The 55,661-nt window shown below is 69.3% G+C and carries 54 protein-coding genes and 1 tRNA gene (1 of these 55 running past the window's edge); 32 read left to right on the forward strand and 23 right to left on the reverse strand.

All coding sequences use genetic code 11. The annotated features are described in order from the left end of the window. Window positions 1–362 (reverse strand): transposase (locus GGR66_RS09655; protein ID WP_184448139.1); only part of this gene is annotated, 362 nt, incomplete at its 3' end. A gap of 561 nt (window positions 363–923) precedes the next feature. Between GGR66_RS09655 and GGR66_RS09660 the strand changes: the two genes are divergently transcribed. From GGR66_RS09660 to GGR66_RS09680, 5 genes are all read left to right on the forward strand, one after another. Next, a complete protein-coding gene (locus tag GGR66_RS09660; protein ID WP_184448140.1) occupies window positions 924–1,448 on the forward strand; it encodes an RNA polymerase sigma factor in 525 nt (174 codons plus the stop codon). A gap of 65 nt (window positions 1,449–1,513) precedes the next feature. Further along, window positions 1,514–2,509, forward strand: a complete 996-nt coding sequence (locus GGR66_RS09665) for a FecR domain-containing protein (RefSeq protein WP_184448466.1) — start codon at window positions 1,514–1,516, stop codon at window positions 2,507–2,509. A gap of 275 nt (window positions 2,510–2,784) precedes the next feature. Further along, window positions 2,785–5,682 carry a TonB-dependent receptor gene (locus GGR66_RS09670; RefSeq protein ID WP_184448141.1) on the forward strand — a complete coding sequence of 966 codons (2,898 nt, stop codon included), beginning with the start codon at window positions 2,785–2,787 and terminating at the stop codon, window positions 5,680–5,682. Window positions 5,683–5,801: 119 nt separating this feature from the next. Further along, on the forward strand, window positions 5,802–7,103 hold the full coding sequence (locus GGR66_RS09675) for a histidine-type phosphatase (protein WP_255421653.1): 1,302 nt from the start codon (window positions 5,802–5,804) through the stop codon (window positions 7,101–7,103). A 110-nt stretch (window positions 7,104–7,213) separates the two neighbouring features. Further along, window positions 7,214–8,518 (forward strand): jacalin-like lectin, encoded by a 1,305-nt coding sequence (locus GGR66_RS09680; RefSeq protein WP_184448142.1) that lies wholly within the window; start codon window positions 7,214–7,216, stop codon window positions 8,516–8,518. A gap of 281 nt (window positions 8,519–8,799) precedes the next feature. Here the strand turns inward: GGR66_RS09680 and GGR66_RS09685 are convergent, their stop codons facing one another. The 5 genes from GGR66_RS09685 to GGR66_RS09705 form a co-directional block, all read right to left on the reverse strand. After that, window positions 8,800–9,186: a DUF805 domain-containing protein gene (locus GGR66_RS09685; RefSeq protein ID WP_184448143.1), complete on the reverse strand. Its 387-nt coding sequence runs from the start codon at window positions 9,184–9,186 to the stop codon at window positions 8,800–8,802. A gap of 85 nt (window positions 9,187–9,271) precedes the next feature. Further along, on the reverse strand, window positions 9,272–10,657 hold the full coding sequence (radA, locus tag GGR66_RS09690; protein WP_160964389.1) for a DNA repair protein RadA: 1,386 nt from the start codon (window positions 10,655–10,657) through the stop codon (window positions 9,272–9,274). Window positions 10,658–10,980: 323 nt separating this feature from the next. Then, a complete protein-coding gene (locus GGR66_RS09695; protein ID WP_160964388.1) occupies window positions 10,981–11,517 on the reverse strand; it encodes an adenylate kinase in 537 nt (178 codons plus the stop codon). A 241-nt stretch (window positions 11,518–11,758) separates the two neighbouring features. Beyond that, window positions 11,759–13,648: a tetratricopeptide repeat protein gene (locus GGR66_RS09700; RefSeq protein WP_160964387.1), complete on the reverse strand. Its 1,890-nt coding sequence runs from the start codon at window positions 13,646–13,648 to the stop codon at window positions 11,759–11,761. 165 nt (window positions 13,649–13,813) lie between these two features. Further along, entirely contained in the window at window positions 13,814–14,584 is a 771-nt protein-coding gene (locus GGR66_RS09705; RefSeq protein WP_184448144.1) for an SDR family NAD(P)-dependent oxidoreductase, read from the reverse strand. Between the two features lie 192 nt (window positions 14,585–14,776). Here GGR66_RS09705 and GGR66_RS09710 point away from each other — a divergent pair, with 192 nt between their 5' ends. Further along, window positions 14,777–15,157 (forward strand): MarR family winged helix-turn-helix transcriptional regulator, encoded by a 381-nt coding sequence (locus GGR66_RS09710; protein ID WP_255421654.1) that lies wholly within the window; start codon window positions 14,777–14,779, stop codon window positions 15,155–15,157. A 220-nt stretch (window positions 15,158–15,377) separates the two neighbouring features. Here GGR66_RS09710 and cyoD read toward each other — a convergent pair whose 3' ends face one another. The 5 genes from cyoD to GGR66_RS09735 all read right to left on the reverse strand — a co-directional run bounded on the left by cyoD (window position 15,378) and on the right by GGR66_RS09735 (window position 19,682). Further along, a complete protein-coding gene (cyoD, locus tag GGR66_RS09715; protein WP_019796085.1) occupies window positions 15,378–15,719 on the reverse strand; it encodes a cytochrome o ubiquinol oxidase subunit IV in 342 nt (113 codons plus the stop codon). Next, window positions 15,719–16,345 (reverse strand): cytochrome o ubiquinol oxidase subunit III, encoded by a 627-nt coding sequence (gene cyoC, locus GGR66_RS09720; protein ID WP_184448146.1) that lies wholly within the window; start codon window positions 16,343–16,345, stop codon window positions 15,719–15,721. The genes cyoD and cyoC overlap by 1 nt, the downstream gene beginning before the upstream one ends. 3 nt (window positions 16,346–16,348) lie before the next feature. Continuing rightward, entirely contained in the window at window positions 16,349–18,349 is a 2,001-nt protein-coding gene (gene cyoB / locus GGR66_RS09725; RefSeq protein WP_184448147.1) for a cytochrome o ubiquinol oxidase subunit I, read from the reverse strand. Further along, window positions 18,349–19,290 carry a ubiquinol oxidase subunit II gene (gene cyoA / locus GGR66_RS09730; protein ID WP_010341159.1) on the reverse strand — a complete coding sequence of 314 codons (942 nt, stop codon included), beginning with the start codon at window positions 19,288–19,290 and terminating at the stop codon, window positions 18,349–18,351. The genes cyoB and cyoA overlap by 1 nt, the downstream gene beginning before the upstream one ends. Window positions 19,291–19,606: 316 nt before the next feature. Next, window positions 19,607–19,682: transfer RNA gene (locus GGR66_RS09735), tRNA-Thr, on the reverse strand. A 119-nt stretch (window positions 19,683–19,801) separates the two neighbouring features. On the opposite strand from GGR66_RS09735, the gene GGR66_RS09740 reads away from it, so the two are divergent. Then, window positions 19,802–20,758 (forward strand): hypothetical protein, encoded by a 957-nt coding sequence (locus GGR66_RS09740; RefSeq protein ID WP_184448148.1) that lies wholly within the window; start codon window positions 19,802–19,804, stop codon window positions 20,756–20,758. Further along, window positions 20,755–21,462, forward strand: coding sequence for a hypothetical protein (locus tag GGR66_RS09745; RefSeq protein ID WP_184448149.1), 708 nt, complete (start codon window positions 20,755–20,757; stop codon window positions 21,460–21,462). Before GGR66_RS09740 ends, GGR66_RS09745 begins: the two co-directional genes overlap by 4 nt. A 260-nt stretch (window positions 21,463–21,722) precedes the next feature. On the opposite strand, the gene ispH is transcribed toward GGR66_RS09745, so the two are convergent. The 5 genes from ispH to murJ all read right to left on the reverse strand — a co-directional run bounded on the left by ispH (window position 21,723) and on the right by murJ (window position 28,977). Beyond that, on the reverse strand, window positions 21,723–22,673 hold the full coding sequence (gene ispH, locus GGR66_RS09750) for a 4-hydroxy-3-methylbut-2-enyl diphosphate reductase (protein WP_150409294.1): 951 nt from the start codon (window positions 22,671–22,673) through the stop codon (window positions 21,723–21,725). A 56-nt stretch (window positions 22,674–22,729) separates the two neighbouring features. Next, entirely contained in the window at window positions 22,730–23,233 is a 504-nt protein-coding gene (gene lspA / locus GGR66_RS09755) for a signal peptidase II (protein WP_160964381.1), read from the reverse strand. Window positions 23,234–23,342: 109 nt separating this feature from the next. Next, a complete protein-coding gene (gene ileS / locus GGR66_RS09760) occupies window positions 23,343–26,174 on the reverse strand; it encodes an isoleucine--tRNA ligase (RefSeq protein WP_184448150.1) in 2,832 nt (943 codons plus the stop codon). A gap of 6 nt (window positions 26,175–26,180) precedes the next feature. After that, a complete protein-coding gene (locus GGR66_RS09765; protein WP_184448151.1) occupies window positions 26,181–27,179 on the reverse strand; it encodes a bifunctional riboflavin kinase/FAD synthetase in 999 nt (332 codons plus the stop codon). Window positions 27,180–27,384: 205 nt separating this feature from the next. Then, complete coding sequence (murJ, locus tag GGR66_RS09770) at window positions 27,385–28,977, reverse strand: murein biosynthesis integral membrane protein MurJ (RefSeq protein ID WP_184448468.1); 1,593 nt, start codon at window positions 28,975–28,977, stop codon at window positions 27,385–27,387. A gap of 116 nt (window positions 28,978–29,093) precedes the next feature. Between murJ and rpsT the strand changes: the two genes are divergently transcribed. Beyond that, window positions 29,094–29,366 carry a 30S ribosomal protein S20 gene (gene rpsT / locus GGR66_RS09775; protein WP_010341167.1) on the forward strand — a complete coding sequence of 91 codons (273 nt, stop codon included), beginning with the start codon at window positions 29,094–29,096 and terminating at the stop codon, window positions 29,364–29,366. 121 nt (window positions 29,367–29,487) lie between these two features. Here rpsT and cgtA read toward each other — a convergent pair whose 3' ends face one another. From cgtA to rplU, 3 genes are all read right to left on the reverse strand, one after another. Next, a complete protein-coding gene (cgtA, locus tag GGR66_RS09780) occupies window positions 29,488–30,543 on the reverse strand; it encodes an Obg family GTPase CgtA (protein WP_152180459.1) in 1,056 nt (351 codons plus the stop codon). 223 nt (window positions 30,544–30,766) lie between these two features. Then, entirely contained in the window at window positions 30,767–31,027 is a 261-nt protein-coding gene (rpmA, locus tag GGR66_RS09785) for a 50S ribosomal protein L27 (protein WP_010341169.1), read from the reverse strand. A 12-nt stretch (window positions 31,028–31,039) separates the two neighbouring features. Continuing rightward, window positions 31,040–31,360 (reverse strand): 50S ribosomal protein L21, encoded by a 321-nt coding sequence (gene rplU / locus GGR66_RS09790; RefSeq protein WP_010341170.1) that lies wholly within the window; start codon window positions 31,358–31,360, stop codon window positions 31,040–31,042. Between the two features lie 296 nt (window positions 31,361–31,656). Here rplU and uvrA point away from each other — a divergent pair, with 296 nt between their 5' ends. Then, window positions 31,657–34,650 (forward strand): excinuclease ABC subunit UvrA, encoded by a 2,994-nt coding sequence (gene uvrA, locus GGR66_RS09795; RefSeq protein WP_184448152.1) that lies wholly within the window; start codon window positions 31,657–31,659, stop codon window positions 34,648–34,650. Next, window positions 34,650–35,057: a thioesterase family protein gene (locus GGR66_RS09800; protein WP_160947640.1), complete on the forward strand. Its 408-nt coding sequence runs from the start codon at window positions 34,650–34,652 to the stop codon at window positions 35,055–35,057. The genes uvrA and GGR66_RS09800 overlap by 1 nt, the downstream gene beginning before the upstream one ends. A gap of 278 nt (window positions 35,058–35,335) precedes the next feature. Here the strand turns inward: GGR66_RS09800 and GGR66_RS09805 are convergent, their stop codons facing one another. Then, window positions 35,336–35,782, reverse strand: coding sequence for a copper chaperone PCu(A)C (locus GGR66_RS09805; RefSeq protein WP_184448153.1), 447 nt, complete (start codon window positions 35,780–35,782; stop codon window positions 35,336–35,338). Window positions 35,783–35,816: 34 nt separating this feature from the next. Between GGR66_RS09805 and GGR66_RS09810 the strand changes: the two genes are divergently transcribed. From GGR66_RS09810 to GGR66_RS09820, 3 genes are all read left to right on the forward strand, one after another. Continuing rightward, window positions 35,817–36,596: an enoyl-CoA hydratase/isomerase family protein gene (locus tag GGR66_RS09810; RefSeq protein ID WP_184448154.1), complete on the forward strand. Its 780-nt coding sequence runs from the start codon at window positions 35,817–35,819 to the stop codon at window positions 36,594–36,596. A gap of 72 nt (window positions 36,597–36,668) precedes the next feature. Then, window positions 36,669–37,577 carry an acyl-CoA thioesterase II gene (gene tesB, locus GGR66_RS09815; protein WP_167087348.1) on the forward strand — a complete coding sequence of 303 codons (909 nt, stop codon included), beginning with the start codon at window positions 36,669–36,671 and terminating at the stop codon, window positions 37,575–37,577. A 10-nt stretch (window positions 37,578–37,587) separates the two neighbouring features. Continuing rightward, entirely contained in the window at window positions 37,588–38,109 is a 522-nt protein-coding gene (locus GGR66_RS09820) for a DUF2007 domain-containing protein (RefSeq protein WP_184448155.1), read from the forward strand. 382 nt (window positions 38,110–38,491) lie between these two features. Here the strand turns inward: GGR66_RS09820 and GGR66_RS09825 are convergent, their stop codons facing one another. After that, a complete protein-coding gene (locus GGR66_RS09825; RefSeq protein WP_167087342.1) occupies window positions 38,492–39,094 on the reverse strand; it encodes an EF-hand domain-containing protein in 603 nt (200 codons plus the stop codon). Window positions 39,095–39,293: 199 nt separating this feature from the next. Between GGR66_RS09825 and GGR66_RS09830 the strand changes: the two genes are divergently transcribed. The 7 genes from GGR66_RS09830 to GGR66_RS09860 all read left to right on the forward strand — a co-directional run bounded on the left by GGR66_RS09830 (window position 39,294) and on the right by GGR66_RS09860 (window position 44,648). Then, window positions 39,294–40,055, forward strand: coding sequence for an arginyltransferase (locus GGR66_RS09830; protein WP_184448156.1), 762 nt, complete (start codon window positions 39,294–39,296; stop codon window positions 40,053–40,055). Between the two features lie 99 nt (window positions 40,056–40,154). After that, entirely contained in the window at window positions 40,155–41,387 is a 1,233-nt protein-coding gene (locus GGR66_RS09835) for an endonuclease/exonuclease/phosphatase family protein (protein WP_184448157.1), read from the forward strand. A 334-nt stretch (window positions 41,388–41,721) separates the two neighbouring features. Next, window positions 41,722–42,105 (forward strand): roadblock/LC7 domain-containing protein, encoded by a 384-nt coding sequence (locus GGR66_RS09840; RefSeq protein WP_221236410.1) that lies wholly within the window; start codon window positions 41,722–41,724, stop codon window positions 42,103–42,105. A 9-nt stretch (window positions 42,106–42,114) separates the two neighbouring features. Next, on the forward strand, window positions 42,115–42,615 hold the full coding sequence (locus tag GGR66_RS09845; protein ID WP_184448159.1) for a PAS domain-containing protein: 501 nt from the start codon (window positions 42,115–42,117) through the stop codon (window positions 42,613–42,615). Beyond that, complete coding sequence (locus tag GGR66_RS09850) at window positions 42,612–43,367, forward strand: PhnD/SsuA/transferrin family substrate-binding protein (RefSeq protein ID WP_184448160.1); 756 nt, start codon at window positions 42,612–42,614, stop codon at window positions 43,365–43,367. The genes GGR66_RS09845 and GGR66_RS09850 overlap by 4 nt, the downstream gene beginning before the upstream one ends. Window positions 43,368–43,374: 7 nt before the next feature. Beyond that, window positions 43,375–44,016 carry a hypothetical protein gene (locus GGR66_RS09855; RefSeq protein ID WP_255421655.1) on the forward strand — a complete coding sequence of 214 codons (642 nt, stop codon included), beginning with the start codon at window positions 43,375–43,377 and terminating at the stop codon, window positions 44,014–44,016. Then, the gene (locus tag GGR66_RS09860; RefSeq protein WP_184448161.1) at window positions 44,013–44,648 is read left to right on the forward strand and encodes a hypothetical protein; all 636 of its coding nucleotides are present in this window, start codon (window positions 44,013–44,015) and stop codon (window positions 44,646–44,648) included. The genes GGR66_RS09855 and GGR66_RS09860 overlap by 4 nt, the downstream gene beginning before the upstream one ends. Before the next feature lie 76 nt (window positions 44,649–44,724). Here GGR66_RS09860 and purT read toward each other — a convergent pair whose 3' ends face one another. Next, complete coding sequence (gene purT, locus GGR66_RS09865) at window positions 44,725–45,912, reverse strand: formate-dependent phosphoribosylglycinamide formyltransferase (RefSeq protein WP_184448162.1); 1,188 nt, start codon at window positions 45,910–45,912, stop codon at window positions 44,725–44,727. Between the two features lie 35 nt (window positions 45,913–45,947). Beyond that, window positions 45,948–46,820, reverse strand: a complete 873-nt coding sequence (locus GGR66_RS09870) for a LysR family transcriptional regulator (protein WP_184448163.1) — start codon at window positions 46,818–46,820, stop codon at window positions 45,948–45,950. Between the two features lie 131 nt (window positions 46,821–46,951). Here GGR66_RS09870 and GGR66_RS09875 point away from each other — a divergent pair, with 131 nt between their 5' ends. The 11 genes from GGR66_RS09875 to GGR66_RS09925 all read left to right on the forward strand — a co-directional run. After that, window positions 46,952–47,950, forward strand: a complete 999-nt coding sequence (locus tag GGR66_RS09875; protein WP_184448164.1) for a quinone oxidoreductase — start codon at window positions 46,952–46,954, stop codon at window positions 47,948–47,950. Window positions 47,951–48,113: 163 nt separating this feature from the next. Further along, window positions 48,114–49,265, forward strand: a complete 1,152-nt coding sequence (locus GGR66_RS09880) for an aromatic ring-hydroxylating dioxygenase subunit alpha (RefSeq protein WP_184448165.1) — start codon at window positions 48,114–48,116, stop codon at window positions 49,263–49,265. After that, window positions 49,255–49,881, forward strand: coding sequence for a DapH/DapD/GlmU-related protein (locus tag GGR66_RS09885; protein WP_184448166.1), 627 nt, complete (start codon window positions 49,255–49,257; stop codon window positions 49,879–49,881). The genes GGR66_RS09880 and GGR66_RS09885 overlap by 11 nt, the downstream gene beginning before the upstream one ends. 454 nt (window positions 49,882–50,335) lie before the next feature. After that, complete coding sequence (locus tag GGR66_RS09890) at window positions 50,336–51,208, forward strand: SPFH domain-containing protein (protein ID WP_160964372.1); 873 nt, start codon at window positions 50,336–50,338, stop codon at window positions 51,206–51,208. A gap of 13 nt (window positions 51,209–51,221) precedes the next feature. Next, the gene (locus GGR66_RS09895; protein ID WP_184448470.1) at window positions 51,222–51,512 is read left to right on the forward strand and encodes a hypothetical protein; all 291 of its coding nucleotides are present in this window, start codon (window positions 51,222–51,224) and stop codon (window positions 51,510–51,512) included. Continuing rightward, window positions 51,509–51,688, forward strand: coding sequence for an Arc family DNA binding domain-containing protein (locus GGR66_RS09900; protein ID WP_160964371.1), 180 nt, complete (start codon window positions 51,509–51,511; stop codon window positions 51,686–51,688). Before GGR66_RS09895 ends, GGR66_RS09900 begins: the two co-directional genes overlap by 4 nt. Next, window positions 51,685–51,861, forward strand: coding sequence for a DUF4177 domain-containing protein (locus GGR66_RS09905; protein WP_160964370.1), 177 nt, complete (start codon window positions 51,685–51,687; stop codon window positions 51,859–51,861). The genes GGR66_RS09900 and GGR66_RS09905 overlap by 4 nt, the downstream gene beginning before the upstream one ends. Window position 51,862: 1 nt before the next feature. Continuing rightward, window positions 51,863–53,185, forward strand: coding sequence for an alpha/beta fold hydrolase (locus GGR66_RS09910; RefSeq protein ID WP_184448167.1), 1,323 nt, complete (start codon window positions 51,863–51,865; stop codon window positions 53,183–53,185). Further along, entirely contained in the window at window positions 53,182–53,775 is a 594-nt protein-coding gene (locus GGR66_RS09915; protein ID WP_255421656.1) for a PH domain-containing protein, read from the forward strand. Before GGR66_RS09910 ends, GGR66_RS09915 begins: the two co-directional genes overlap by 4 nt. 249 nt (window positions 53,776–54,024) lie before the next feature. Then, entirely contained in the window at window positions 54,025–54,843 is an 819-nt protein-coding gene (locus GGR66_RS09920; protein ID WP_184448168.1) for an APH(3') family aminoglycoside O-phosphotransferase, read from the forward strand. A gap of 97 nt (window positions 54,844–54,940) precedes the next feature. Beyond that, on the forward strand, window positions 54,941–55,661 hold the 5' portion of the coding sequence (locus GGR66_RS09925; RefSeq protein WP_184448169.1) for a M15 family metallopeptidase. Its footprint extends 89 nt past the window's final position; only the first 721 of its 810 coding nucleotides appear in the window; the start codon lies at window positions 54,941–54,943; the stop codon falls past the right edge of the window.

Below are 55,661 nucleotides of genomic sequence, written 5' to 3' on the forward strand. Positions count from 1 at the left end.
CAACGGCGTAACTGCTCGCGGTGACGCAGGGCATAGCTGGCGATCAGCTTGGCATCGCTGCGATCGGTCTTGACCCGGCTGAGCTGGCTGCGTGCATACGCGGCCGTCTGCGCCGGGTTGAGCACGCACACCCGATAGCCTCGTGCGTGGAGGAACTCGGCCAGTGCCTGGTGGTAGGTGCCAGTGGCCTCCATGGCGATCCAGCTCTCGGGCTGCGCATGCGTCTGCAGCCATGCCTGCAGGGCCTGGAAGCCCTTGGCATCGTTGGACAACTTGGCCTTGGTACGGTGCTTGCCATTGGTCAGCTCGCTGGCCACATCGAAACTGCGTTTGGCGACGTCGATGCCGATGACGGGAGACATACGCGATTCCTCCATCGTGTCAGGGTCATGATCGGCGCTGTGCCCGGTCCTGCCTTGTCGATGCGAGTTCACGCCGGGGGCGGACTCTGGATACCGTTCGGACACCCAAGGGCCAGCATGTGGAGAGGGGAGCCGATCTACGATGCAAGCTCTAAGCTTCAGGAGCGACTGGACTTCCCACACCTCCTCCGATGATCAGTCGGAAGACATGACGCCTGTTTAAGGGCGCCAGGTCCAGATACAAGGAGCGGCTTCAGCCGCGACAGGCGTTCCCGATAGCCCACGTCGCGACTGCAGGCCACTTCCAACCGCCGCATTCGCCACGCATCACCGTGATGTCGTAGGAGCGGCTTCAGCCGCGACAGGCGCCACCGGTAACGCGTGGTCGCGGCTGAAGCCGCTCCTACAGATGCCGCTTTTCTGAAGATTGGAAGCCGCGCGACGTCACCCGCACGCGTCGCGAAGCAGGCCGCCTTCTTCCACGCGCATCGCCCCCCACGTCACCGAACCGTCATCAGCAGCTTCTAGCCTGCGCCGCACCCAAGGAACAAGGCAGGCTCGGTGGCGGCTCACCCAAAACGCGTATGGGCGCGCATGTTCGCCGAACACGGCCCGGTGCTGCGCGGCTTCTTCGTGCGCCGTGGCGCGCGCGAAGACGCCGAGGACATGGTGCAGGAGACCTATCTGCGGCTGCTGCGCGCGCATCGGCAGCAGGGCGAGGCCATCGCCAATCCCGAAGCCTATCTGTACACCGTCGCGCAGAACCTGGCGCGCGAACAGGCCGCGCGCCGCCGCCAGGCGCCGCTGCGCATCGACGAGATGGAGCAGTTCTCGCAATTGCTGGCAGCGGGAGACGACGTGGAAGACAGCGCACATCAGCGGCAGCGCCAGCAGCACCTGCAGGCCCTGCTCGCCGACCTGCCCGCGCGCACCCGTGCGGTGCTGGTGATGCAGTACCGCGACGGGCTGAGCTACAAGCAGATCGCCGAACGCATGGGCGTGTCGCCGCACATGGTCAAGAAGCACGTGGTGCGCGGCCTGTCGGCCTGCCGCCGCGCGCTGGCCGACAGCGGGGACCGCTGGTGAACGACAGCGCCTTCTCGTCGCGCAGCGCCATCGCCGAGGCCGCGCACTGGCATGCGGTGCAGCGCATGCAGCCGCTGGATGCGAAACAGGAACAGCAGTTGCTGGACTGGTTGACCGCCTCGCCGCAGCACCTGCGCGAGTATCTGGCGATGCAGCGTGTGGCCGGCGAACTCGGCGAGGCGCTGCGCGGCATGGACCTGGACGTGGACGCCTTGCTCGCCAGCGACGACGCCGCCGCCGCAACCGGCAACGTGATCGCCCTGCCCGTGCCGCGGCGCGTGACAGCGACAGCGACACCAGCGCGCGACGCGCGCACCCGTGCCGCGCCGCGCTGGCGCCTGGCCGCAGCCGCCGCGGTGTGCGCGGTCGCGGTGCTGGTCGGCTGGAACTGGCCGACCAGTCAGACCTACCGCACCGCGCTCGGCGAACAACGCAGCGTGCAACTGGCCGACGGCAGCACGGTGCGGCTCAACGCGCAGACCCAGGTGCGCGCCACGCTGACGCCCTGGAGCCGGACGCTGCAGTTGCTGCAGGGCCAGGCCAGTTTCGTGGTCGTCGCCGACCGGCGCCCGCTGCAGGTGCAGGCCGGCGGCCTGCGCGTGGAAGACATCGGCACCACCTTCGACATCGCCCTGCACCAGGATCAGGCACGCATCGAGGTCTCGGCCGGCCGCGTGCACGTGTGGCGCCAGGACCAGCCGCAGCAGCCGATGCTGGCCGATCTCGGCGCCGGCCAGAGCGCGCGCATCGACACCGCCGATGGCCGGGTCGAACTGCGCAACGAGGACGTCGCGGCCATGCATGCCTGGTGGCAACGCCGCATCGTGTTCCGCGACGAGCCGCTGGCCAACGTCGCCGAGGACTTCAACCGGCTCAATCGCACCCGCCTGCTGATCGACGACGCCGATGCCGGGGCGATGCGGCTGACCGGCAATCTGCGTGGCGACGACGTCGCCGCATTGCGCGCGTTCCTGGATGCGCAGCCGACCTTGCAGGTACGCACCAGCGCCAACGGTATCCACGTGCGCAGCCGCACCCAAACGCAAGCACGCCTGCAGTAGCGCGGCAGATGCGTGGCGCGCACTGCGCAGCGCATGCATCGTCCAGACCGGACGGCCGGCGCGCAGTCGCGTGCCATCAACCCGTCACACGCAGCGTGCACGCACGCATTCGTGCGCGCACGCGACGCCAGCACTCCCCGCACGTGTCACAGAAAATTCATCGAAAAACGGTGCCCGATCTTCGCCGTCGTACCTCGTAGTCCAGGGACAGCGCAGGCAACCGCCCACTGGCGATGCCGCGCGCACCACTCCCCCCGCTCTCACAGGACCCGACGATGCGCCGCACCCTGTTCCTTTCCATCGCCCTCGCCCTGCATGCCGGCGCCGCTGGCGCGCAGACCGCACCCGTCGCGGTCGATGCGATTCCCGCGCAACCGCTGGCGCGTGCGCTCAATGTCCTGTCGCGGCAGACCGGCCTGCAGTTCGTCTATGCCGCCGGCAGCACCGGCAACCCGCAGACCCATGGCAGCAGCGCCGGCGTGGCGCCGGAGCAGGCGCTGCAGCAACTGCTCGACGGCACCGGCCTGCGCTACCGCTTCCTGACCCCGACCACGGTGACGATCGAGGCAGCGAGCGCGCCGGCCGAAACCGCCGCTACCGTACCGGCGACGATGACCACCGTCCCAGCGCCGGCACCGACAACGCCTGCGGATGCACCGGTCAAGCAACTGGACGGCATCCAGGTGCTCGGCAGCTACGCCGGCAGCCTCAGCGCCGCGCTGCGCGAGAAGCGCTACGCCGACAGCGTGGTCGACGTGATCGCCGCCGAGGACATCGGCAAGCTGCCGGCGCAGAACGTGGCCGAAGCACTGCAGCGCGTGCCCGGCGTGTCGATCGTGCGCGACCGCGGCGAAGGCGTGTACGTGCGCGTGCGCGGCCTCGGCCCCAACTTCCAGGTGACCACGCTCAACGGCCAGACCATGGCGGTCAACGAGAACGTGCGCACCTCCGGCCAGACCGGCCGCCAGTTCCGCTACGACACCCTGCCGGCGGAACTGGTCGCCGGCCTGGAGGTGATCAAGAGCCCCACCGCCGACCTGGACGAAGGCGCGATCGGCGGCATCGTCAACGTGCGCACCTTTCGCCCGCTGGAACTGGGCAAACCCCTGACCAACGTGTCGCTGGAATCGAGCCAGGCGCAGCGCACCCACGCCAACGATCCGCGCGTATCCGGCCTGTTCAACTGGGTCAATGCCGACGGCACCTTCGGCCTGCTGCTGTCCGGCGCCTACGCGCAGCGCAGCCTGCGCCAGGACCGGGTCAACGAAGTGAGCTGGGACTACTACCGCGACGGCGTGCCGGGCGTGCCCGGCGCCAACTACGTGGCCACCGGCCTGCGTCCGACGCTGGAACTGGAGCAGCGCGAGCGCACCGGCATCGCCGCCTCGCTGCAATGGAAGCCGAGCGCGGCGTGGGAGACCAACCTTGACCTGCTCTATGCCAAGCAGACCGTGCACTACGACGAATACAGCCTGGGCGTGGGTTTCGACAGCCTGGCCAAGCTCAGCAACCTGCGCGTGGCGCACGGTGGCGTCGCCGGCTTCGACTACCGCAACGGCCAGGTGCAGATCTCGCGCGAGACCTCCGGCATCACCGACGACAACCGCAGCGCGCGCCTGTCCAGCACCTGGAGCGGCGATGCGTGGACGCTGGGCGCGGTGGCGTTCCACTCGCAAGCGCACAGCTACGACTCCGATCCGATCCGGCGCACGCGCCTGCGCAGCGGCACCAACCTGTCGATGCGCGTGGACATGCCGCAGGCCGATGGTGATGACGTACCCGATTGGCGCTTCACCAACGGCTTCGATCCGACCAACCCGGCCAGCGTGGCCGGCCGACGCCTGGAATGGCGCGAGATCGACGCGCGCGACAAGGAGGACGCGCTGCAGTTCGACGCCAAGCGCGCGCTCGGCGACGGCTTCTTCCGCGAGCTCAAGGTCGGCGCCAAGTACCGGCAGCGCTCGCGCACCTACGATCGCGCCGACCTGCTGCTGACCAGCATCGCCGGCGTGCGCTTCCCGGCCGGCAACTTCACCGCGCTGCCGGTGGACGACATGCTCGCCGACGCCAATGGCAGCCTGCCGCGGCACTGGCTGGCGCCGGTCGAATCGACCTTCTTCGGCACCTGGCCGACCGCCGCGGACCTGGTCAACACGCCCAACAGCGCCGACCTGCAAAACTCCTACGAGGTGAAGGAAAAGATCGGCTCGGCCTACGCGATGGCCGACTTCGGCAGCCAACTGGCCGGACGCGAACTGCGCGGCAACCTCGGCGTGCGCCTGGTGCGCACCGAGCAGACCACCGACGGCCACGCCGACGTCGACGGCAGCGCGCAACCGGTGCACTTCGCGCGAAGCTACAGCAACGCGCTGCCCTCGTTCAATGCCGCCTGGGACGTGCGCGACGACATGGTGCTGCGCAGCTCCGCGGCCAAGGTCATCACCCGCCCGGACCTCACCGACCTGTCGTCCAAGCTCACCTTCAACTCCAGCGGCGAAATCCTCACCGCCAGCGGCGGCAATCCGTCGTTGCGCCCGTTCGAGGCCTGGCAGTACGACCTGACCTTCGAGTGGTACATCGACGGCACCTCGGCGCTGACCGGCGGCGTGTTCTACAAGGACATCTCGCGCTTCATCCAGACCCAGCTGTCGAACCTGCAGTACCAGGGCCAGACCTACCTGCTCTCGTCCAAGACCAACGGCAGCCAGGCCAGCGTCAAGGGCGTGGAAGTGGCCTACCAGCAGGTCTTCGCCGGCCTGCCGACGCCGCTGGACGGGCTGGGCATGCAGCTCAACTACACCTGGACCGACAGCGAGGCCACCTACCGCGACGGCAGCCGCAGCTTCACCGACAGCCTCGAAGGCGTGGCCAAGAACACCTACAACGCGGTGCTGTTCTACGAGAAGGGGCCGCTGATGGCGCGGGTGAGCTACGGCTGGAGCGACGACATCGTCAACGCGGTCGGCACCGCCAACGTCGCCACGCTCAACAGCGACAGGTTCGGCAGCCTCGATGCGAACGTGGCCTGGAAGGTCAACGACACCCTGTCGGTGTTCGTCAACGCGATCAATCTCACCGGCGCCGTGCAGCGCCAGTACGTCGGCGACCGCCTGTTCGGCGGCTACACCGATTACGGCCGCACCTGGTCGGTCGGCTTGCGCGCACGTTTCTGATCCGTCGCGGCTGCCGCCCGCGCGCGGCAGCCAGCCGGCGCCCGCTGCCTGCATGGCCGCGGGCGCGGCCATCGCCGCGCACCGCCGCGCGGCGCACCGCCTCTGCCTGGAGCTTGCCGATGCCATCGCTGTCGCACCTCGCCGCCCTCGCCCTGTTCTTGCTCGCGCCGCTGGCCTGCGCCGCGGCACCCGCGCAACCGACCGCGACAGAGACGCTGGAAAAAGTCGTCATCCTCAAGCGCCACGGCGTGCGCGCGGCGATGTCCAGCACGGAACAACTGGAGCGCTACTCGGCGCGCCCGTGGCCGCGCTTCGACGTCCCCGCCGGGCATCTCACCGCGAACGGCGCGGCACTGGAACGGCTGTTCGGCACCTACTACCGCGCGCATTACGCATCGCTGGGGTTGTTCGCCGGCGACGGCTGCGCGGCCGCGTACTACTGGGCCAACCGCACCCAGCGCACGCTCGCCTCGGCACAGGCACTGGCCAGCACACTGACCCCGGGCTGCGCCAACCCGGTGCACAGCGTCGCCGAGGGCGCCTCCGATCCGCTGTTCGACGGCGCGCCCGCCCTGCGCGATCCGGCCACGGTGGCGCAGATGCGCGCGGCCATCGCCGGCCGCATCGGCGGCGATGCGCAGGCCTGGAACGCGGCCCAGGCCGACGCCATCGACAGCCTGCAACAACTGCTGCTGCAGTGCACGCAACGGCCCTGCCCGGCCGACGCCGGCAACGGCAAGCAGCGCCTGGACGCGGTACCGGCGCGGCTGGCCGACGCCGGCGAATCCATCCCCGGCATCGAAGGCCCGGCCGCGGCCGCCTCCGGCCTCAGCGAAAGCCTGCTGATGGCCTGGGCCGACGGCCAGGACTTCGCCGCGCTGGGCTGGCGCGGCGTCGACGCCGCCAGCCTGTTGCGCGCCTTCGCTCCGCACCAGGCCGAGTTCGCCCTGCGCCTGCGCGCGCCGGCGGTGGCGCGCATGGCGGCCTCACCGCTGGCGGCGCGGCTGCTGGCCACGTTGCTGGAAGGCAGCGGCCAGGCCACGCACGCCGCACCGATCGGCGGCGCGGCGCGGCTGGTGGTGCTGTCCGGCCACGACGGCACCCTGACCCTGCTGGCCGGCATGCTCGACCTGCACTGGCAGCTGCCCGGCTACCAGCCCGACCAGACCGTGCCCGGCGGCGCGCTGGTGTTCGAGCGCTGGCGCCGCGCCGACGGCGAGCGGGTGATCCGCCTGCGCTACACCGCGCAGAGCCTGGCGCAACTGCGCGAACGCCGCGCGCTGACCGTGCAGGCGCCGCCGTTGGCATCGGCGGTGTTCATCCCGCAGTGCAGCCGCGCCGATGCCACGTACGACTGCCCGCTGCCGGCCTTCGCCGCCGCGGTCGAGGCCGCACTCGATCCGCAGTTCCTGACCCCATGACGCCACGTGCGCCGGCCCCGGCCGGTCGCGCGGCGGCATCGGTGCTTTCCGGCACCGCCCCCTGGCGCTCGCGCCACCCGCTGTTCCTCCCAACCCGCAAGAGGCGATTCATGATCCAGCATCTACGCACCCTCGTGAGCTACGGCATCGGATTGAGCCTGGCCTGCGCCGGCGTGGTCCACGCGCAATCGGACGTCGGCGTGCTCGACGTGCTCACCTACAACGTCGCCGGCCTGCCGCAGGGCATTTCCAGCAGCAACCCGGCCGCCAACACCGCCCAGATCGCACCGAAGCTGGCGCCCTACGGCCTGATCAACGTGCAGGAAGATTTCAACTACCACGCCACGTTGTACGCCGGCGACAAGCACCCCTACCGCACCCCCACCAGCGGCGGCGCGGCGATCGGCGACGGCCTCAACACGCTGAGCAACTACCCCTTCGACGACTTCACCCGCGTCAAGTGGGACAAGTGCAACGGCACCGACTGCCTGACTCCCAAGGGCTTCAGCTACATGCGCGTGCGCCTGGACGACGGCGTGCTGCTGGACGTGTACAACGCGCATCCCAACGCCGGCACCGAGAGCGCCGACCTGGCCGCGCGGCGCGCCAACATTAGCCAGCTCTCGCAGTTCATCCAGACCTGGTCGGCCGGCAACGCGGTGCTGGTGATGATGGACTCCAACACCCGCTACACCCGTGCCGACGACAACATCCGCACGCTGATCGCCGGCAACGGCCTGACCGATACGTGGGTGGAACTGATCAAGGGCAGCGCGCCGGCCGCCGGCGCCGCGCCGCTGCTGTGCGGCACCCCGCCGACCAATGACTGCGAAGTGGTGGACAAGATCCTGTACCGCGACGCGCCGCAGCTGACCCTGGTCGCCAACCGCTACAAGCTCGACGACGGCCACTTCTACGACAGCGACGGCAAGCCGCTGTCCGACCACTACCCGCTGGCCGCTCAGTTCGGCTGGGCGGTCGGTGCCACCGTGCGCACCAGCGACCAGTACGGCGGCCCGCACGGCACGCCGTTCAACGACATCGCCAAGGGCGCCGAGCAGCGCACCATCGCCAGCGTGACCCTGCGTGGCGCCGAGCGCCTGGACGGGATCGCACTTGGCCTGGACAACGGCAGCACCCTGGCCCACGGCGGCAGCGGCGGCGACGCGGTCACGCTGCGCCTGGCTGCCAACGAGCGGCTGACCTCCGCCACGTTGAGCGTGGGCCAGTACAACGGCCACACCCGGCTGTTCTCGCTGAGCCTGCGCACCAACCAGGGCCGCAGCCTGAGCGCCGGCACGCCGACCAGCGAGACCTACACGCTCACCGCGCCCAGCGGCTGGCACATCGCCGGCTTCACCGGCCGCGACGGCGACGAGATCGACAAGCTCGGCGTGGTGTACCGGAAGGACTGACGCATCACGCCGGACGCTCGCGCCTGCGTTCGCGCATAAACGAGAACGGCGCTCGCAAAAGCGAGCGCCGTTTCAGCGACGCGGAGTGTCGGTGCGCTCGACCTGCGGCAAGCATGCCGGCGAACGCCGCTGCGTCGTCGCGCACATCCTCCAATCGCGATTCCCCGGATCGGCGTGCCGCGGTTTCAACGCCGAGGCGGCCCTCGCCGTAAACGGCGCTGCACGCCACGACATCGGCAGCAGCCGCGTCGCGGACCCGACGCCGCGGATCCAACCGCAGATCAGGTCTGCTTCGGATCCGGACCGTAGGCGTTGGCGCCCTTGACCCCTTCCAGGAACATGAAGACCAGGATCACGAAGCCGCCCACCCAGGGAATCAGACCCAGCAGCACGTACCAGCCGGACTTGCCCTGATCGTGGAACCGGCGCACCTGCACCGCGATCGACGGCACCACCACGGCCAGCGAGTACAGGCCCAGCAGCACCACCGCCACCAGCGACAGCATGCTGGTGCCATTCTGGCCGCCGACGCCGCCACCGATTCCCATCAACACCATCAGCACCGTGATCACGACGATGTTCAACAGCGTGAACATCCAGTACTCCTTGCGCCGCGAACGCCCGGAAAAATCCGCGTAACGCTTGAGCGGCATCAACATCCATTCCATTGTGTTTTCCTTTTTTTTCGAACCGCTGCCTCACTGCAGCGGGCGGCATGGTGGCATAAACACCGCCGCGGGGAAACGATTGCAACTACTCGCTCGCCGCCTCCAACGCTTGCGCCAGGCGCTCCACCGCGATCACCTCCATGCCCTTGACCGTGCCGGTCTTGGGCGCATTGGCCTTGGGCACGATGGCGCGCTTGAAGCCGTGCGTGGCCGCCTCGCGCAGCCGGTCCTCGCCGTTGGGCACCGGGCGGATCTCGCCGGACAGGCCGACCTCGCCGAAGGCGATGGTCTTCTCCGCCAGCGGCCGGTCGCGCAGCGACGACAGCACCGCCAGCAGCACCGGCAGGTCGGCCGCGGTCTCCTGCACACGGATGCCGCCGACCACGTTGACGAACACGTCCTGGTCGCCGACCACGATGCCGCCATGGCGGTGCAGCACCGCCAGCAACATCGCCAGCCGGTTCTGCTCCAGGCCTACCGCCACACGCCGCGGATTGGACAGCGGCGACGCATCGACCAGCGCCTGTACTTCCACCATCAGCGGCCGCGTGCCCTCGCGGGTGACCATCACGCAACTGCCGGGCTGGTGCGCGCTGCCGCCGGAGAGGAAGATCGCCGACGGATTGGAGACTTCCTTCAGCCCCTTCTCGCCCATCGCGAACACGCCCAGTTCGTTGACCGCGCCGAAGCGGTTCTTGAACGCGCGCAGCAGGCGGAAGCGGCTGCCGCTCTCGCCTTCGAAATACAGCACCGCATCGACCATGTGCTCGAGTACGCGCGGGCCGGCGATGCCGCCTTCCTTGGTGACGTGGCCGACCAGGAACACCGCGGTGCCGGTCTCCTTGGCATAACGCACCAGCCGCGCCGCGCTCTCGCGCACCTGACTCACCGAGCCGGGCGCGGCGGTCAGCGCCTCGGTCCACAGGGTCTGCACCGAGTCAGCGACGATCAGCTTGGGTCGCGCCGCGCTGGCATGCTGCAGGATGTGCTCGATGCCGGTCTCGGCCAGCGCGTTGAGGCCGTCCAGCGGCAGGTCCAGGCGCACCGCGCGCCCGGCGACCTGGCCCAGCGATTCCTCGCCAGTCACGTACAGCACCGGCAGGGTGCCGGCCATCTTCGCCAGCGCCTGCAGCAGCAGGGTCGACTTGCCGATGCCCGGATCGCCACCGATCAGGACCACCGCGCCCTCGACCAGGCCGCCACCGAGCACCCGGTCGAACTCGCCGATGCCGGTGGACACGCGCGCCTGGTCGCGATGCTCCACGTCCTTGAGCGCGGTGATCTTCGGCGCCTCGGCCTTGCCGGCCCAGCCGCTGCGCCGCGCCGCGGCCGGCGCCTTGGCCGTGGCCGCGCTCTCCAGCACGATCTCGCTCAGCGTGTTCCAGGCGCCGCATTCGACGCACTGGCCCTGCCACTTGCTGTACTCGGCGCCGCACTCGCCGCAGACATAGGCCGTTTTCGCTTTCGCCATCTGGTGTTGGTCCGCTCAGACAATGCATCAGCATAGTGGCTGGCGGTCTCAAGGTCCGCGACGCGGTGCCTGCGGCGCATCGCACTCGCTCCCCTACCGGGTGAAGCGGTGCCGGGAAAGCATCGCGCACTCGCCAGCGGCGGCGATGCGCGGCGGCGCGCTGCTGCGTTTCGCCCCGACTGGTGGCCCAAGCCGCCGCGCACGGCCGCCGGGAGCCGGGAGCCGGGAGCCGGGAGCCGGAGGCATCGTGTGGGAGGGAAGTCAGGTCCGACGGATGCCGCCCAGGAAGATGTCCTCTTTGCTTGTCGCGACGGGGATGGTCGTCAGCGCGCCTTCAAGGCAACAAGGAGGTGTTGCACCTGATCACGTCGCGTAATGCGCACAAAGCGAATATGCGCGTACTGCGGGTTGTCCAGATCGGCCTCGTAGCGCGCGCGGTTGCTGCGCCAGGTCTTGAGCATCCAGACGATGATGGACTCCCGACTAAGGAATGTGCGGCGAAAACTCTCGCGATTTCCCGTCCCTGGCCACAATTCCTGTTTGTGCCAGGCCCGTTTGAACGCTCTGGCGACAGCCTGGCATAGCGTGCGGGCAAACCCATAGTCCACCCACACCACCAGGTCCACATCGCGCCATTTCACGGGCCGCGTCCGGTCGTAGTTGCCATCCAGCACCCAGTCCGCAGAAGCAGCTAATGCACGCTCCAGTTTTTCCAGGAATGCATCGTCCGGTGTCCCCTGCCAGTCCGCGCGCCAGTAGAGCCTGTCCATTTCGACATAGGGAATCGCAAGCTCCTTGGCGATCCGCCTGGCGAGCGTGCTTTTCCCGCTTGCGCTGGTGCCGACGACATTGATTTTCACCGCCTAAACCTCGTCCTCGCGGAAGAAGATCAGCCACCTCGGCCGCTCCCGCACCGCGCTGTGCTCGCTGTAGGAACGGCTTCGCGTGGCCTGCGCCATCGGTGGAAACCAAGCAGCGAACACAAACCACCCGGCGTCTCAATCGCCCTCCAGCGACGCGCGCCAGCGCGATGACGCCATCGCCGCGCACCGGCACCGCCCGGCGCACCGAAGCACGGGCGGGCGATCGTGCTCGCCGCTCTCAACGCGCCTTGTACAACTCGCTCAGGCGATCCGGCGTGCCGGCGATACGCTCCAGGTGCGGATACTGCAGGCCGCCGTAGTAGGCGATGCGCAAGGTGTCGTAGCGGTCGCCGCGCTTGACCAGCAGCTCGAGCGGAGTGCTGCCGCCCTTGGCCGCGGTGACCGCGTCCTTGAGCGCCTCGGCGCTGTACTCGCGGCCGCCGACCGCGACCACGCGGTTGCCGGCGATAAGGCCGGCATTGAACGCCGGGCTGTCCCACAGCACGGCCTGCACCTGGCCCTGTTGGTCCAGGCTCAGGCCCAGCGAATAGCTCAGGTCCAGGCTCTTGCTACGCGACTCGGACGTCTTGCTGGCCGCGTTCGGCTGATCGGTATAGACCAGCCTCCAGCCGCTGGCCTCGATCCCGCCGACCAGCGAACCATGCGCGTCGAGGCGGCTGCGCAGCAGGGTCGCCCAGTCGTACTTGGCGATCCCATTGAGCGTGGCGACGATGTCGTCGAAGGTGTAGGGGTTCACGTCCCAGGCGCCGTCGTGCATGCCGAAGAACGCCTTGGCGAAATCGTCCAGCGAGCGCTTGCCGCCGCTGAGCTCGCGCAGCTTGGCGTTGACCTCCAGCCACAGCATCTGCCCGCCGGAGTAGTAGTCCTCGCTCAGTTGGTAGCTGCGGTAGGCGCGCGGCCGGCGCATCGACATGGTCGGGTCGTTGGTGGTGTCCTGCAGCGCGCGCCAGGCCAGGCCGGGACGGCCGCGCTGGTAGACCGCGGCGACGTTGGCCAGCATGTCGCGGGCCTGATCCTGCGTCCACAGCCCCGCGCGCGCGGCGATCACCTCGCCCCAGAACTGGGTCTGACCCTCATACAGCCACAGCAGGCTGTCGCCCATCGGCACGTTGAAGTTGGGCGTGGCCAGGTCGGCGCCGCGGCGGTACTTGCCGTTCCAGGAGTGGTTGAACTCGTGCGCGAGCAGGTCGCGCATCTCCCAGCTCTTGTCCCACTCGGTGAAGTAGTCGAGCGGCCCGCTGTTCTCGCTGGAGCGGTGGTGCTCCAGGCCGATGCCGCCGAGCTTGTCGGTCAGCGCCAGCAGGAACTCGTAGTGGTCGAAGTGGCGCGCGCCGTACAGCTTGTCCATCTGCTGCACCAGGGCCACGTGCGCCTTCACCTGCTCGGGCTTGGCCTCCAGCGACTTGGGCTTGTCGGCGAACACGTTCAGCGCCACCGGCGCCTTGTCCTTGCTGTCCAGCACGATGCGCTTGTAGTACTTGCCGGCGAACATCGGCGAATCGACCAGGTCGTCGAAATCGATCGGCTTGAACGTCACCGTGTCGCCGGTCCGCCCGGCGGTCTCCAGCGCGGTGGCGTAGCTCCAGCCGGCCGGCAGGGTCACGCTGGCCTGCGCCTTGATGTTGCGCGCGTACACCCCGGCCGGATACAGCGCGGTGGTGTTCCACTGCAGGTTGAGCATCTCCGGGGTCATCATCACCCGGCCCTGGCCGTCGCCCTGCGAGGACAGGAACTGGTACTCGGCGACGATCTCGCTGACGCCGGCGGGCACGTCGATCTTGAACGCATAGACGTCGTACTGGTCGCGCGTCCACGGCAGCACCTTGCCGTTGGCCTTGATCACCAGCCCGGCCACCTTGTCGATCGGGCCGGTCGGGGAATGGTTGCCGGGGATCCACTGCGGATACAGCAGGGTCATCGGCCCCGGCGTGGCCGGAATGGTGCTGCGCACGCGGAAAATGCGGTGCGCCAGATCGGTGGCGTCGACATCGATCTTCAACGTGCCGGCGAACGGCACGTCGCGCGGCGGTGCGGTCTGCGCCGAGGCCTGGAACGCGACAGTGGCGGCCAGCAGCAACGGCGCCATCCAGGCGGTGGACTTGTTCATGGGATCTCCAGGCAGGAACGGCGGCGAACAGGCAAACCCCCATGCTATGCCTGCGGCGCCGCGACGTGCCATGCCATAGGTCATGCCCGCGGCACAGCGCGACGCACGGAAGCTGCGTGCGCGAGGCAGGCCTGAAGGCCTGGTCGCAACGGCGCATGCCACGCCTCAATACGTGCGCACCGGAAAACGCCCGGAAAAACCGTCGAACAAGGCGCGGTCGACGGCCAGACGCTGCCGAAGCTCCGCCGAGTCGGTCATCCCGAAGCCGAGTTCATCGGCCTGCCCTGCCTCGAGCCCGGCGAAGATCGCGTCGCAGAACACCTCCAGGTCCGCGCCATGCGCCACGCCCGTGCCCGCCAGGCCGGTGCGGACGGCGGGCGGGATGATTTCCACGACGCGAACCGGCGTCGCCGACAGCGCGAACCTGAGGTTGGCGGTGTAGCTACGGATCGCGGCCTTGCAGGCGCTGTAGACCGGTGCGAATGGTTGCGGGATCAAGGCGCCGCCGGACGATACATTGGCGATAAGGCATGGCTCTCCCTGCTTGAGCAACAGCGGGATCAGCAGATGATTCAGATGCACGACGGCAGAAAACAGGATCTCTATTTCGCGCTGGCGCTCCACCCAAGGCGCCTGGTCGTCGGCGAGCGACACCCGTCGTTGGATACCTGCGTTGTTGACCACCACGCGCAACCCCGGGCACTGCGCCTGCAGATACTGCGCGAGTCGCTCGCGCTCCTCGGCCACCCCGATGTCGTTGACCAGCGTGTGCAGGCCGGGCGCCGCCGACGCGGCACGCTCGAGCTTGCCTGGGTCGCGACCGGTGACCAGCACCCGGCTGCCTGCCGCCAGGAAGCGCCGGGCAAGGCCGAAGCCGATGCCATCGCTTCCACCAGTGATCACCACATCCACGCCTTCGAACGTCGTTGCTGTCATCGCGGTCGCCTTCGGAAGATCGGGACTGAGTCGCGGGCTCGTACAGCGCCGCAACCGCCAGATCCTGGTTGTCATGTCAACCAAAAGTACGCCCGCGTGGTTGCTACGTCAACCGCATCCGCCTAAGGTGCCGCGATGAACCAAGCACGCCTTTCCACCCGCGAACTAGCGATCTGGCACGCCTTCAAGCAGATGGGCCAGGCGGTGATGGCGGCGGTCGAAAAGGAGCTGACCGACCACACAGGCCTGACCGGCAGCGACTTCGGCGTGCTGTCGCGACTGATGGATCTGGGCAAGGGCGAACTGCGCCAACAGGCGCTCGCCGATTCCATGGGATGGCACAAGAGTCGGCTATCGCACCAGCTCACGCGCATGCAGGCACGCGGCCTCGTTCGCCGCAGCGACGCCGAACCGCGCGTGGTGACCGTCGCCATCACCGCCTTGGGCCAGGAGAAGATCGCCGCGGCGCGGCCGATCCATGCGGCCGCGGTCAGAACCTGGCTGCTGGATCGCCTCAGCGCCGAGGAGGCGAACGTGCTGCTGCAGCTTTCCGGCAGGCTCGGCCGGAGCTGACAACGGTCACGCGCCGCAGTGCGCTTCCGCGAGTCGCACTGCGAGCGGCGTTGGAGCGCACGCGTGGTGCGCCGATCAGGGTGCGGCAAGACGCTGGGACGAGCGCGCCGCTTTCGCGTCCACCGGCCGCCTGCCCATCCAGAAAGGCCGCACCCGCCTATGCCCCGCAACGCAAAAGGCCGCCCGGAGGCGGCCTTCGCGACGCAACTGCGGTGCGCGCTCAGTGCATCATGTTGACGTTGAGGTTGTGCATGACCCACAGCGAGCCGACCACCACGATGCCGATGATCAGCAGCGAGAACAGGCCCACGTGCACGTTGGAGCGCTGTTCGGCGGAGCGGTCCATGTGCAGGAAGTAGATCAGGTGCACCAGCATCTGCACCGCGGCCAGCACCGCGATGACGATGACGGTGACGCCGCGCGGGAACGCCCCGCTCATCACCATGCCGAACGGGATCACGGTCAGGATCACCGCCAGCACGAAGCCGACCAGGTAGGACTTCAGGCCGCCGCCATGGCCGTGCTCGGCGTGCGCGTCGGAGGAAGAGTGGTGGTTGGCCATTACAGCGCTCCCAGCAGGTAGACGATGGTGAACACGCCGATCCAGATCACGTCCAGGAAGTGCCAGAACAGGCTCAGGCACGCCAGGCGGGTCATGTTGCGCGGGGTCAGGCCGTTCCTGGCGATCTGGATCACCAGCACGGCCATCCACAGCAGGCCCGAGGTCACGTGCAGACCGTGGGTGCCGACCAGAGTGAAGAACGCCGACAGGAACGCGCTACGGCCGGGGCCGGCGCCCTCCTGGATCAGGTGGTGGAACTCGTAGATTTCCATGCCCAGGAAGCCCAGGCCCAGCGCCGCGGTGACCGCCAGCCAGCCGTACAGGCCGCCCATGCTGCGCTTGTTCGCCGAGATCATCGCGAAGCCGAAACTCAGGCTGCTGAACAGCAGCAGGAAGGTTTCCACCAGCACGAACTTCAGGTCGAACAGTTCCTTGGCGGTCGGGCCGTCCACCGTCGCGCCGGCCAGCACCGCGTAGGTGGCGAACAGGCCGGCGAAGATGAGGCAGTCGCTCATCAGGTAGACCCAGAACCCGAAGACGGTGTTGCCGCCCGCGTCGTGATGTTCGTGGTCGTGGTCGTGGCCGCCCGCGTGGGCGGCGTGGGGATCGAGCGTCGTGGAAGCCATGGTTCAGACCGCCTTTGCGGCGTTGGCCGCGTGTTGCTGTTCCAGCAGGGCGAAACGCGCGTTCTCGATGCGTTCCACTTCCTCCGCCGGGACCCAGTAATCGATGTCGTCATCGAAGGTGCGCGCGATGAAGCTGCCGATCATGCCGACCAGGCCGATCACCGCCATCCACCAGATGTGCCAGGTCAGACCGAAGCCCAGGACGATGCTGAAGGCGCCGATCCAGAAGCCCGCCGCGGTGTTGCGCGGCATGTGGATCGGTTCGTACTTGGCCGGACGCGTCCAGCCCTTGCCCTTGAGCTTGTCTTCCCAGAACTGGTCGCGGTCGTCGATGTGCGGCAGCACCGCGAAGTTGTAGAACGGCGGCGGCGAGGAGGTCGCCCACTCCAGGGTCCGGCCATCCCACGGGTCGCCGGTCAGGTCCAGGTTCTCCTTGCGCTTCCAGATGCTGTAGCCGATCTGCACCAGGTTCAGGAAGATGCCGATGCCGATGATCGCCGCACCCGCCGCGGCCACCATCAGCCACGGCGCCCACTCCGGGTGGTTGTAGCTGTTCATGCGCCGGGTCATGCCCATGAAGCCGAGCACGTACAGCGGCATGAAGGCGACGAAGAAGCCGATGATCCAGCACCAGAACGAAGCCTTGCCCAGCTTTTCGTTGAGCTTGAAGCCGAACGCCTTCGGGAACCAGTAGGTCAGGCCCGCCAGGTAGCCGAACACCACGCCGCCGATGATCACGTTATGGAAGTGCGCGATCAGGAACAGGCTGTTGTGCAGCACGAAGTCCACCGCCGGGATCGCCAGCATCACGCCGGTCATGCCGCCGATGGTGAAGGTGATCATGAAGCCGATGGTCCACAGCACCGGCGCGGTCATGTGCACGCGGCCGCGGAACATGGTGAACAGCCAGTTGAAGATCTTCACGCCGGTGGGGATCGAGATGATCATCGTCGTGATGCCGAAGAAGGCATTGACGTTGGCGCCCGAGCCCATGGTGAAGAAGTGGTGCAGCCACACGATGAACGACAGCACGCCGATGCACGAGGTCGCGTACACCATCGAGGTGTAGCCGAACAGGCGCTTGCGGCTGAAGGTGGCGATCAGCTCGGAGAAGATGCCGAACGCCGGCAGGATCAGGATGTAGACCTCCGGGTGGCCCCAGATCCAGATCAGGTTGACGTACATCATGGCGTTGCCGCCACCGTCGTTGGTGAAGAAGTGCGTGCCCAGGTAGCGGTCCGCACCCAGCAGCGCCAGCGCCACGGTCAGGATCGGGAACGCGGCGATGATCAGGATGTTGGTGATCAGCGCGGTCCAGGTGAAGATCGGCATGCGCATCAGGGTCATGCCCGGCGCGCGCATGCGCATGATCGTCACGAAGAAGTTGATGCCGGTGAGCAATGTGCCCAGGCCCGAGATCTGCAACGCCCAGATGTAGTAGTCGACACCGACGCCTGGACTGTATTCCAGCCCGGACAGCGGCGGGTAGGCCAGCCAGCCGGTCTGCGCGAACTCGCCCACGCCCAGGGAGATGTTGACCAGCGCCGCGCCGGCCACGAACAGCCAGAAGCTCAGCGAGTTCAGGAACGGGAACGCCACGTCGCGCGCGCCGATCTGCAGCGGCACGATCAGGTTCAACAGGCCGGTCATGAACGGCATGGCCATGAAGAAGATCATGATCACGCCGTGCGCGGTGAAGATCTGATCGTAGTGGTGCGGCGGGAAGATGCCCTCGTTACCGCCGTGCGCGATCGCCTGCTGGGTGCGCATCATCGCCGCGTCGGCGAAGCCGCGCAGCAGCATGACCAACGCCACCACGATGTACATGACGCCGATGCGCTTGTGGTCGACCGAGGTGAACCACTCCTTCCAGAGATAGCCCCACAGCTTGTACTTGGTGACGGCCGCCACCACCAGCAGGCCGAGCAGGCCGGCGCCGCCGAGCGCCGCCATGATGATCGGCTCGTGGTACGGAACCGCCTCGAGCGTGAGTTTGCCTAGCATCACTTGTCTCCAGAAGTGCACATGGCGACCGGCTCAGCAGCCGATGCCGGATGAGCGTCGTGGCCTTCCATCTTGTGGCCCTTGCCCATCATGTATTTGTCGATCAACGACTTGAACAAACCGTCCTGCACCGAGGCGTAGTAGGTCACCGGGTAGGCGGCCTTGTCGTTGCGGTTGGCCGCCAGCACCTGGAACTCGGCCTGGTCCAGGGTCTTCTGCGACGCCTTGACCTTGGCCACCCACGCGTCGAAGCCGGCGCGGTCGGTGGCATGCGCGGCGAAGCCCATCTTCGAGAAGCCGTGGCCGCTGTAGTTCGCCGACAGGCCGAACATCTCGCCCGGCTCGTTGGCGATCAGGTGCAGCTTGGTCTCCATGCCGGCCATCGCGTAGATCTGCGTGCCCAGGTGCGGGATGAAGAACGAGTTCATCACCGTGTCGGAGGTGATCTTGAAGTTCAGCGGCGTATCGACCGGGAACGCGATCTCGTTGACCGTGGCGATGCCCTGCTCCGGGTAGATGAACATCCACTTCCAGTCCAGCGCCACCGCCTCGATGGTGATCGGCTTGACCTTGGAATCCAGCGGCTTGTACGGATCCAGCGCATGCGAGGAGCGCCAGGTCAGCACCGCCAGGACCAGGATGATCATGCACGGGATCGACCACACCACCACCTCGATCGCGGTGGAGTGCGACCAGTTCGGCTCGTAGCGGGCCTTGGTGTTGGACGCGCGGTAGCGCCAGGCGAAGGCCAGGGTCATCACGATGACCGGGATCACCACCAGCAGCATCAGCACCACCGAGGTGATCAGCAGCGTCTTCTCGTCGTGGCCGATCTGACCCTTGGGGTTGAGGATGGCCGAGTTGCAACCGGCCAGCAGCAGCGCGGCCAGCAGCAACAGACCGGAGCGCAGCGAGCGCCGGAGTTGTTTCAACGGAATCATCGAACGATCCAATTGCGTAGGGGATGCGAACCGCGCGGGAGCGGGAAACGGGGCGCCGTAGAAGGGGCTGTCCCGCATCCGCCGCGGCATCCAGGCCGGCATGCGCGATCAACGACGCATTTTATGCTGCCGTGCCGCAACTCCGGAAGTCATTGACAAGCCCATGCGGGCGCCAGGCCGCGTTTTTATGTGCGACACATTGCCGCACCCGGCTGCGACACGACGTCGCAGGCGGTCGCGCGCACGGACCTGCGTCGCAGAAACAGCCATCGCAGAAACCAGGAAGGCAGCCTCGCGGCTGCCTTCTGGGTGCAACTGGTGCCGGAAACAGGAGTCGAACCTGCGACCTACGCATTACGAATGCGCCGCTCTACCGACTGAGCTATTCCGGCGGAACTGGCAATTCTAGGCGTCGGCCCGGGCCGGGGTCAATCGCTGCCCGGGCCTTCGCGCGAGCGCAGCGACCGATGGGTTACCCTCCCGCCCCCGTCGTACGCATCCACCACTCATCGTGAAGTTGTTCGCCTGGTTCTGGCTCGCATTTCTGCTGTTCTTCGCCATCCCCTTCCCCTGCATCCTCTACTTCGCCAGCGACTGGCCACGCGTGCTGGCCCAGCCCAGTTCGCCCGCGTGGGCGCTGACCCTGCTGGCGCTGTCGCTGGGCCTGTGGCTGCACCTGCTCTACGCCTATCTGGACACGCTGCTGCTACTGCCCGGACGTGCACTGCAACGCGTGCGCCACATCCTCACCCACGGCGTGCGCCGCGAGGCGCTGATCGAACGCGCCGCACCGACGGGCGTCGAGGTCAAGGGATGGCCGCAGCTGTCGCTGACCCTGGCCTTCGACAACCTGTCCGGCACCCCCATCCAAGACACCCAGGTGATCGTGGACCGCAAGCCGGCACAACGCCGCTTCGAGACCGGGCGGACGGTGTCGCTGCGGCTGAGCACGACGCCGGGCGCCACTCCGAACCTCGTACTGGAGGACGCCGAGCCGGCCCTGGACCGCGCCAGCCTGTGGCGACGCGCGGCCGGTGCCGTGCTGCTGGTGGCCCTGGTCGGCGCGGCCTACGTCGTGGCCTGGCGCCTGCAGAACCGCGGGCTGGGCTGGACCTTCCTGTCCTTCAACCATCCGCTGCTGATGAGTGCGCTGGTGCTCAACGGCTACGTGCTGGCGCTGCGCGTGATCCTGCGCGTGATCCGCAGCAACGCCACCGACGAGACCCTGAAGTACCGCGGCCTGCGCGCCCGTGCGCGGGTGCTGGACGTGCGCCAGACCGGCACCACCCTCAACGAGCAGCCGCAGGTGGAGTTCCGCGTGGCGTTCGAGGACGCGTCGGGCAACAAGCACGAGGCGACGATGCGGCGGTTCGTGTCGCTGATCGACGTCGGGCAGCTGCCGCGCGACACCGTGTCGGTGCTGTACGACCCGCAACACCCCGCCCGCGCCGACCTGGAGCTGCCATGAAGACGCCGTCCACCCCAGTGGTCCTCGCCGGCGTGGTGCTGCTGCTCGGCGGCATTGCCTTCGCCGGCGGCGCCTGGGACACCATCCGCGCCACCCTGCAGGCGGGACCGCGCCTGCAGGCGACCGCCATGCAGACCACCTCGAAGCCACAGTCGCTCGCGGTGACCCCGGCCGCCCCTGCCGATACGCCCCCCGAACCGGAGCCGCCGCCGGCACCGCGCGGCAACCTGCTGTTCGATCCGGAGCGGCTACGCGCGGCGCGGCAGGCGCTGGCGGACCTGCCCGAGCTGCAGGGCCACGACCTGCGCGTGTTCCATGCGGTGCATTTCTACGACAACCGCATCGGGCTCGAGCTGCTAGACCCCACGCAGCCGAGCCACGTGGACGAATACAGCTTCGACAACGAGCGCTGGCACAAGGAAGAACCGGTCAATCCCGGCATGTTCGGACCGTTCCTCAAGCCGGCCACCGACAACGCCGCCCTGCAGGACATCGATTTCGAGGGTGCGTATCGGGTGGCCACCGCCCTGAAGGAACAGGGCGAGGCGCTGCAGGCCAAGCCGGAGAAAGTGGACCACGTCTACGTGCTGATCGGCCGGCGCGGGCGCTTGCGCTGGATGCCGGATGGCGTGCAAGGCGATCGCGTCACCATGGGCATCCTCTTCGATGCGCAGGGACGGCCGCACGGCATGCAGCGCCAGTGAGTCGCGGCACCTGCGGCGCAGCCAAGCGCTGGGCGCAGCATGTGCGATGCCGGCATCGCCGCCAGGACGCCTTGGGCTCACGTGTCGAGGCGGCTTCAGGGCACCCCACCACGCTGTGGTTGCTGCGCATCGCACTGTCGTAAGGGCGGCTTCAGCCGCGACCGGCTTTACCAGGAATGCCCGTCGCGGCTGAATCCGCTCTTACGATCGCAACGAAGCCCCAGCAAACCATTGCAAGAACGCGCAATTAGACGTGCCCGCTAGTCGACCAGACGCAGCCGCAGTTCCTTGGGCAGGGCGAACACCATCGACTCCGGTTCGCCGGCCAGTTCGGACACGCCGTCGGCGCCGAGTTCGCGCAGCCGCGCGATCACCCCGTCCACCAGCACCTGCGGCGCCGAGGCGCCGGCGGTCAGGCCGACGCGGCGCTTGCCGGCGATCCAGGCCGGATCGATCTCGTCGGCACCGTCGATCAGGTAGGACTCCACCCCGTCGCGCCGCGCCAGCTCGCTGAGTCGGTTGGAATTGGAGCTGTTCGGCGAGCCGACCACCAGCACCAGGTCGCACTCCCTGGCCAGGTCGCGCACCGCGTCCTGGCGGTTCTGGGTGGCGTAGCAGATGTCGTCGTTCTTCGGCCCCTGCATCGCCGGGTAGCGCGCGCGCAGCGCCTCGATGATGCCGCGGGTGTCGTCCACCGACAGCGTGGTCTGGGTGGTGTAGGCCAGGTTCTCCGGCTGCTGCACGTCCAGCGTGGCGACCTGCTCGATGTCCTCGACCAGATAGATGCGGCCGGTGCCGCATTCGCGGTCCCACTGCCCCATCGTGCCTTCCACCTCCGGATGGCCGGCATGGCCGATCAGCACCACGTCGCGGCCGGCGCGGCAGTGCCGTGCCACCTCGAAATGCACCTTGGTGACCAGCGGGCAGGTCGCGTCGAACACCTTCAACCCGCGCCGCTCGGCTTCCTGGCGCACCGCCTGGGCCACGCCGTGGGCGCTGAAGATCACCGTGTTGCCGTCGGGCACCTCGTCCAGTTCCTCGACGAAGATCGCGCCGCGCTGCTTGAGGTCGTCGACCACGAAGCGGTTGTGCACCACCTCGTGGCGCACGTAGATCGGCGCGCCCAGGGTTTCGATGGCCCGTTTGACGATTTCGATGGCGCGATCGACGCCGGCGCAGAAGCCGCGGGGGTTGGCGAGCAGGACATCCATAGCTAGATCCGCCGGCCGCAGGGGGCCAGGCGCTTCGACAGGGAGAGTGGCACCGATTATCCCGCTTTTCGCTTCGCCTTGCCGTCGAACACGCCGAACAGGGCGATGCCGATGGCGCCGGCGACGATCGCCGAGTCGGCGATGTTGAACGAGGGCCAGTAGTGCTCGCCCACGTACCACTGGATGAAATCGACCACGTGGCCGTGCATCAGCCGGTCGATCACGTTGCCGATCGCGCCGCCGATCACCAGCGCGTACGGCAGCGCGCTGCGCCACTCGCCGCGCGGGGTGCGCGCCAGCCACCAGGCCAGCAGGGCGCTGATGCCCACCGCCAGCGCGGTGAAGAACCACAGCTGCCAGCCGCCGGCCTGGCTCAGGAAACTGAACGCCGCGCCGGTGTTGTAGGTCCGATACCAGTTCCAGAAGCCGGGAATCACCGGCACCGCGGTGAACTCGGGCAGGCTGGACAGCACCCAGGCCTTGCTCCACTGGTCCAGGCCGATCACCACGGCCGACAGCAGCAGCCAGATCAGGGCGGAGGGGTTGGGTCGTGCGGTCATGCGGCAAGTCCGCCTTGGGCGAATGAGAAGAGGAAGGACGGCCGGCACCGCAGCGACGGCGCCGCCGAGGGCCCCGGCGACACGCAGATCGCGTCGCCAGGGACGGGATTCAGAACCAGTGGCGCTCCTCGCCCGGCCCTTCGATGTTGCTGACGCAGCGGCCGCACAGTTCCGGGTGCGCCGGGTCGGCGCCGACGTCGGCGCGGTAGTGCCAGCAGCGCACGCACTTGGGCTTCTCGGTGGCCTGGGCGCTGACGAAGATCTCGTCGGTCGTGGCCGCGCGCACCACCACGTCGCCGCTGATGAACAGGAAGCGCAGTTCGTCCTGCAGCGGCTGCAGCTTCGCCGCGGTGGCGGCGTCGGCGGCGACGGTGATCTCCGCCTCCAGCGCCGCGCCGATCACGCCGTTGCCGCGCATCGGCTCCAGCACCTTGGCCACCTGCTCGCGCAGCGCCAGCAGCTGCTCGAAGTCGGCCGCGCTCAGCGCCGCGTCCTCCGGCAACGGCGCCAGGCCTTCGTACCAGGTCGCGAACAGCACGTTGCCCAGGTGCGCGCCCGGCAGGTAGCCCCACAGCTCGTCGGCGGTGAAGCTCAGGATCGGCGCGATCCAGCGCACGAAGGCCTCGGCCACATGGAACATCGCGGTCTGCGCCGAACGCCGGCCGAGCGAGTCCTCGGCCATCGTGTACAGCCGGTCCTTGGTCACGTCCAGGTACAGCGAGCCCAGGTCCACGCTGCAGAAGTTCAGCAGCGCCTGCACGATGGCGGCGAAGTCGTAGCGCGCGTAGGCCGCCTTGATCTGCTCCTGCACCTCGTTGGCGCGGTGCACGATCCAGCGGTCCAGCGCCACCAGTTCCGGCAGCGGCCGCAGGTGCACGGCGGGATTGAAGCCATGCAGGTTGCCGAGCAGGAAGCGCGCGGTGTTGCGCAGGCGCCGGTAGGCGTCGGCGTTGCGCTTGAGGATCTCCTGCGACAGCGACATCTCGTTGCTGTAGTCGGCCGAGGCGATCCACAGGCGCAGGATGTCCGCGCCCAGGGTCTTCATGATGTCCTGCGGCTCGATGCCGTTGCCCAGCGACTTGGACATCTTGCGGCCATGCTCGTCCACGGTGAAGCCGTGGGTCAGGCATTGCCGGTACGGCGCGGCATGATCCAGCGCCACACCGGTCAGCAGCGAGGACTGGAACCAGCCGCGGTGCTGGTCGGAACCTTCCAGATACAGGTCGGCCGGCTTGGGCAGGCCGCGCTCGGTCAGCACCGCCTCGTGGGTGACGCCGGAGTCGAACCAGACGTCGAGGATGTCGGTGATCTTGTCGTAGTCGGCGGCCTCCTCGCCCAGCAGGTCGGCGGCGTCGAGCGTGTACCACACGTCCACCCCGCCCTCCTCGACCCGGTCGGCGACCTGGCGCATCAGTTCGGTGCTGCGCGGATGCGGCTCGCCGGTCTCGCGATGCACGAACAGCGCGATCGGCACGCCCCAGGTGCGCTGGCGCGAGATCGTCCAGTCCGGGCGCCCGGCGACCATGCCGGCGATGCGCGCCTGGCCCCAGGTCGGGTACCAGTGCACGCCCTCGATCGCCTTGAGCGCGTCGGCGCGCAGGTTGGCCTGCTCCATCGAGATGAACCACTGCGGCGTGGCGCGGAACGCGATCGGGGTCTTGTGCCGCCAGCAATGCGGATAGCTGTGGACCATGCTGGCGCGCGCCAGCAGCAGCCCGCGCGCGGCCAGCAGGTCGGCGATGACGTCGCTGGCCTTCCAGATGTGCAGCCCGGCCAATTCCGTCCCATCGGCCGCGGGGGTCGACGGGAGGTACACGCCGCGTGCGTCCACCGGGTTGATCTGCGCGGCGCCGTAGCGCTCCAGCAGCCCGTATGGCTTGACCGCCGCGTAGTCCTCCTGGCCGTGACCGGGCGCGGTGTGCACCGCGCCGGTACCGTCGGTGTCGGACACGTGGGTACCGAGGATCACCGGCACATCGCGCTCGTCGTAGAACGGATGCGCCAGCACCTGGTGCTCCAGCGCCGCGCCGGCGACGCGGCCGTGCACCACCACCTCATCCACCCCGTAGCGCTGCAGCGCGCGCTCGGCCAGCGCATCGGCCAGCACCAGCCAGCGGCGGCGACCGTCGCGGGCCGGGCCTTCGACCAGCGCATAGACCAGCTCCGGCCCCAGCGACACCGCCAGCGAGGCCGGCAGCGTCCACGGCGTGGTGGTCCAGATCGGCACCGCGACCTCGGCGCCTTCCGGCAGGGTCGCGCCGAACGCGGCGGCCAGCGCCGCGCCGTCGCGGGCCGGATAGGCCACGTCCACCGTCGGCGACTGCTTGTCGGCGTACTCGATCTCGGCCTCGGCCAGCGCCGAGCCGCAGTCGAAGCACCAGTGCACCGGCTTCACGCCGCGGGTCAGGTGGCCGTTCTCGACGATCCGGGCCAGCGCGCGGATCTCGTTGGCCTCGAAATGGAAGTCCAGCGTGCGGTACGGGTTGTCCCAGTCGCCGATCACGCCCAGGCGCTTGAAGTCGCGGCGCTGCAGGTCGATCTGCTCGTTGGCGTATTCGCGGCACTTCTGCCGGAACTCCACCGCATCCAGCTTGACCCCGACCTTGCCGAACTTCTTCTCGATCGCAATCTCGATCGGCAGGCCGTGGCAGTCCCAGCCCGGGATGTACGGCGCATCGAAGCCGGACAAGTACTTGGACTTGACGATGATGTCCTTGAGGATCTTGTTGACCGCATGCCCGAGGTGGATCGCGCCGTTGGCGTACGGCGGGCCGTCGTGCAGCACGAACAGCGGCCGGCCCTGGGCGTTGTCGCGCAGCCGCGTGTACAGGCCCTCGCTCTCCCAGCGCGCCAGGATGTCCGGCTCGCGCTTGGGCAGGTCGCCGCGCATCGGGAACTCGGTCGCCGGCAGGTGGAGGGTGGCTTTGTAGTCCTGGGTCACGGGCAGTTACCGGTCGGTGGTCTTCAGGGGGAGGTCCGCGCGCGGGGCGGCGGACACGGGCGGCAGGCCCGTGGCGGCCGGCGCGGCGAGCAGGTGCCGCGCCAGCGCGGCGTCGCGGTGCATCTGCGCGGTCAGCGCCGGCAGATCGGCGAAGGTTTCCTCGTCGCGCAGCTTGGCGACGAACTCCACCTCGATGTGGCGACCGTACAGGTCGCCCTGGAAATCGAACAGGTGCGCTTCCAGCAGCGGTTCCCCGCCCTGCACGGTCGGGCGGGTGCCGAAGCTGGACACCGACGGCCACGGCTGCGCCGCCACCCCGTGCACCCAGGTGGCGTAGATGCCGGACAGCGCCGGGGTGCGGGCGAAGCGCAGGTTGGCGGTGGGATAGCCGAGCGTGCGCCCGAGCTGCTTGCCGCGCACCACGCGGCCGCCGATCGCATACGGGCGACCGAGCAGCTCGGCGGCATGGGCGAACTCGCCGGCCACCAGCAACTCGCGGATGCGGGTGCTGGAGATGCGCTCCTCGCGCAGGTGCACCGGCGCGATCTCGTCGGCGGCGAAGCCGTGCTGGGCGCCCAGCGCGCGCAGCAGCGCGATGTCGCCGCCGCGCTTGTGGCCGAAGCGGAACGCCGGGCCGATCCAGACCTCGCGCGCGCGCAGGCGCTCGACCAGCACGCGCTGCACGAAGTCCTCCGCGCTCATCGACGCCATGCGCCGGTCGAAGCGCAGCAGGCCGACGCTGTCGATGCCGAGCCGGTGCAGGCCCTGCACCTTGGCCCGGGCCAGGGTCAGCCGCGGCGGCGGCGCGGCCGGGGCGAAGAACTCCCGCGGCAGCGGCTCGAAGCTCAGCGCCACCGCCGGCACGTCCGCCGCGCGCGCGCGCGCGATCGCCTGCCGCACCAGCGCGCGGTGGCCCAGGTGCAGGCCATCGAAGGCGCCGATGCAGACCACGCTTCCCTGCGGGAACAGGGTCCCGCCCTCGACGTCTCTAAACAGCCTGCTCATTCCTCGGTCCGAAGCGCCGGCGCAGGAGGCGCCGGTCGATGATGCGTAACCGTCGAGTATAGCGGCTGGGGGCATGACCGGGCGCGGCCTCCCGTCGTAGGAGCGGCTTCAGCCGCGACCGGGAATTTCACCGGTATGCCACCCCCGGTCGCGGCTGAAGCCGCTCCTGCGAATCCCCAATCCCGAATCCCCACTCCCAGCCCCACTACTGCTCCCGCAAATCCCGCGGCCGGAACCCCAGCGCCAGCAAGGCAACCAGATACACCGCGCCACCGCCGCCCACCAGCAGCAGCAGGCTGCCGATGCGGTGCCACTTGTCCATGGTGGTGAACGCCGGCAACCAGTGCAGGCCCAGCGCCAGCACCGCAGCCATGGCCGCACAGGCCACGCCCAGCCGCAGCAGATAGCCGCTCCAGCCCGGCTTGGGCTGGTAGACCTGGTCGCGGCGCAGCCAGCGCCACAGCAGCGACAGGTTGAGATAGCTGGCCACCGCGCTGGCCAGGCCCAGCGCCAGGTGCAGGCCCGGCACCGCCTCCAGTGACGCACGCACGCCCTGCGCACGCAGCTCCGCCGGCACCCACAGCTGGTACAGGATCGCCAGGAACAACAGGTTCAGCACCATGTTGGCGACCAGCGCGGCGACGCCCGCCCGCACCGGCGTGCGCGTGTCCTGGCGCGAATAGAACGCCGGCAGCAGCACCTTGAGCAGGGCGAACGCCGGCAGGCCGAAGCTCAGACCGAACACCGACATCGCCGCCATGCGCGTGTCGAAGGCGGTGAACTTGCCGTACTGGAACAGGGTCGCCACCAGTGGCTGGCTCAGCAACATCAAGCCCAGCATCGCCGGCACCGCGATCAGCAAGGTGGTGCGCAAGCCCCAGTCCAGCGCGCTGGAGAACCCGGCGCGGTCGGTCTTGACGTGATGCCGCGACAGCGCCGGCAGGATCACCGTGCCCAAGGCCACGCCGAACACGCCCAGCGGCAGCTCCAGGAAGCGGTCGGCCTGCGACAGCCAGCTCTGCGAGCCGGCGTACAGGAACGAGGCGATCACCGTGTCCAGCAGCAGGTTGATCTGCGCGATCGAGGAGCCGAACAGGGTCGGCACCATCAGGGTCAGGACTCGGCGCACGTCCGGGTGCTGCCAGCCCCAGCGCGGCAGGGTCAGCAGGTCGATGCCGCGCAAGGCCGGCAACTGGAACAGCAACTGCAGCGCGCCGGCCACCAGCACCGCCCAGCCCATCGCCAGGATCGGCACCTGCAGCCGCGGCGCCAGCCACAGCGCGCCGGCGATCATGCACAGGTTGAGGATCACCGGGGTCAGCGCCGGCAGGCCGAAGCGGTGGAAGCTATTGAGCGCACCGCCGGCCAGCGCGGTCAGCGACACGAACAGCAGGAACGGAAAGGTCAGCCGCAGCAGGTCGACGATCAGCCCGAACTTGGCCGGGTCGTCGCTGGCGCCGGGATTGAACAGCATCGCCACCTGCGGGGTGAAGATCAGCCCCAGCGCGGTGACCAGCAGCAACACGCCGCCCAGGGTGCCGGACACCCGCGACATCAGCGCGCGCAGGTCGGCGTGCGGCCGAGTTTCCTTCACCTCGGTGAACACCGGCACGAAGGCCGTGGCGAACGAGCCTTCGGCGAACAGCCGGCGCAGGAAGTTGGGAATGCGGAACGCCACCCAGAACGCGTCGGTGGTGGCATTGGCGCCGAAGGAAATGGTGATGGCCTGGTCGCGCACCAGCCCCAGCACGCGCGAGACCATGGTCATGCTGCTGAAGGAGAGCAGCCCGCGAAACATGCGCGGCGTGCTCATGCGGCGGCCCTCTTGACAATTGACTTGACGCGAATATTCGGACGCTTCATACTCTCCCGCTTGTTTTTATCCACCACACAGCTTTCCAGGAAACCACCACCGTGGCCAATATCAAGTCCGCCAAGAAGCGCGCCAAGCAGACCGTCGTGCGCAACGCGCGCAACACGGCTCAGCGTTCGATGCTGCGCACCGCCGTCAAGAAGGTCATCAAGGCCCTGGACGCCAACGACGCAGCCGGCGCCGAAGCCGCTTTCGCCATCGCCCAGCCGATTCTCGACCGTTTCAGCTCGCGTGGCCTGATCCACAAGAACAAGGCTGCCCGCCACAAGAGCCGCCTGAGCGCCCGCATCAAGGCGATCAAGACCGCCGCCTGATCGGCTGCAGTCGACGCCGGAAGCGCCCGCGCTTCCGGCAGCACCACGAAAAAGCCCGGCCTCGGCCGGGTTTTTCGTGTGCGCGTCACCCTGCCCTGTGCGCCGCCGCACGGCGCGGCGCTCAGGAGGCATTGGCCGCCGCCTCCAGCGCCTCCTCGCGCTGGCGGTCGAAGAACGCCATCACGTCCTTCATGATCGGCCAGGTGCCTTCGCGGCCCAGCGCCGACACCAGGTACCAGGGCTGGGTCCAGCCCAGTTCGGCAACGACCTGTTCGGCCAGCGCACGCGCCTCGTCCTCGAACATCAGGTCGGCCTTGTTCAGCACCAGCCAGCGCGGCTTGGCCAGCAGCTCCGGATCGTGCTTCTGCAGCTCGCGCTCGATCGCCCGCACCTGCTCGGTCGGCGACACGCCGTCCACCCCACCTTCCATCGGCGCCAGATCCACCAGGTGCAGCAGAAGGCGAGTGCGCTGCAGGTGGCGCAGGAACTGCGCACCGAGGCCGGCGCCATCGGCGGCACCCTCGATCAGCCCGGGAATGTCGGCGATCACGAAGCTGCGGTAGGCCTCGACGCTGACCACGCCCAGGTTCGGGTACAGCGTGGTGAACGGATAGTCGGCGACCTTCGGCGTGGCCGCGGAGACCGCACGGATGAAGGTGCTCTTGCCGGCATTGGGGAAGCCCAGCAGACCGACGTCGGCCAGCAGCTTCAGCTCCAGCTTGAGCGTGCGCTCCTCGCCCTCCTCGCCCGGCGTGGCCTTGCGCGGCGCGCGCGTCACCGAGCTCTTGAAGTGCATGTTGCCCAGGCCGCCCTTGCCGCCCTGCGCGACCAGCAGGCGGTCGCCGTGCGCGACCAGGTCGCCGATGACCTCGTCGGTCTCGACGTTGATCACCACGGTACCGACCGGCACGGTAATGGTGAGGTCTTCGCCGGCCTTGCCGTACATCTGCCGACCCATGCCGTTCTCGCCGCGCTGCGCACGGAACGCGCGCTGGTGGCGGAAGTCGACCAGGGTGTTGAGGTTCTCGTCGGCGACCAGCCACACGCTGCCGCCGTTGCCGCCATCGCCGCCGTCAGGCCCACCCAGCGGGATGAACTTCTCGCGGCGAAAGCCGATGCAGCCATTGCCGCCATTGCCGGCCGTGACCTGGATTTCCGCTTCGTCTACCAACTTCATGGGATTCGGGATTCGCGATTCGGGATTGGAAAAACCACCGGACGCCGCAGTTTAGCGGCCCCGGCAAAGGAACGGAGTAAGGGATCGAAGGAGCCAATGGAATCCGCCGTTGCGAATCCCCAATCCCCAATCCCGACATCCCCGCCACCAACGAAAAACCCCGCCGAAGCGGGGCTTTCGTCAGCAAGCCTGCGCCATGGCGCAGACCCTGGACACCGGCGACTTACGCCTCGGTGACCACGCTCACGGTGCGGCGCTTCTTGGCGCCCTTCACCGAGAACTCGACCTTGCCGTCGACCAGCGCGAACAGGGTGTGGTCGCGACCCAGGCCGACGCCGGCGCCCGGGTGGAACTGGGTGCCGCGCTGACGCACGATGATGTTGCCGGCTTCGATGGCCTGGCCGCCGAACATCTTCACGCCCAGATACTTCGGGTTGGAGTCGCGGCCGTTGCGCGAGGAACCTACGCCTTTTTTGTGTGCCATGACTGCTGCTCCTTACTTCTTGTCGCCACCGGCGATGCCGGTGATCTCGATTTCGGTGTAGTGCTGCCGATGACCCTGACGCTTCATGTGGTGCTTGCGGCGGCGGAACTTGATGATGCGCACCTTGTCGGCGCGGCCGTGGGCCACGACCTTGGCGGTGACGGCGGCGCCCTTCAGCGCGTCGCCGATCTTGATGCCGTCGCTGTCGCCCAGCATCAGGATGTTGTCGAACGTGATCTCGTTGCCGGCTTCGACTTCGAGCTTTTCCACGCGGAGCGTTTCGCCCTGCGCGACGCGGTATTGCTTACCGCCGGTGACCAGTACTGCGTACATGACCAGACTTCCTCTGTAGTTATTGTGGTCGTTCCCGTCGTGCCGTTTCGGGCAGACAGGAGCGGAATTGTAATCCGCCGCGCGCGACAGGGTCAAGCCCACCCAGCCCCGGACTGTCAAGCCCCGCGGGCCGGCACGGCTGCCTGAACCAGCCAGCCGCCGGCGCCCGGCAGTGCTGGGATCCGCGGCAATTGCCCCCACCTGACAAGCTGGGTACGCTGATCGATTGCCGTCCCCTTTCCGCCCCCACACTGGCCAGTGGCACCGCCGCGGCCGGCACACTCCGGAATCTCTTCATGGCGATGGATTACATCCGCATCCGCGGCGCGCGGACGCACAACCTCAAGAATCTCGACCTCGACCTGCCGCGCGACAAGCTGATCGTGATCACCGGCCTGTCCGGGTCCGGCAAGTCCTCGTTGGCGTTCGACACCATCTACGCCGAAGGCCAGCGCCGCTACGTGGAGTCGCTGTCGGCGTACGCGCGGCAGTTCCTCAGCGTGATGGAGAAGCCCGACATCGATCACATCGAGGGCCTGTCGCCGGCGATCGCGATCGAGCAGAAGTCGACCTCGCATAACCCGCGCTCCACCGTCGGCACCATCACCGAGATCTACGACTACCTGCGCCTGCTGTACGCACGCGTCGGCCAGCCGCGCTGCCCCGACCATGGCTATCCGCTGGAAGCGCAGACGGTCAGCCAGATGGTCGACCACGTGCTGACCCTGGACCCGGAGCAGCGCTACATGCTGCTGGCGCCGGTGATCCGCGAGCGCAAGGGCGAGCATGCGCAGGTGTTCGAGCAGTTGCGCGCGCAGGGCTTCGTGCGCGTGCGCGTGGACGGCGAGCTGTACGAGATCGACGCGGTGCCGGCGCTGGCGCTGCGCCAGAAGCACACCATCGAGGCGGTGATCGACCGCTTCCGTCCGCGCGAGGACATCAAGCAGCGTCTGGCCGAGAGCTTCGAGACCGCGCTGAAGCTGGCCGACGGGATGGTCTCGGTGCAGTCGCTGGACGACACCGCGGCCGCGCCGCACCTGTTCTCCTCCAAGTACAGCTGCCCGGTCTGCGACTACTCGCTGCCGGAGCTGGAACCGCGCCTGTTCTCGTTCAACGCGCCGATGGGCGCCTGCCCGAGCTGCGATGGCCTGGGCGTGGCCGAGTTCTTCGATCCCGATCGGGTGGTGGTGCATCCGGAGCTGTCGCTGTCGGCCGGCGCGGTGCGCGGCTGGGACCGGCGCAACGCGTATTACTTCCAGCTGATCGCCTCGCTGGCCAAGCACTACAAGTTCGACGTCGACGCGCCCTGGCAGTCGCTGCCGGCGAGCGTGCGCCAGGCCGTGCTGTACGGCAGCGGCGATGAGACGATCACCTTCACATACTTCACCGACGCCGGCGGCCGCACCCAGCGCAAGCATCGCTTCGAAGGCATCATCCCCAACCTGGAACGCCGCTACCGCGAGACCGAATCGCCGGCGGTACGCGAGGAACTGGCCAAGTACATCAGCGAACGCCCGTGCCCGGACTGCAAGGGCGCGCGCCTGAACAAGGCCGCGCGCAACGTGTTCGTCGCCGACCGTCCGCTGCCGGACCTGGTGGTGCTGCCGATCGACGACGCGCTGACCTTCTTCCGCCAGCTCGACCTGCCCGGCTGGCGCGGCGAGATCGCCAGCAAGATCGTCAAGGAAATCGCCGAGCGGCTGGGCTTCCTGGTCGACGTCGGCCTGGATTACCTCACCCTCGAGCGCAAGGCCGACACCCTGTCCGGCGGCGAGGCGCAGCGCATCCGCCTGGCCAGCCAGATCGGCGCCGGCCTGGTCGGCGTGATGTACGTGCTCGACGAACCGTCGATCGGCCTGCACCAGCGCGACAACGAACGCCTGCTCGGCACCCTCACCCGCCTGCGCGACCTCGGCAACACGGTGATCGTGGTCGAGCACGACGAGGACGCGATCCGCCTGGCCGACTACGTACTGGACATCGGCCCCGGCGCCGGCGTGCACGGCGGCGAGGTGGTCGGCCACGGCAGCGTGCAGGACCTGCTCAAGGCACCGCGCTCGCTGACGGGGCAATATCTGTCGGGCAAGCGCCGCATCGAGATCCCGGCCAAGCGCCACAAGGCCAATCCGAAGATGACCCTGCACCTGCGCGGGGCCACCGGCAACAACCTCAAGAACGTCGACCTGGATATCCCGGCCGGCCTGCTGACCTGCATCACCGGCGTGTCCGGCTCGGGCAAGTCGACGCTGATCAACGACACCCTGTTCACCCTGGCGGCGAACGAGATCAACGGCGCCTCGCACAGCGTGGCGCCGTACCGCGAGATCGAGCACCTGGACCTGTTCGACAAGGTCGTGGACATCGACCAGTCGCCGATCGGGCGCACCCCGCGCTCCAACCCGGCGACCTACACCGGCCTGTTCACGCCGCTGCGCGAACTGTTCGCGCAGGTGCCGGAAGCGCGCTCGCGCGGCTACTCGCCGGGCCGCTTCAGCTTCAACGTGCGCGGCGGCCGCTGCGAGGCCTGCCAGGGCGACGGCCTGATCAAGGTGGAGATGCACTTCCTGCCGGACGTGTACGTACCCTGCGACGTCTGCCACGGCAAGCGCTACAACCGCGAGACGCTGGAGATCCTGTACAAGGGCTTCAACATCAACGACGTGCTGGAAATGACCGTCGAGGATGCGCTGAAGCTGTTCGAGCCGGTGCCGTCGATCGCGCGCAAGCTGGAGACCCTGGTCGACGTGGGCCTGAGCTACATCAAGCTCGGACAGAGCGCGACCACCCTGTCCGGCGGCGAGGCGCAGCGCGTGAAGCTGTCCAAGGAACTGTCGCGGCGCGACACCGGCCGCACCCTGTACATCCTCGATGAGCCGACCACCGGCCTGCACTTCCACGACATCGAGGCGCTACTGGGCGTGCTGCACAAGCTGCGCGACGAAGGCAACACCGTGGTGGTGATCGAACACAACCTGGACGTGATCAAGACCGCGGACTGGATCGTCGACCTGGGCCCGGAAGGCGGCCACCGCGGCGGCACCATCCTGGTCACCGGCACGCCGGAAGACGTCGCGGCCTGCCCGCAGTCGTACACCGGCCAGTTCCTGGCGCGGATGCTGCCGTCCACCAGCGCGCGCCCGGAGCAACCGGCGGCGATGGCCAACAAGCCCGATGCGCGCCCGCCGCGCAAGGTCAAGCCGGAAAAGCCGGCGAAGAAGGCCGTGGCCGCCAAGAGCGACAAGGCCAGCAAGAGCACCACCAGTACCGGCACCAAGAAGAAGGACGTTTGATGAGCAGCGAACACAAGATCCTGGCGCGCATTCCGATCAGCGTGCGCTGGCGCGACATGGACAGCATGGGCCACGTCAACAACGCCAAGTACATCTCCTACCTGGAAGAAGCGCGCGTGCGCTGGATGCTGGGCGTGGAAGGCGTGTCCATGAGCGACCGCATCGCCCCGGTGGTGGCGGCGACCAACGTCAACTACCGCGCGCCGATCGTGTGGCCGAACGACATCCTGGTCGAGCTGTTCGTCGAGCGCCTGGGCACCAGCAGCGTGACCATCGGTCACCGGATCGTCGACCAGCAGGACGAGAGCCGGCTGTACTCCGACGGCAACGTGGTGGTGGTGTGGATGGACACCCAGACCGGCAAGAGCGCGCCGCTGCCGGACGCGGTGCGCAAGGCGACGAGCTGACGCCTGCGCTTGCGCCGGGCACGGCCCGGCGCAAGGCAAACCATCGCAATACCGGCGGCGTTCGCGCTTGAATTGGCCGGCGCAGCACGCGACCGCCCGGCGGCACGCACCTAGTCAAGCACCTGCGCGCGATGCACGCACGCATTACAGGCAACTCCAATCGCCCGCTTTTTGCAGCGCCCCAGCTCTTGTAGGAGCGGCTTCAGCCGCGACACGCATTGCAGTGAATGCCTGTCGCGGCTAAAGCCGCTCCTACGAAGTACCAAGGAAACTCCTTCTTACATCGCCTGCTTGCGCACCGTCAGCGTCGCATCGGCCTTGCCGCCATCTTCCAGTTGCAACTGCAGCGGCACGGCCTGGCCTTCGCTCAGCGCGCCCTTGCCCTGCATCAGCATCAGGTGCATGCCGCCGGGCTTGAGTTCGACGCGCGCGCCGGGCGCCAGCGGCACCCGCTCGACCGCGCGCATCCGGCTGACGCCGGCGACGACCGTGGTCTCGTGCAGCGACACATCGCCGAAGCTCGAACTGCTGGCGCCGGTGACCGTGACCGGCTTGCCGCAGCCGTTGTGGAGCACGCCGTAGCCGGCGGTCATCGGCATCGCCGGATTCGGCGGCAACCGCACCCAGCCCTGCTCCAGGGTGAGGCAGGCCGGTTCCGCGGCCGACGCCGCGGCGGCGGCCGTGCACAGCACGAACAATACGCCAGCGAATGGTTTGGTTATCATCGCCGAGGTTCCTTCTTCGAAAGCAGACCGCAGCATGACGACGCTCATCGACGTGATCAACCACGGCCCCATCCGCGAACTGCGCCTGGCGCGGCCGCCGGTCAATGCGCTGGACACCGAGCTGTGCCGGCACCTGATCCAGGCGATCGAGCAGGCCGGCGCCGACGGCGCGCACGGCATCGTGCTGTCGGGCAACGAACGCCTTTTCTCCGCCGGCATGGACGTGCCGCACCTGCTCAGCCACGGCGACGACCGCGCCAAGCTGCTCGGCAGCTGGCAGCAGTTCTTCGGCGCGGCGCGTGCCTTGGCCGCCAGCCCGATCCCGGTGGTGGCGGCGCTGACCGGCCACGCCCCGGCCGGCGGCTGCGTGCTGGCGCTGTGCTGCGACTACCGGGTGATGGCGCGCAGCCCCGATGCGGCGCATCCGCTGCAGATCGGCCTGAACGAGACCCAGGTCGGCCTGGTCGCCCCCGAAGGCATCCAGCGCCTGCTGCGGCGGGTGGTCGGCGCGCATCGCGCCGAGCGCCTGATTGTGGGCGGCGACCTGGTCAGTGCCGAGCGCGCGCTGGAGATCGGCCTGGTCGACGAACTGGTCGACGCCGACCTGGTGGTGGCACGTGCGCTGGCCTGGCTGCTGGAATTGCTGAAGCGGCCGCGCCTGCCGATGCTGCAGACCCGTGCCATCGCCCGCGCCGACCTGCGCGTGGCGCTGGCCGACGAGCACATCGGGCTGGAGCGGCTGATCGACGACTGGCAGGCACCGGACACCCAGGCCGCGCTGCGCGCGCTGGCGGCGCGGCTGGGCAAGGGCTGAGCGGCGCCGGCGCGCGGGCGGGCGCGGACGGCCCGCTATAATCGGCGCACGTCCGTCGCCAGGCCCCGCCTCTTGTCCGCCAAGCCCGCCCCCGTCGTCTCCGAACTGATCGAGCTGCTGTCGCTGGAGCGGCTGGAGGACAACCTGTTCCGTGGCCAGAGCCGCGACATCGGCACCAAGTACGTGTTCGGCGGCCAGGTGCTGGGCCAAGCGCTGTCGGCGGCGCAGGCCACGGTGGAGAACGCGCGCCGCGTGCATTCGCTGCACGCCTACTTCCTGCGCGCCGGCGACATCGAGCACCCCATCGTCTACGACGTGGACCGCACCCGCGACGGCGGCAGCTTCTCGGTGCGCCGGGTCACCGCGATCCAGCACGGCAAGGTGATCTTCTTCTGCGCGGCCTCGTTCCAGGAACAGGAGGACGGCGCCACGCACCAGTTGAAGATGCCGGAAGTGCCGCAGCCGGAAGACATCGAACCGACCCCGGCGGCGCGCCCGGAAGTGCTGGCGACGCTGCCGACCAAGGTGCAGCGCTGGCTCTCGCGCGGCGGCCCGTTCGAGTTCCGCCACGTGTATCCGCGCGACGAACTGAATCCGCCCAAGCGTCCGCCATTCCAGCAGATGTGGCTGCGCCTGAGCGAGCCGGTCGGCGATGCGCCGGAGCTGCACCAGGCGCTGCTCGCCTACGCCTCCGACTTCCACCTGCTCGGCACCGCCACGTTCCCGCACGGCATCAGCTACTACACGCCGAACGTGCAGATGGCCTCGCTCGACCATGCGCTGTGGTTCCACCGCCCGTTCCGCGCCGACGACTGGCTGCTGTATTCGCTGGACAGCCCCAGCGCGCAGGGCGCGCGCGGCCTGGCGCGCGGGCAGTTCTTCACCCGCGACGGCATCCTGGTGGCCAGCACCGCGCAGGAAGGCCTGATTCGCGTGGTCCCCGACGCCGACGCCGCGGCGCAAGTGCCGGCAAAGCGCTGAGGACACGAACATGCGTCAGATCTTCAGCAGCCAACGCGTGGAAACCGCAGAAGGCGTCGCCGCCCTGCTGCGCGACGCCGGCATCGACGTGCGCCTGAGCAACGGCCGTTCCTACCGGACTCGCCGCAGCGGCCAGTTCAGCTATCTGGATCCGGTGGCGGCGCAGGCCCAGCCCACGGTATGGGTGGTGCATGCCGACGACCAGCCGCGCGCACGCGAACTGCTGCGCGACGCCGGCCTGCTCGACAGTACCCGCCGCGACCCGGAACAGGGCCGTGCGCCCTATCTGAGCGAGTTCCGCTCGCAGGTGGACGCGGATACCGGCAAGCGCTGGGCCTGGCGTATCCGCATCGCCTTGCTGCTGGCGATCGGCGCAGTGGCCCTGATCACGGTGCTGCGCCATCGCGACAACCGCGCGCCGACGGCCGCGCCGGCGCAGGCCCCCGCGACGCAGCCGGCCACGCCCCCGGCACAGGACATCGGCAGCGACGAAGTGCGCGTGCGCGTGCAGCCGGCGCCACGCGGCAACTGAGCCTGGCGGAGCGAGCGGCCGCGCATGCGGTGGACATCGTCCGCAGCGATGACGTCCTGCCGACGATCGTCCTTGCGCGACGGTGCGGCACCAGGCGCTGCGACGGCAATCCGATCGGCACCGTGCCCATCGGTACCGCGATCACAGCCTGCACGCGGTGCTCGCCGTAGCGGAGGCCGGACATCGCAACCGGCCGCGACCAGGTCGACGAGCGCCGCACGGCAACGCACGTCCCGCCCTGCACTGCCGCCGCGCTGCCCAGCACACCACAGCAGGTTTCGTCCTCATAGAAAACAAAAACGCCCCTGCGCGGAAGGCGCAGGGGCGCTGTCGATCGGCGCCTTGGTGCAATGACGCCGCGGCCACGGCCGCGGCGGATGACTCAGTTGCTGTCCGGCGTCGGCATCGGCGCCGGCGCGTCGCCACCGCGCTGCCCACCCGGGCGATGCGCCCAGCGCTTGGCCTGCGCCGCATCGAACTCGGCGCGGCTGAGCATGCCGTCCTTGTTGGTATCGGCCGCGGTGAACCAGGCATCGCGATGCTGCTTGGCGCGCAGCTCGAAGTCGGCCCGGTCGATGTAGCCGTCCTTGTTCACGTCCATCTTGTCGAAGCGCGCGGCGAGCTTCGGATCGGCTTGCGCCTCGGCGCGGCTGATGCGGCCGTCCTTGTTGGTGTCCAGCTTGGCCATCATCGCGCCGGGCACGCCGTGTCCACCCGGGCCGCCATGGCGGCCGTGCCGCGGCCACTCGTCGCGGCTGAGCTTGCCGTCGTGGTTCTTGTCCATCGCGTCGAAATGTTCGGCCAGGCGCGGATCGGCGGCGGCCTCGCTGCGGTCGATGACGCCGTCGCCGTTCTTGTCGAGCGCGGCGATGCCGCCGGCATCGGCGGGCGCAGCAGGATCGGCCGGCGGCGGCGGAACGGCGTAGGCGGCACCGGACAGGACGGCCAGCACGGCCAGGGCGAGCAGCGGATTGCGAGACTTCATGGGTCACTCCCTGAGGATGATGAGGCACCTGCCGGGGCGGCAGGCGTCCGGCGCCGCAAGCGGCCCGCAGCACGGGCCGGCACCGCGGTGCCTTCTCTGCTGACAACGCCCCGTCGCCGCCGCGGTTGACCCGCCGCCGGGCGTATTCATGGACGGGACAGTCGCGGCCCCTGCGATGGCGAAGCGCTATGCTCGACGCATGGCCATCCATTCCGACGCCAGCGACGACCTGCGGCTGTTCCAGACCGGCCAGCACGCGTGCGGTTACTGGCCCGAGCGGCAGGCCCGCGACCTGGTGCTGGACCCGCACGATCCGCGCCTGGGCGCGCTGTATCCGCTGGCGCTGAGCTGGGGCTTCCGCCGCTCCGGCGATCTGGTCTATCGCCCGCACTGCGATCACTGCCGCGCTTGCGTGGCGGTGCGCATCCCGATCCAGGACTTCGTGCCCGATCGCAGCCAGCGCCGCTGCCTGGCGCGCAATGCCGATGTCGAGGTGCGCATCGTCGCCGCCGAGCGCAGCGAGGAACAGCTGGCGCTGTATCAACGCTACCTGCGCCATCGCCATCCCGGCGGCGGCATGGACGATCACGGCGCGCACGAGTTCGACCAGTTCCTGATCGGCCACTGGTCGCATGGGCGCTTCCTGGAGCTGCGGCAGAAGATGCCCGATGGCCGGCGCGGACCGCTGCTGGCGGTGGCGGTCACCGACATCGCCGCGCAGGCACTGTCGGCGGTCTACACCTTCTACGACCCGGACGCCGGCGCGCGCGGCCTGGGCACGCTGGCGATCCTGCAGCAGATCGCCTGGGCGCGACGCGAAGGCCTGGGCCATCTGTACCTGGGCTACTGGATCCGCGGCCACCAGAAAATGGACTACAAGCGCCGCTTCCGGCCGCTGCAGGCCTACGACGGTCGCCACTGGCGCGACTTCGACGACTACCTGCGCCAGCTCGGCGGCTGACCGGAGCGGCTGGCATCGCGTTGCCGAAGCGTGCCGCCGCGCGTCGTCGCGCGTCGTCGCGCCATCGTGCGGACATGCAGCGCATGCGAAACTTGGCGCATGACATCACGCCTCCTCCTGCTCGCCCTGATCCTGCTGTGCGGCGCCTGCGCGCACACCGCGCCCACTTCCACCCCGATGACCGACGCCGCCACGCCTGCCGCCAAAACGCTGCGGTTGGCCACCTACAACACCTCGCTCAATGCCGACGAAGCCGGCGGGCTGATCGCCGCACTGCAGGGCGACAGCGCGCAGGCACGCAAGATCGCCGCGGTGCTGCAGCAGGTGCGCCCGGACGTTGTGCTGCTCAACGAGTTCGACTACGACGACGCGCATCGCGCCGCCGACCTGTTCGAGCAGCGCTACCTGGCGGTGCCGCAGCCGCACGGCGGCGCGGCGCTGCGCTATCCCTACCGCTACCTGGCGCCGGTCAATACCGGCGTGCCCAGCGGCCTGGACCTGGACAACGACGGCCATGTCGGCGGCGAAGGCCGCGCACGCGGCAACGATGCCTGGGGCTACGGCCTGCATCCCGGCCAGTACGGCATGCTGCTGCTGTCCCGATACCCGATCGACAGCAAGGCGATGCGCAGCTTCCGCCTGCTGAAGTGGAGCGCGATGCCCGACGCGCTGCGCCCGGTCGATCCGGCCACCGGCCGCTTCTTCCATAGCGACGCGGTGTGGGCGCAGCTGCGGCTGTCGTCGAAGTCGCATTGGGACGTGCCGGTGCGCACCCCGCTGGGCGTGCTGCATGCGCTGGTGTCGCATCCGACCCCGCCGGTGTTCGACGGCGCCGAGAAGCGCAACGCCGCACGCAACCACGACGAACTGCGGCTGTGGCGCGAGTACCTGGACGATGCCGGCAGCGGCAAGGCGCGCTGGCTGTGCGACGACGCCGGCCGCTGCGGCGGACTGGCCGCCGACGCGCAGTTCGTGATGCTCGGCGACCTCAACAACGACGTAATCGACGGCGACGGCCGCCACGACGCGATCCGCGCCCTGGTGACGCATCCGCGCGTGCTGCAGTATCCCACCCCGCACAGCGCCGGCGGCGAAGAGACCACGCGCGCGTATGCGGCCACCGGCATCGCCCATCGCGGTCCGCCGCAGCAGGTCACCGGCGATTTCGGCCCCAAGGCCGGCACCATGCGCCTGGATTACGTGCTGCCGTCGCGCAACTTCCGCTACCTGGACAGCGGCGTGTTCTGGCCGGCATCCAATGATCCCTCCGCGGCCATCGCCGACGGCAGCGACCACCATCTGGTCTGGGTCGACGTCGCCGCAGGACCGTAAGCGCGGACGAAGAACACAGCGCAGGTCGCGACGCGGCCCGTGCAGCACACCACCGGCGGCTCCATGGGCCGCCGCGTTTTTCTGGCAGACCATTGCCCGCGTTGCCCGTGACCGCCTGCCGCGCAGCACGCGACAGTCGTCGCAATGGCCGGCGCCGTTGTGGGAGGGGCTTCAGCCCGCCACGCGTGCCTCCACCGCCTTCGGTAGCGAAGCCTTTCCACGGCCAGCCCGCGTCGTTCGCCCGACTGCCGCGCCGAGCACCGCCATCGGCCTTGATCCAGATCAAGGGCAACATCGCGCCGACGCGGTCCAATGCCTCCCGCACCCGGTCGGGATGCGCAAGCGGAAGGCGAGCATGCGAACGCAACAGTTGCAACAGGCGCTGGAGGGGCTCAACGGCGCCACCGCCGATATCGAGGCTTCGGCGCTGATCTCCCTGGACGGGCTGATGATCGCCTCGGCGATGCCGCAGGGCATGGACGAGGACCGCGTCGGCGCGATGTCCGCGGCGCTGCTCGCGCTGGGCGAGCGCAGCGCGCGCGAACTGGCGCGCGGCGCGCTGGAGCGGGTGCTGATCCAGGGCGAGTCGGGCTACGTGATCATGAGTGCGGCCGGCCGCGAGGCGGTGCTCACCGTGCTGGCCAAGCCCAGTGCCAGGCTGGGCCTGGTGTTCCTGGACATCAAGCGCGCCGCGCACGCGCTGCAGCAGATCCTGTAGGGGGCCGCCATGCCGCTGCCGCCGATGCAAGCGCCGCACGAACCGCACCGCAGCGCCGAGCTGCGCTACCACGATGGCAGCCGCCGTACGGTGTACTGGAGCGAACGCGAGGTGGCCTATCCGGACGGGCGCCTGATCGTCTCGCGCACCGACCTGGACGGCGTCATCACTCACGCCAACGATGCCTTCGTCGAACTCAGCGGCTGGCCGCGCGAGGTGCTGATCGGTGCGCCGCACTGCATCCTGCGCCACCCGGAGATGCCGCGTCGCGCGTTCCGCGCGTTGTGGGACATCGTGCTGGCCGGCGAGAAGTGGCACGGCTACGTCAAGAACCTGCGCCGCGACGGCGCCTGCTACTGGGTCTACGCCACCGCATTGCCGAACGTGCGCGACGGCCGCGTGGTCGGCTTCACTTCGGTACGGCGCAAGCCTTCGCGGCGGCGCATCGATGCGCTGCAGCCGCTGTACGCGCAATGGCTGCAGGACGAACGCGCGCAGGCGCCGGCATGAGCTGCACGTTCCTGGTCGCGCCGGACTTCGCCCCCGAATACTTCGGCGGCTGGTACCTGCTCAGCACGGTACTGCAACGCCGCGCCGACATCGGCCTGCGCCTGCTGATGCCGGCCGACGCCGCCGAACAGCGGCAGTTGCTGGACGACAGCGTCGTCGACCTGGTGTACGCCAGCCCCTTCGACGCCAGCGCCTTGATCCGCGAACGCGGCTACCTGCCGCTAGCGCGGCCACGCGGACACGCCGACGAGGTGGTGATCGCGACCGCGGCCGAAGCGCCCGCGCGGTGTGTGGAAGACCTGCCTTACGGCTGCCGTATCGCGCTGACCGCCAACCACGACGTGCGCCTGATCGGCCTGCGCCTGCTGGAACCGGCCGACCTGGAGCCGGAGCGCATCGCCTGGCGCCCGGCCAGCAGCTATGCCGCGGTGGCGCGACTGCTGCTGGAGGGCGAAGCCGATGCCGGCCTGTTCCTGGCCACCGCCTACCACGGCCTGTCGCGGCTGACCCGCGCGCGGCTGCGTCCGCTGGTGGAAAGCGCGCTGTGCGACATCGGCCACGTGCTGCTGGCGCATCCGCGCCTGGGCCAGCAACTACCGGTGCTGCGCGACGCATTGCTCACGCTCGGGGATGCCGCGCACCGCGACGACCAGGCGGTGCTGGACGCGCTGGGCCTGGAGCGCGGCTTCGAGGCGATGTCTGCGGAGGACGCGGAATTCATGATCGACCTGATCGACACCTTGCTGGACTGATGCGGCCATGCCCACGCCTTCCGCCCGCGATCCCGCACGCCTGGTGATGCGCACCCATGCCCGCGCCCTGCTGCGCGACCCGCGCGATGCCGCCGCGCACCTGGCGCGACTGCACGCAGCGCTGCAACTGCACGACAACGAACCGACCCAGGGCGTGCTCGCCGACCTGTTCGTCGCCCTGCCGCGGCACGACGTCGCCCTGCGCCAGCTGGCGCTGCAGATGGCCGCTGCGCATCTGGCGCCGCACGTGGCCGAGGCATTCCAGCGCCATAGCCAGGGCCACGCGCTGCTGCCGATCAACGCCCTGGCCACGCGCTGGAGCGTGCTGGCGCGGCCGTCCGCCGACGTGCCGGCGCGGGTGCGCCGGGCCAGCCCGGACCATTCGCGGCGGATGGTGCGCGAGGTGGTGGACGCGCTGTGCGATGGCGCACCGATCGCCGCGGCGCGCTGCGAACGCGAGTTCCTGGACTACTGCATCAGTTGCCAGGACAAACTCGCCTTCATGCTCGCCACCCGCGAACTGCGCCGCCACGCGCTGGCCCTCGGCGACCGCTGGGACAGCACCGCGCGCTGGCTGCAGCAGCGCGAACCGCTGGGCGGCCGCAGCGTCGACGCCCTGTCCTTTTCCAGCGCGAGTGCGCCGCGATGACCACCCCCGAACCGACCAGCCTCGAACCGACCTGGCTGATGCCGACTCCGTACGGCGTGCTGCACGGCTTCGCCAGCGCCACGCCCGACCGCATGCAGCGCGCGCTGCAACTGCTGCTCGGCGCGCACGGCGCGCTGTCGCTGCAGGAATGGCGCCAGCGCGTGGGCGGCGACACACAGCGCCTGCTGCAGGACGCGCGCGAACAGCAATGGGTGCAGTTGCTGCGACGCGCGGTGCCCGGCCCGGAAATCCGCCTGGACGATTTCGCCCAGCACGTGATCGCCCCGCTGTCGGCCGAACGCCGCGCGGTGCTGGCCTCCGACAGCGGCTTCTGCCTCGGCCATGTCGGGCTAGACCAGGAACAGGCCGAGACACTGAGCGCGGCCGCGGCCGACTTCGCAAGCTTCGCCCAGCGCCAGCGCGCGCGCGGCTGGCACGGCGCGCACCGCTACGTGGCGTTCTACAGCGAGCCGCAGTTGTTGCTGCCGGATTGGTCGTTCGTCCCGTTCTGGGTCGACGGCGCCGGCTACTGGCTGGTGCTGGGCGGCGAGGCGCTGCTCAACAACCTGGCGATGGTGGAACTGGTCTGGAGCATCCGCCTGGCAGCGGCACGGTTCGCGCCGCCGGCTTGAGGGGCCGGGAGTGGGGATTCGGGAGTGGGGATGAAAGCGGGCTCGCCTTGCGGCCCGCTTTCCTGTGCCCGAATCTTCAGGCGTCGAGGTCGATGGTGAGGGCCGCGGCGGCGTCGCGGGCGGTCTGGCGCGCCTCCTCAATGTCGGCGCCGCGGGCCAGGGTCACGCCGACGCGGCGGTGACCGTGCACGCTGGGCTTGCCGAACAGGCGCAGGGCCGTGTCCGGCGCCTGCAGCGCGGCGCCGACGTTGCCGAAGCGCGGCACGCCCTCGCCGTGCGCCAGCAGCGCGCACGAGGCCGACGGGCCGCTCTGCCGGATCGCCGGGATCGGCAGGCCGAGGATCGCGCGCGCATGCAGGGCGAACTCGCTCAGTTCCTGCGACACCAGGGTAACCAGGCCGGTATCGTGCGGCCGCGGCGACACTTCGCTGAACCAGACCTCGTCGCCCTTGACGAACAGCTCCACGCCGAACAGGCCCCAGCCGCCGAGCTCGTCGGTGACCGCGCGGGCGATGTCCTGCGCACGCTGCAGGGCCAGCGCCGACATCGGCTGCGGCTGCCAGCTCTCGCGGTAGTCGCCGTCCTTCTGCCAGTGCCCGATCGGATCGCAGAACGCGGTGCCGCCGGCATGGCGCACGGTCAGCAGGGTGATCTCGTAGTCGAAGTCGATGAAGCCCTCGACGATGCAGCGGCCGGCGCCGGCGCGGCCGCCGGTCTGCGCGTATTCCCAGGCCGCATCGATGTCGGCGGCGCTGCGCAGCGTGCTCTGACCCTTGCCGGAGGACGACATCACCGGCTTGACCACGCACGGCAGCCCGACCGCGGCGATCGCCTCGCGGTACTGCTCGGGCGTGTCCACGAAACGGTACGGCGAGGTCGGCAGGCCCAGGGTTTCGGCGGCCAGGCGGCGGATGCCTTCGCGGTCCATGGTCAGCCGCGCCGCACGCGCGGTCGGAATCACCCGTTGGCCGAGGTCGCGCTCCAGCGCCACCAGCGTCTCGGTATGGATCGCCTCGATCTCCGGCACGATCAGGTGCGGCTGCTCGCGCGCGATCAGCTCGCGCAGCGCCATCGCATCCAGCATGTCGACCACGTGGCTGCGGTGCGCGACCTGCATCGCCGGCGCGTCGGCATAGCGGTCCACCGCGATCACCTCCACGCCGAAGCGCTGCAGTTCGATCGCCACTTCCTTGCCCAGTTCGCCGGAGCCGAGTAGCAGCACACGGGTGGCGGAAGCGGACAGCGGGGTTCCCAGAGTGACCATGGCGGCGGCGCCTGCGCGAAGAGGGGGTGGCTATTCTAAAGCCGCCCGTCCGCCGCCTGCACCGCATCGGCGATGGCCTCGGCGACCCGCTGCACGCGCGGCGCGCGGCGCACGTCCGGATGCACGACCAGCCAGATCTCACGCTCGACGTCGCAGCGTGGCGCCTCGGGCAGTTCGACCAGCGCCCCGCCGGCGCTCGCCGCGGTCGCCTCCAGCAGGAACCGCGGCAGCAGCGCCACGCCGGCCCCGGCCGCGCAGGCATGCAGCTGCGCGGCCAGATCGTTGGCGACGAACGCGAACCGGCGCCCGGCTGCGAAGCGCTGCAGCCATTGCTGCTGCGGCGTGTGCGCGAGCGCCTCGTCGTAGCCGACGAATGGCCAACTGGCAGGCGCCGCGTCGGCCCACTCCCGGCTCGCGCACAACACGAAGCGCATGCTGCCGATGCGCCGCGCCACCAGCCCCGGCGCCTGCGGCCGCGACAGCCGCACCGCCAGATCGGCGTCGCGCGCGTACAGGTTCGCCGCCTGCGCCTCGCCCAGCAGATCGATGCGCAGCGCCGGCCAGGCACGCTGCGCGCGGGCCAGGCGCGGCGCCAGGAAGTGGCTGGCGAATACCGGCGAGGCCGAAACCCGCACCACGCCTTCCAACGTCGTGGCGCCCTGCGCGGCGCGGCCGAAGGCATGCGCCTGCGCCTCCAGGCGCATGCCGTGCTCAGCCAACTGCAGCGCTTCGGCGGTCGGCAGCCAGCCGCGCGGCAGGCGGTCGAACAGGCGCAGGCCCAGTGCGGCTTCCAACGCGTCGATGCGCCGCGCCACCGTCGAGTGCTGGACCCGCAAAGTCCGCGCCGCCGAGGACAGGCTGCCCTCGCGCAGGACGGCCAGGAAGTAGCGGACATCGTCCCAGCTCATCGCGGGAGATGCGGCCGGGAGCGGGCTGGTGTCGGTCGAATTTTGCACAGCGCCTGGGCGAAATAAGGGAATTCCGCCGAATTATGCACAGCCGGATGATGGTGCCCTCCTCCCCACCCCGAGAAACCGCCATGTCCCCTTCCCGTACCGCCCTGCGCATCGGCATCGACCGCTATGGCGATGCCGACGTGCTGCGCCGACTCGATGCGCCGGTCGCCGCGCCCGGCCCTGGCGAGGTCCGCATCCGCCAGACCGCCATCGGCGTGAACTTCGTCGACATCTATTTCCGCAGCGGCGCGCATGCCTTGCCGCACCTGCCGGAAGCGCTCGGCATCGAGGCGGCCGGAGTGGTCGACGCGGTGGGTCCCGACGTGCGCACGCTGACGCCCGGCCAACGGGTCGCCTATGCGGGCCTGCCCAATGGCAGCTACGCCAGCCTGCGCACGCTGCCGGCCGCGCGCGTGCTGCCCCTCCCCGACGCGCTGAGCGACGAGGTGGCCGCTGCCGGGCTATTGAAAGGCATCACCGTGCACATGCTGCTGCATCGCGTTCGCCAGGTCGCGGCCGGCGACACATTACTGGTGCACGCCGCGGCCGGCGGGCTCGGCCTGCTGGCGACGCAGTGGGCGCGCGCACTCGGCGCACGCGTGATCGGCACGGTCGGCTCTGCCGCCAAGGCCGAGCTGGCCCGCCGCCATGGCGCCGAGGCGGTGGTGGAGTACCGGCAGGAGGATTTCGTCGCCGCCGCGCGCGCGTTCGGCGGTGGCGACGGCGTCGACTACGCCATCGACGGCATCGGCGGCGAGGTCCTGACCCGCACGCTCGGCGCCGTGCGCCCGTTCGGCCTGGTCGCGAGCATTGGCCAGGTCGCCGCGGTCGGCGCACGGCATTGCGTGGACCTCGACGACCTCGGCCCGACGCGCTCGATCGCGCTGGCGCGGCCGAGCGTGCTGGGCTTCATCGCCCGCGACCTGGAGGGCTATCGCGCAGCGGCGCAGGCCACGCTGCAACGGCTGGCGGACGGGCTGCGGGTCGAGATCGGCGCGCGGCTGCCGCTGGTGCGCGCAGCCGACGCGCACCGATTGCTGGAATCGCGCGCGAGCACGGGTGCCATCGTATTGCTGCCGTAGCGGCGGCCGTACCGGCAATTCTGCAATGCCCCTAGCACTGGCGCGGAGGCGCCTGCGCGCAGCGAGGTGCTATCTTCTGCAGCGTCACTGGGGATGTCGCCATGCACGCACGCAGCGCCGGAAACCGCCACGGCACGCCCTGCCGCACCGCCGGGGAGCGCCCATGCAGTCGCTGATGCCGGCCGAGGCCTACATCGACGAGGCCTGGTTCGCCCGCGAGCGCACGCAGCTGATGCTGCCGCTGTGGCAGTTCGTGGCGCCGCGCATGCTGCTGGACAAGCCCAACGCCTTCGTGCGCCGCTCGATCTGCGGCGTGGACGTGGTGGTGCAGAACATCGACGGCGAACTGCGTGCCTTCGACAACCTGTGCCTGCACCGGCAGAACCCGCTGCAGCAGCAACCGCAAGGCGTGCGCCCGCTGGTCTGCAGCTACCACGGCTGGCGCTACGGCGCCGACGGCAGCGTGGAGAACATTCCCTTCCAGGACGATGCCTACCGCCTGGCTCCGGAGGCACGCGCCTGCCTGCGGCTGCGCCGCTTCGCCGTGGCCTGCATCGGCAAGCTGGTGTTCGTGAACCTGTCGGCCGAGCCGATGCCGCTGGAGACGCAGTTCTCGCTGGAAGCGTTGGAGATGCTGCGCGCCGCCTCCGAGCAGTTCGACGACGAAGTGCTGGTGGCGACCTTCGAGGCCGACTTCAACTGGAAGCTGGCCTACGAGAACCTGCGCGATGCGCTGCACCCGCGTTTCGTGCATGCACGCACCCTGGCGCAGCAGGTGAAGTTCCAGGTGCAGATGGACGACGCCGGCATTGCCGAGGCACGCCGTTATCACGCCGAGGGCAGCGCGTCGCGCGAGGCGCATCTGGCGCGCCTGCGCGCGTTCAGCAGCGGTGGCCTCAACGAGCCGTTGGTGGCGATGGCGCACTACCCCTGGCACGCCCACGTCGACCGCTTCGGCAACGACGACTGGTATCTGAACTGGCTGCTGTACCCGAACCTGCACATCGCCTCGGGCTCGGGCGGCTATTCCTTCATCATCGAGCACCACCAGCCGGTGTCGGCGCAGCGCACCGACCTGCTGGTCTACTACGTCACCGCGCGCAAGAAGCATCGCTATCCGGGTTCGGACGCGGTGCTGCTGGGGCACCTGCATGGCGCCGAGAAGGTGCTGCGCGAGGACATCGCGATCATGGAACAGGTGCAGTCGGGACTGCGCGCCGGCGCTCCGCGCGCGGTGCTGGGCGACTACGAGCACGCCAACATGCAGATAGAACGCTGGTACATGGACGTCATGGAGGGCCACCATGTCCTCTGACAAGTACGTGATCGGCAGCGGTGCACGGCTGCGCTGGGCGCTCGCCGCCTGGGCCGAGACGGCGCCGGACTGCGTGCTGCACCCGGTGGACGTGGCACAGCGCAAGGACTACCGCTTCGACCTGGATGCGCTGCAGGCGCTGGCCGACACCGGCGCCACTGCCTTCGTCGCCTGGGACGCGCAGTTCCTCAACTTCCGCCGCCAGGAGCTGATGGGCGAACTCAAGGCGCGCGGCTTCAAGATGCCGCCGCTGCTCTGCCGCGGCGCGCAGGTCGCCGCCAGCGCGCGCGTCGGCGAGAACTGCGCGATCGGCGTCGGCGCCATCGTCGATGCGCACTGCGACATCGGCTTCAACACCTGGATCGGCGCGGCGGCGGTGCTGGAATCGGCGGTCAAGGTCGGCGCCTCGGCGTGGATCGAGGCCGGCGTGACGATCGGCGCGGAAGCGCAGATCGGCGCCCAGGCCACGCTCGGCCGGCAGGTGGACATCGGCCCGGGTGTGCGCATCGGCAAACGCTGCCAGATCGAAGTCCCCGGTCGCTACCGCAGCGACATCGCCACCGGCACTCACCATCTCAGCGGGTTCCGCAGCCCGGTGCTGATCCTCAACGGTTGAGTGGCTGCCTGCGACGACGGCCGGGATGGGGAGGCGGGAGTCGCGGAGAGGCCGGGATTCGGGAATCGGGATTGGGGATTCGCCGAAAGGCCGGGATTCGGCAGTGGGGATTGGGGATTCGCAAGAGCGGATCGCAGTCAGTCTGACGCCGTGCCGGCGACCCTCGGCCGGCTGGGGACAAGTGCTTCCAGCATGCACTCGGCGAATGCGGCCAGGGCGCGCCTGCTCGCTGTCGCAGCGCCGTTCCATTGAAACCGCCAGATCGGCGATCCGGCTGGATGCGCACAGGCGTCCCCCTCGGTCCGTCCGCATGCTCGCTTTTACCAATCCCCACTCCCGAATCCCGAATCCCGGCCTCTCAACCATTCCCCATTCCCGAATCCCCAATCCCGCCCCCTTGCAAACTGATATCAATTTGATATCGTTTCGCCCACCCACCCAAGGACGCGCCACCATGAAAGAGCAGCCCCGTTCCTCCCTGCCCGGCATTCCGATGATCGTGGGCCTGGTCCTGGTGTTCGTGGCGGGCGCCGGGGCGATCATCGCCACCGGCGCGCTGCAGCCGTCGTCGATGCCGTGGACCCTGCTGGTCGCGATCCCGGTGCTGGCCGTCGCGCTGTTCCTAGTGGTCGGCCTGTACTCGCTGGAACCGAACCAGGCGGCGGTACTGAGCCTGTTCGGCCGCTATGTGGGCACGGTCAAGGATCCGGGCCTGCGCTGGAACAACCCCTTCTTCAGCAAGCGCAAGGTCAGCCAGCGCGTGCGCAACTTCGAGAGCGGCCGGCTCAAGGTCAACGAACTGGACGGCAGCCCGATCGAGATCGCCGCGGTGATCGTGTGGCAGGTGATGGATGCGTCCGAGGCGGTCTACAACGTCGACGACTACGAGAGCTTCGTGCACATCCAGTCCGAGGCGGCGCTGCGTGCGATGGCCACCAGCTATCCCTACGACCAGCACGAGGACGGGCAGATCTCGCTGCGCAGCCATCCCAACGAGATCAGCGAACAGCTCAAGCGTCACCTCGACGAACGCCTGACCCAGGCCGGCGTGGACGTGATCGAGGCGCGCATCAGCCACCTCGCCTACGCTCCGGAAATCGCCCAGGCGATGCTGCAGCGGCAGCAGGCCAATGCGGTGATCGCCGCGCGCACGCGCATCGTCGCCGGCGCGGTGGGCATGGTCGAGATGGCCCTGGCCGAACTGCAGAAGAACGGCGTGGTCGAGCTGGACGAGGAGCGCAAGGCGCACATGGTCAGCAACCTGCTGACCGTGCTGTGCTCGGATCGCGGCACCCAGCCGATCGTCAACGCCGGCTCGCTGTACTGAGGTGTCGATGTTGATGCACGCCGCCATCGCGCCGCTGGCGCTCGCCCTCTCCGGCCTGCCGGCCCTGGTCATCGCCGCCTGGGTCGGCAGCAAGGACGACGACCGCGCGCGCGGGCTGGGCCTGCGCTGGGCGCTGATCGGCCTGGTGATCCTGCTCGGCGCAGCGGCGCTGTACTGGACCGGCGGCCAGCGCGCCGGCGTCTATGCGGTGGCGATCGTGCTGCTGCTGACAGTGAACGCGCTGATCGTGTCGATGCTGCTGCACCTGCGGCGCAGCGACGCCGCGCGGCGGGAGCGGTCATGAGCGAGAAGAAGGCCTATCCGCTGCGCATCAACGCCGACGTGCTGGCGGCGGCGCAGCGCTGGGCCGACGACGAGCTGCGCAGTCTCAACGCGCAGATCGAATACGTGCTGCGCGACGCGCTGCGCAAGGCGGGCCGGCTGCCCAAGCCCGGCGACGACAAGGAACGCGGATCATGAGCAAGCGCTGGGAATACCTCACCGTCGAGGCCAAGACCAACCTGATGCTGGGCCTGAAACTGGACGAGCTGCAGGCCGACCTGAACAAGCACGGCAAGCTCGGCTGGGAACTGGTCAGCGTGCTCACGCTGCCAGGCACCAAGCCGCTGCTGATGTTCAAGCGGGAGGCCTGACATGCGCCGGCCTCGGCTCCTCGCGCCTGCACTGGCGGCGCTGCTGGCGCCGCTCACGACGCTGGCGGCGCCGCCGCAACAGACCGCCAGCGCCCTGCTGGATCGCCTGCAGGCCGGCGACCTGGCCGCGGTCGAAGCCGAGTTCACCCCGGCGATGGCCAAGGCGGTGCCACCCGACAAGCTGGCCCAGGCCTGGCGCACGCTGTCCACACAACTGGGTGCGCTGCAGCAGCGCGGCCCGGCCAGCGAACGCGAGCAGCACGGGCTGCGCGTGATCGAACAGCGCCTGCAGTTCGAGCGCGGCGCACTGCTGGCGCATGTGTCGATCGACGCGGACGGCAAGATCGCCGGCCTGCTGTTCACCCCTGCACCGCCGCCGGCGCCTCCGCCGCCCGCCGCCGACGCCGGCTTCAGCGAACAGGCGTTTGCGGTCGGCCCACTGCCGGGCACGCTTGCGCTGCCGGCGGGCAAGGGCCCGTTCCCGGCAGTGGTCTTGGTGCACGGCTCAGGCCCGCAGGACCGCGACGAGACCATCGGCCCGAACCGTCCGTTCCTCGACGTCGCCCGCGGGCTCGCCGCGCAGGGCATCGCGGTGCTGCGCTACGACAAGCGGACCTTCGCCTTGCCGGAGAGCTTTGCCGGGCGCATCAACGCGGGGTTCACCATGGACGACGAGACCACCGACGACGCCGTCGCCGCGGTGGCGGCGCTGGCGCGCACGCCCGGCATCGACCCTGCGCGGATCGTGGTGATGGGCCACAGCCAGGGCGGCATGCTCGCCGCCCGCATCGCACACCGCTCCGGCAAGACCGCCGGCATCGTGCTGTGGGCGGCGCCGGCGCGGCCGTTGCTGGACCTGCTGATCGAGCAGAACCGCTACCTGTTGAGCCAGGAACATCCGCCGTCGCCGCAGCGGCAGGCGGCGCTGGCCGAGATCGAGCGCCGCGTGGCCAAGGTCCGCGGCAGTGGCGAGGTCGCGCGCAGCGATTCGCCGTTGGACGTGCCCGCCACCTACTGGCGTGCGTTCGACCAGGTCGACCCGGTCGCCGACGTCCGCGCGCTCGGGCAGCCGGTGCTGTGGCTGCAGGGCGAGCGCGATTTCCAGGTCACCGCGCCGGACTGGCAGCGGTGGCAACAGGCCCTGGCCGACGACCCGCGCGCGACCATGCACCGCTACGCGCAACTCAATCACCTGGGCATCGCCGGCACCGGCGCGCCCGGGCCGGGCGAGTACGCGACGCCCGGCCACGTCGACCCGGCCTTGATCGCCGATGTCGCCGCCTGGGTGCGCGCCCTGCCCGCCAGCCACGGCGCCGCGCCATGAGCCGACTGCGATCCACCTCGCCCTCGCCGGCACGGCAGTATCCGGTGGCGCCGGCGCATCGGCTGGGTCTGGCGTTGTGGCTGTGGTTGCCGTTGCTGCTGGTGGCCGCGGTGATCGGCGGCTTCGCGCTGCACGCGGCGCAGCCCGGCGCGCTTTGGTGGCATTTCGGGCTGCTGGCGCTGATCGGCGTGGCCGGCACCGCCACCTTCGCGCGACAGCGTGTGCTGCTGCACGACGGTCTGGTGGAAATACGCGCGACCTTCCTGACCAGGCGCGTGCCGCTGGCCGCGCTGCGCCTGCAGGCCGCGCGCGTGGTCGCGCTGTCCGAGCACACCGGTTTCAAGCCGGCATTGAAGCTGTTCGGTTTCGGCTACCCCGGTTTCCATGCCGGCCACTTCCGGACCCGCGACGGGCACAAGGCGTTCTGCCTGATCACCAGCGACCGCGTGCTGGCCGTTCCCCTGCACGATGGCGGCTGGCTGCTGCTCAGCGTCGAACACCCCAGGCAGGTGCTGCAGGAGTGGCAGGCGCTCGCGACGCAGGCGCCCGGCGACGAAGAGACACGCCGCGCGGCCCGCCGCCTGGCCTGAGTCCGACACGCGTCGCCACGTCGGGCGCTGCCGCGACCGACCGCACAGGGCAACGACGTGCTGCGCGCGGTGCGGCACGTTCTCGCGGTTCGCACGCGTCCAATACGTCGAGGACGCAAAGTCGGGCGTTCTGGCGTATGCGAGACGATATGCTGGAACACCAGCCACGCTCGTCCTCGTCGCCAGCCGCGTGCGTAACGACGACGGCGACGGCTTCGCCCTCCACATGACGCCTCCAGGATCGGCCCGATGGACGACTTAGCGCCACACGAGATTCCCGCCACCGCACCGGCGCTGCCGCCGACGCTGTCCGCGCGGCTGCATGGCCTGCACTGGCACCGCAATCTCGTCGGCGAAGCCGGTGCCCAGGTCTATCGGCTCGCTGGCGCCGGTACGCCGGACCTTTACCTCAAGCGCGGCACCGGCGAGGCGCACGACGAAGTGGTGGACGAGTTCGCCCGCCTGCACTGGCTGCGCGGAACGGTCTGCGTGCCGCGCGTGCTGCATTTCGAGGCCGACGCCGCCGGCGCCTGGCTGCTGAGCGAAGCCCTGCCGGGCAAGACCGCCTACCAATGGCTGCTGGAAGCACCCGCACAGGCCGAGCGTATCGTGCAGGCGCTGGCCGAGTTCCTGCGCCGCTTCCACGCCACGCCGATCGCCACCTGTCCGTTCGACACCAGCCACCTGCTGCGCCTGGCCATCGCGCAGCGCCGGCTGCAGGCGGGTCTGGTCGACACCGAAGACTTCGACGAGGCGCGTGCCGGCTGGTCGGCGGACGCGGTGTGGCAGGCGATGACCGCGCTGCTGCCGCTGGCCAGCGAGCGCGTGCTGTGCCACGGCGACTATTCGCTGGACAACATCCTGCTCGACGCGCCGGACCACGTCGTCGGCGTGATCGATCTCGGCCGCGCCGGGGTCGCCGATCCGTACCAGGATTTGGCGATCCTGGCCAACCGCCTGGACGAATTCGGCCCGGAGCTCGCCGGCCGCTTCTTCGCCGCGTACGGCATCGCCACGCCGGACCTCACGCGGCTGCAGTTCCACCAGTTGCTCGACGAGTTCTTCTGATCATCCTTGCTGCGTCGTGTGCGGCGCGGCCACACGGGCGCGGCTGGATCTCCCCCGGCGACTGGCCGCCCGCGGTGCTTGGCTCTACCCTGTGCCGATGCGCACCGTTCCCAGCCTGCTGCTCAACACCGAGACCATCGAACTGCTGCCGGCCGCGCGACTGCGCGCGCGCAGCAACGCCGACGCGCGGCAGCTTGCGCAGGCGACCTGGCTGCTGCGGCGCAAGCACGACGGGCGCTACCTGGCGACCGCGAACGCACACGGGCTGCACGCGCTGGTGCCGCGGCTGATGCACGAACCCGGCATCGAGGCGGCACTGGATCGGCTCGACGCGCTGCCCGCACGCGGCGCGATAACCGCGGACGAGGCCTGGTTGCCGCTGCACGCGCTGCAGGAGCGACTGGACCAGTTGGGCCTGGCCGCCGACGCCTACGCGCAGCGCACCGGCCTGCCGCTGCAGCCGGAACCAGCCACCCTGCACGCGGCCGGCGACGACCGCTACCGACGCCCGCTGTGGCTGAGCGCGGGTGCCGCACGCGCCTGGCACGCGCTGCGCCATGCCGCGGCACGCGATGGCGTGGTACTGGAGGCGATCTCCGGCTATCGCAGCCACGCCTATCAACTGGGCATCTTCGCGCGCAAGTTCGCCCGTGGGCAGACCCTGGAGCAGATCCTCGCGGTCAACGCCGCGCCGGGCTTCAGCGAGCACCACAGCGGGCACGCGCTGGACATCGGCACGCCCGACGAGCCGCCGGCCGAGGAAAGCTTCGAGCGCACGCCAGCCTTCGCCTGGCTGCGCGAACATGCCGGCGCCTTCG

This window comes from Xanthomonas sp. 3498 (genome assembly GCF_014199795.1).
GTDB lineage: Bacteria > Pseudomonadota > Gammaproteobacteria > Xanthomonadales > Xanthomonadaceae > Xanthomonas_A > Xanthomonas_A rydalmerensis.

What these genes read in the sequence shown, in the direction of transcription:
- murJ (WP_184448468.1), bottom strand. Translation starts at nt 28,977, where the DNA reads ATGTTTCGCGGGCTGCTCTCCTTCAGCAGCATGACCATGGTCTCGCGC.
- GGR66_RS09845 (WP_184448159.1), top strand. Translation starts at nt 42,115, where the DNA reads ATGCCGCTGCCGCCGATGCAAGCGCCGCACGAACCGCACCGCAGCGCC.
- GGR66_RS09905 (WP_160964370.1), top strand. Translation starts at nt 51,685, where the DNA reads ATGAGCAAGCGCTGGGAATACCTCACCGTCGAGGCCAAGACCAACCTG.
- cyoB (WP_184448147.1), bottom strand. Translation starts at nt 18,349, where the DNA reads ATGCTAGGCAAACTCACGCTCGAGGCGGTTCCGTACCACGAGCCGATC.
- GGR66_RS09820 (WP_184448155.1), top strand. Translation starts at nt 37,588, where the DNA reads ATGCGTCAGATCTTCAGCAGCCAACGCGTGGAAACCGCAGAAGGCGTC.
- GGR66_RS09840 (WP_221236410.1), top strand. Translation starts at nt 41,722, where the DNA reads ATGCGCAAGCGGAAGGCGAGCATGCGAACGCAACAGTTGCAACAGGCG.
- GGR66_RS09895 (WP_184448470.1), top strand. Translation starts at nt 51,222, where the DNA reads ATGCACGCCGCCATCGCGCCGCTGGCGCTCGCCCTCTCCGGCCTGCCG.
- lspA (WP_160964381.1), bottom strand. Translation starts at nt 23,233, where the DNA reads ATGACCGCACGACCCAACCCCTCCGCCCTGATCTGGCTGCTGCTGTCG.
- GGR66_RS09860 (WP_184448161.1), top strand. Translation starts at nt 44,013, where the DNA reads ATGACCACCCCCGAACCGACCAGCCTCGAACCGACCTGGCTGATGCCG.
- GGR66_RS09885 (WP_184448166.1), top strand. Translation starts at nt 49,255, where the DNA reads ATGTCCTCTGACAAGTACGTGATCGGCAGCGGTGCACGGCTGCGCTGG.
- GGR66_RS09680 (WP_184448142.1), top strand. Translation starts at nt 7,214, where the DNA reads ATGATCCAGCATCTACGCACCCTCGTGAGCTACGGCATCGGATTGAGC.
- GGR66_RS09825 (WP_167087342.1), bottom strand. Translation starts at nt 39,094, where the DNA reads ATGAAGTCTCGCAATCCGCTGCTCGCCCTGGCCGTGCTGGCCGTCCTG.
- GGR66_RS09800 (WP_160947640.1), top strand. Translation starts at nt 34,650, where the DNA reads ATGAGCAGCGAACACAAGATCCTGGCGCGCATTCCGATCAGCGTGCGC.
- GGR66_RS09900 (WP_160964371.1), top strand. Translation starts at nt 51,509, where the DNA reads ATGAGCGAGAAGAAGGCCTATCCGCTGCGCATCAACGCCGACGTGCTG.
- GGR66_RS09910 (WP_184448167.1), top strand. Translation starts at nt 51,863, where the DNA reads ATGCGCCGGCCTCGGCTCCTCGCGCCTGCACTGGCGGCGCTGCTGGCG.
- cyoD (WP_019796085.1), bottom strand. Translation starts at nt 15,719, where the DNA reads ATGGCCAACCACCACTCTTCCTCCGACGCGCACGCCGAGCACGGCCAT.
- GGR66_RS09855 (WP_255421655.1), top strand. Translation starts at nt 43,375, where the DNA reads ATGCCCACGCCTTCCGCCCGCGATCCCGCACGCCTGGTGATGCGCACC.
- rplU (WP_010341170.1), bottom strand. Translation starts at nt 31,360, where the DNA reads ATGTACGCAGTACTGGTCACCGGCGGTAAGCAATACCGCGTCGCGCAG.
- cgtA (WP_152180459.1), bottom strand. Translation starts at nt 30,543, where the DNA reads ATGAAGTTGGTAGACGAAGCGGAAATCCAGGTCACGGCCGGCAATGGC.
- uvrA (WP_184448152.1), top strand. Translation starts at nt 31,657, where the DNA reads ATGGCGATGGATTACATCCGCATCCGCGGCGCGCGGACGCACAACCTC.
- GGR66_RS09880 (WP_184448165.1), top strand. Translation starts at nt 48,114, where the DNA reads ATGCAGTCGCTGATGCCGGCCGAGGCCTACATCGACGAGGCCTGGTTC.
- GGR66_RS09710 (WP_255421654.1), top strand. Translation starts at nt 14,777, where the DNA reads ATGGGCCAGGCGGTGATGGCGGCGGTCGAAAAGGAGCTGACCGACCAC.
- GGR66_RS09665 (WP_184448466.1), top strand. Translation starts at nt 1,514, where the DNA reads ATGCAGCCGCTGGATGCGAAACAGGAACAGCAGTTGCTGGACTGGTTG.
- GGR66_RS09870 (WP_184448163.1), bottom strand. Translation starts at nt 46,820, where the DNA reads ATGAGCTGGGACGATGTCCGCTACTTCCTGGCCGTCCTGCGCGAGGGC.
- purT (WP_184448162.1), bottom strand. Translation starts at nt 45,912, where the DNA reads ATGGTCACTCTGGGAACCCCGCTGTCCGCTTCCGCCACCCGTGTGCTG.
- GGR66_RS09700 (WP_160964387.1), bottom strand. Translation starts at nt 13,648, where the DNA reads ATGAACAAGTCCACCGCCTGGATGGCGCCGTTGCTGCTGGCCGCCACT.
- radA (WP_160964389.1), bottom strand. Translation starts at nt 10,657, where the DNA reads ATGGCGAAAGCGAAAACGGCCTATGTCTGCGGCGAGTGCGGCGCCGAG.
- GGR66_RS09915 (WP_255421656.1), top strand. Translation starts at nt 53,182, where the DNA reads ATGAGCCGACTGCGATCCACCTCGCCCTCGCCGGCACGGCAGTATCCG.
- GGR66_RS09850 (WP_184448160.1), top strand. Translation starts at nt 42,612, where the DNA reads ATGAGCTGCACGTTCCTGGTCGCGCCGGACTTCGCCCCCGAATACTTC.
- ispH (WP_150409294.1), bottom strand. Translation starts at nt 22,673, where the DNA reads ATGGATGTCCTGCTCGCCAACCCCCGCGGCTTCTGCGCCGGCGTCGAT.
- GGR66_RS09675 (WP_255421653.1), top strand. Translation starts at nt 5,802, where the DNA reads ATGCCATCGCTGTCGCACCTCGCCGCCCTCGCCCTGTTCTTGCTCGCG.
- GGR66_RS09810 (WP_184448154.1), top strand. Translation starts at nt 35,817, where the DNA reads ATGACGACGCTCATCGACGTGATCAACCACGGCCCCATCCGCGAACTG.
- GGR66_RS09920 (WP_184448168.1), top strand. Translation starts at nt 54,025, where the DNA reads ATGGACGACTTAGCGCCACACGAGATTCCCGCCACCGCACCGGCGCTG.
- GGR66_RS09705 (WP_184448144.1), bottom strand. Translation starts at nt 14,584, where the DNA reads ATGACAGCAACGACGTTCGAAGGCGTGGATGTGGTGATCACTGGTGGA.
- GGR66_RS09835 (WP_184448157.1), top strand. Translation starts at nt 40,155, where the DNA reads ATGACATCACGCCTCCTCCTGCTCGCCCTGATCCTGCTGTGCGGCGCC.
- rpmA (WP_010341169.1), bottom strand. Translation starts at nt 31,027, where the DNA reads ATGGCACACAAAAAAGGCGTAGGTTCCTCGCGCAACGGCCGCGACTCC.
- GGR66_RS09685 (WP_184448143.1), bottom strand. Translation starts at nt 9,186, where the DNA reads ATGGAATGGATGTTGATGCCGCTCAAGCGTTACGCGGATTTTTCCGGG.
- cyoA (WP_010341159.1), bottom strand. Translation starts at nt 19,290, where the DNA reads ATGATTCCGTTGAAACAACTCCGGCGCTCGCTGCGCTCCGGTCTGTTG.
- cyoC (WP_184448146.1), bottom strand. Translation starts at nt 16,345, where the DNA reads ATGGCTTCCACGACGCTCGATCCCCACGCCGCCCACGCGGGCGGCCAC.
- GGR66_RS09670 (WP_184448141.1), top strand. Translation starts at nt 2,785, where the DNA reads ATGCGCCGCACCCTGTTCCTTTCCATCGCCCTCGCCCTGCATGCCGGC.
- GGR66_RS09830 (WP_184448156.1), top strand. Translation starts at nt 39,294, where the DNA reads ATGGCCATCCATTCCGACGCCAGCGACGACCTGCGGCTGTTCCAGACC.
- GGR66_RS09805 (WP_184448153.1), bottom strand. Translation starts at nt 35,782, where the DNA reads ATGATAACCAAACCATTCGCTGGCGTATTGTTCGTGCTGTGCACGGCC.
- GGR66_RS09890 (WP_160964372.1), top strand. Translation starts at nt 50,336, where the DNA reads ATGAAAGAGCAGCCCCGTTCCTCCCTGCCCGGCATTCCGATGATCGTG.
- GGR66_RS09745 (WP_184448149.1), top strand. Translation starts at nt 20,755, where the DNA reads ATGAAGACGCCGTCCACCCCAGTGGTCCTCGCCGGCGTGGTGCTGCTG.
- GGR66_RS09875 (WP_184448164.1), top strand. Translation starts at nt 46,952, where the DNA reads ATGTCCCCTTCCCGTACCGCCCTGCGCATCGGCATCGACCGCTATGGC.
- GGR66_RS09765 (WP_184448151.1), bottom strand. Translation starts at nt 27,179, where the DNA reads ATGAGCAGGCTGTTTAGAGACGTCGAGGGCGGGACCCTGTTCCCGCAG.